This is a genomic window from uncultured Maribacter sp. (genome assembly GCF_947495965.1).
Taxonomy (GTDB): Bacteria; Bacteroidota; Bacteroidia; order Flavobacteriales; family Flavobacteriaceae; genus Maribacter_B.
The window spans coordinates 634,385-692,055 of record NZ_CANMBB010000002.1; the positions used below are offsets into that span (position 1 = coordinate 634,385).

The window sequence follows — 57,671 nt, forward strand, 5'->3', positions numbered from 1 at the left end:
TTTTTCCGATATTTTTTTTAATACTTCTAATTTTGCTTTACATAGAATTTTAACTCTGTCTGGGAAAATCTTTACTATAGTATCTTTAGGCAAGTTAACAACCTTAATAGGAATATTATTAATTATTTTTTCTGAAAAACGAGAAACATCGCCTTTTACAATAATATTCTCTGTACTATAAGTTGTATTTTTTAATACTTTAGGAGTTATTATTTTAGTTCTTTTAGAAAAGTCTTCCCCAATATTGGATAACTCTATTAAAGCTGTTTTTAAATTCCGTAAGGTATCTATTTCATTTTCTGATCCCGTAACTTCAATACTATTAGGTTCTAAAACAATAGCACCATCTAACATACAATTTTTTTGAAGTGTAAGTTTTATATTGGCATTTACTGGAATAGATTTCGTTATTATTTTAACCAACTCAAAATCTATATTCTCCTTATCCAAATCCTTTAAAACCATAGAATTTGGCAAAGCTTTTTCCACTTGTTTTTGTATTTGCTTTACAGATAAACTAAACTTAGAGTTCTTTACTTCTTCTTCCGATAAATCTATAGCTATTTCTTTAGCACTTAACCCAAAACTTAAAAACTGAAAGCCTATAGCCTGCAACTTTACATCTAAATTTTCTTTTGTAACAGACTTTAAAAGATACCCTTCAGGGACATTATAATATTTTAATTTAAACGTTGTGTTACTTGTATAAGATTCTGATAGTTTATTTATAAACCAAGCTAAACTAGAAACTAGTAAAAAAATAGAAAATATTTTTACTTTTCTCTTCTTTAAATGTTTGCCTATTTTTTTTATCAAAGTATACTGTTAGTTTTAAAAAACAAATTTGGAAATATTTCTCTTGGTTTCTTTTTACTAAAGTTAATCCAAAAAGTAGATTTTAAAAAACCGTATCCATAACCTACAAACTGAATAACCACAGCAACCAAAGAGAGCGCTGCAACACTAAAATTCTTATTCTGTACTAAAGAATTAAAAAACAATACTACAAAGTAGATTTTATAAAATGCTAAAGGAATCCAAATACCAAATAACAGTAATAAAATAGAAACTATAAAACCAATACAAAATAGCGTAGGAAACCAATATGTTATTTTTTGTGTTTCTGGATGCCATTTATTTAAAATTGGCCTAACCATCCCAAACTTATTTACTTGTATATAAAATTTATTCCAATCTATTCTTCTTTTATGATACACATATGCTTCTGGTATTAGTTTTGTATCATAACCTTTATTCCAAATACGTATGGTTAAGTCTGGATCCTCTCCTGGGTGAATATTACCGTAACCGCCTACATTCTCAAATGCTTCTTTAGAGATCCCCATATTAAAACTACGAGGCTGAAACTTGTCTACTGCCTTTTTTCCACCTCTTATTCCTCCTGTAGTAAAAAAAGAGGTCATTGCATAATTAATTGCTTTTTGCACTGTAGAGAAAGATTCATGTGCCGCATCTGGACCTCCATAACAGTGTACAAAATTTTCTTGCAAAGATTTTTCTGCTACTTCTAAATATTGAGGCGGAATTATACAATCGGAATCTAGCACTATAAAATAATTTCCTTTTGCTCTTCGCATTCCATAATTTCTAGAATCTCCTGGGCCAGAATTAAATTTCTTATAGTAAGATATATTTAATTTTGATGCAAAACTTTGTACCACATTTTCTGAAGAAACTGTAGAACCGTCCTCTATAAGTACTATCTCAAAAGGTTTTACATACGTTTGCTTAGAAAGACTTTCTAAGAGCTCCAAAACCTCATTAGGCCTATTATAAACAGGAACAATAAAAGAAAAAGACAAATCCATAGAAACCTAATTTGTGAGTAAATTTACGTAAAAAAACAAATTGACTTCCAGGAATAGTATTCCCAAAAGTCAACCTTAAAAATTATTTATATAAAATAACTTTATTCAAACTTATCCATTACTTCTCTACTAACTCCTGTATTAGAAAAACCACCATCATGAAATAAATTCTGCATAGTAACTTTACGGGTAAGATCCGAGAATAATGTTATGGTATAATCTGCACAATCCTGCGCTGTTGCGTTACCTAATGGTGCCATTTGGTCTGCAAAATTAATAAAGCCATTAAACCCTTTAATTCCCTGACCAGCAGTTGTTGCAGTAGGAGATTGTGAAATAGTATTAACTCTTACTTTTTTATCTTTCCCAAAGAAATAACCAAAACTACGTGCTACAGATTCTAAATATGCCTTATTATCTGCCATATCATTATAATCAGGAAAACTTCTTTGCGCTGCCATATACGTTAAGGCAACAATACTTCCCCACTCGCTCATAGCGTCATTCTTATATAATGTTTGCATTACCTTATGAAAAGACAACGCAGATATATCCCAACCTTTAGCAGTAAAGTCATAGTTCTCATCCATATAAGATCTTCCTTTACGAACATTTACAGACATTCCTATAGAATGTAAAACAAAATCTATTTTACCTCCCAAAATCTCCATAGATTTTGTTACAAGGTTTTTTAAATCTTCCTCACTAGTTGCATCTGCAGGTATAATTTCCGAACCTGTTTGCTCTCCAAGTTCTTTTAATTGACCCATACGTAAAGCAATTGGCGCATTGGTCAAAACAAAAGTACCTCCTTCTGCATGTACACTTAATGCTGTTTTCCATGCAATAGAATTTTCATCTAATGCTCCAAAAATAATTCCTCTTTTGCCTTTTAATAAATTATATGCCATTTTCCTGTTCTTAGGTTTTTTATAAAAATCAAAGATATTTAAAATATGTTAAAAAAATAGTAGTTAAGCACCTATAAATATCTATGCTCCACTTAATAATTCCTTTGCATGTGCAATTGCAGAATCCGAATGTTCTTTTCCTCCTAACATTTCTGCTAACTCCACTACTCTTTCTTCTTCAGATAGCACATATAAATTAGTTGTAGTTCCTTGTTTATCTTCTGTTTTACGTACTTTATAATGTTGGTTTCCTTTAGATGCAACTTGCGGTAAATGCGTTATAGAAAAAACTTGCATATCTGCACTCATATTCTTCATAATAACTCCCATTTGTCCAGATATTTCACCTGAAACCCCTGTATCAATTTCATCAAACATTATCGTTGGTAAGTCTTCATATTTAGCTAATATTGCTTTTATTACCAACATAATTCTAGAAAGTTCACCACCTGAAGCTACTTTTTTTAGTTCTCCATAATTACCTCCTTTATTGGCAGAAAACAAAAACACTAAATCATCTTTACCTAATGCTTTATAGGCCTCTGCTTTATTAACTTCTATAGTAAAGGAAGCACTTGGCATTCCTAAAGTACTTAATGAATTTTCTAATTGTTTTTTTAAACTAGGTAATACTTTTTGTCTTCTTTTTCGTAAGCTTATAGCAATGTCTTCTAAAACATTTTTTTGCTTAGAAAGCGCTTCTTCTTTTTCTTTAATTGTAGATTCTATATTCTCTGTAGTAGAAACTTTTTCACTTAAATCTTCCCTTACAGCAACTAATTCTTCTATAGTTAAAACACTATGCTTTTTTTGAAGATCATACAACAACTGAAGTTTTGCGTTAACCTCTTCTAAAACTTTAGGATTTGCTTCGGTATTCTCTATATAATCTTGTAATTCTGTAGCAACATCATCTATCTCTATAAAAACAGATTGTACTCTTTCATTTAAAGAATTGTATTTAGTACTAAAATTAGACAACTTAGTAGTTACTTGTTTTAATTGAGAAAGCGCTCCTATTACCCCTATTTGTTCCTCATTAAGTAATTGATTACCAGCAGCCAACTGCTCCATGATAAGCTCTACATTATTAAGCTGCTCATATTCTTGCTCTAATTCTTCTAAAATTCCTTCTTTTAATGGTGCAGCCTCTAATTCTTTTAATAAAAAGCTATTATAATCCTGCTCTTTAGAAGCGTTATCACGAAATACAATAAGTTCTTCTAATTCTTTAACTAAAGATTGATATAATTTTAGGGCAGCAGCATATTTCTCCAAAATTTTAGAGTTATCTGCTAAAGCATCTATTACTTTTAACTGAAAATTATTATCTCCTAATTGTAGAGTTTGATGTTGGGAATGCACATCGATTAGTTTTTCTCCTAATCTTGATAGTACATCTAGGGTTACCGGTGTATCATTTACAAATGCTCTAGATTTTCCGCTTGGTTGTATTTCTCTACGTATAATTGTGGTACTCTCATAATCTAAATCTTGTTTCGTAAAGAAAGATTTTAAATTATACTTTTCTATATTAAATTCTGCCTCTATAACACATTTAACTGCTTTATCTCTTAAAGAAGATAAATCTGCTCGTTTCCCTAAAACTAAAGACAAGCCTCCAAGAAGTATAGATTTACCAGCTCCTGTTTCTCCCGTAATTACCGTAAATCCTTTGGTAAAGGAAACATTTAACTGATCTATTAGGGCGTAATTTTTTATGGATAAATTTGTAAGCAATGTAGATAATTTTATTGCTACAAATGTAATCTATATTCTATCGTAAAAAAATAGAGTTAATATTTAATATCATTCCAGGTGCTAGAATATAATGGTGCAATCCTATTTAAGGTTTCTTTTAGCTTCACTACATCCACTTTTGGTCCTCCAGAAAAGATATTTTGAATTTCTTCAGACTTTGCATCAAAAAAAGTTTGCATTAAAAAAGCATTAGGCCTTCTTTTTATCATAGTATCAAACAAGTTCATGGTACCCGCAATAATTTGCTTACCTGTACTATTGTTATCCCCAAGAATATCTAATCCCTTTCTATGGTAATTGTACATTGCAACTCTGTACTCTTTATAGGTATTAGAAAGTAAATTATCTACAAGTTCAAAACGACTTCGGTCTGATGATTGGCTCCACCCAGCAGAATTACCTCCTTGTGCTTGCGTAACTATACTTTGCGCTTTTCTAAAAAACTCACTACCGCCTTCTAACGCAAATGTATCTGCATCTAACCCTATCATTATATACACATAATAAGCTACAACACTTACTAAGTTAGATTCATATACGTTTTCATTAAACACCAATGGCTGAAATTCTATGTATTCAAAGTTTAACTGATTGTCTTTATAATTAAAGACAGGAGTTTCATAAGATGTATTAAAAACCGGCCTAGAAGATTGTATTTGTATATTACCCTTAAACCTGTTAGACTCATACTCTGTGATAGTAATAAACAACTGAGAATTAATACGTTCATTCTCCTTATACACCTTATTTGTCCACTTTGTTTTATTTACAAAATCGTTTAAAGAACGTTCTAAAGTTTTAAAAATTTGCTGATTGGTTTGTGAAACCTGATCAGAGTTTACAGTAATTTTACAGTTTAATTCTTGTGCTTTTACAAACAAAGAAAAACCTAAAAAAAATATAGCGATAATTAGATTACGCATCTAGTCTTTGAATTATTTCGTTTAATACATCTAGAGCAACAGCTGCCTTAGTTTTTAATTCAAACGTTTTTATCTGTAAATTGGTATCTATGAAGGTGATTTTATTAGTTGCTTTTCCAAAACCAGCACCACTATCGTTTAAAGAATTAAGAACAATAGCATCTAAATTTTTTCTTTTTAACTTTCCAGTTGCATTTTCTACTTCATTTTCTGTTTCTAAAGCAAAACCAACCAAGAACTGATTTGTTTTTTGCTCTCCTAAAGAGAATAAAATGTCTTTATTTTTAACAAGCTCAATAGAAAACTCCTCTTGTTTCTTTTTTATTTTTTGAGTCGCTTTTATTTTAGGTTTATAATCTGCTACTGCTGCCGCACAAATTGCAATATCTATTTCTTTATAATATTTATGCACTTCGTCATACATTTCATCTGCAGAAACTACTTTTACCAAATGAATAAAATTGTGATCCACAGTGTATTTAGATGGCCCTGAAACTAATATTACTTCTGCTCCTAAATTTGCAGCACTTTTTGCAAGTTCATACCCCATTAAACCAGAGGAATGATTGCCTATAAAACGAACAGGATCTATTGCCTCATACGTTGGCCCAGCAGTAATTAGAAGTTTTTTTCCTCGCAAAGAAAGGTTCTTTACTATTTCATTTTCTACAAACGAAACAATATCTTCTGGCTCTGCCATTCTTCCTTCACCAACTAAACCACTTGCTAATTCACCAGAAGTAGCAGGTATAATTATATTACCGTAAGACTCTAAAGTAGTTAAAGATGCTTTTGTAGAACCATGTTTATACATATCCAAATCCATTGCTGGAGCAATAAAAACAGGGCATTTAGCAGATAAATATACAGCTAGCAATAAATTATCGCAAGTACCATTAGCCATTTTAGACATAGTATTTGCAGTTGCAGGAGCAATAATCATATAATCTGCCCAAAGACCTAATTCCACATGATTATTCCAATCTACTTGGTTTTCCTCTTTAGAAACAAAAGAGGTTACCACAGGATTTTTAGATAACGTGGCTAAGGTAAGTGGAGAAACAAAAGAGCTGGCGCTCTCTGTTAAAACAACTTTAACATAGGCGCCAGCTTTAATAAGTTTACGAACAAGAAATGTAGTCTTATAAGCTGCAATCCCTCCAGTGATTCCTAAAAGGATGTTCTTATTAGCTAACATAAATTATGCGTCTTTCTCTGTATTTCTATAGTATATTTTATCATTTAACCACTCTTCTACTGCTAATGCATGTGGCTTTGGTAGTTTTTCGTAAAATTTAGAAACTTCTATTTGTTCTTTATTTTCAAAAACTTCTTCTAAACTATCGCTATATGTAGCAAACTCTTCTAATTTTTCTAAAAGTTCTTTTTTAATATCAGAGTTTATTTGAATAGCTCTTTTAGATGCTATAGAAATAGCCTCGTAAATATTTTCTGTTTCTTTATCAAACTCATTTTTATTAATGGTTTTTGTAGAAACAGAAGCTTTTGAATTTTTTAAATCGTTCATGTTCATAATACTAGGTATTTATTTTGCTTCCGTAGGAAAACTTTTTAATTCTTTTTCAATTTTTTTAAGAAGGTCATCCGCCTCTTTTCCAAATTTAGTTTCAGGATATTTTTTCTTTAAAACGCTATAAGCATCTCTTGCATTGTTTAAACGGTCCTTTTTTAACACTTCATAACTATTCATTGCCATGTGTGTTGTAGCCTGTAACTTTATATATAAAATATCTTCTTTAAAAATAGATCCAGGATAATCTGAAACAAAATTATCACAAGCTGCTACTGCAGATTTTAAAAGTTCATAATTAAACTCTCCTAACTTATTATACTGCTTTGCTATTTCAAAAGACTTTCTTTCTTTTTTAGTTGTAAGTTCTTTTGCAATTTTATTTGCTTCTTTAAAATACTCAGAATCTGGATAGGTATTAATAAAATTCTGTAATTTCAATAATGCTTTATCCGTATCCGTTTGATCTAAAGAATAATTAGGAGAAAGCATATAATAACTTTTTGCTCCTAAAAATGCTGCTTCTTGTAACTTGTCACTTTTGGGGTAAGATTTAATAAAGCGTTCAAATTGATAGCCTGCCATATTATAATCTTTTCTTTGAAAATAAGTATTTGAAAAGAAAAACATTACCCTTTCTCCTTGCGGCTTACCAATATACTTTGGAGCTATTTGCTCAAATAAACGATTAGAACGTTTAAAATCTTCTTCTTTATAAAACTTTTCAGCCATGTCATACTTAGCCTTCACATCATCATTCTTAAGTACTTTTTGGTACTCACTACATGATTGAAATGCTAATGCAACAATAACAATGGAAAAAAAGCTACTCTTCTTTAAAAACATTCTGCAAAATTAGGAATTATCAATGGATATAAAAAACATTTTTACAACGCTAAAATAAAAGCATTCATGGGATACCACAATGCTTTTATGTTAGTTTTAACTTTCTTGCAAAAATACTTATGCAGTTACCTCAATAAACGGCTTTACAAATGTTTCAATTTTTTGCTTTAATTCTAATGTTGCTTCTACTAAAGGTAAGCGTACATTGGCTTTACACAAGCCTGCCAATTCTAAAATTGTTTTAATCCCAGCGGGATTGCCTTCTTCAAAAATTAATTGCATCCCTTCTTGCATATTGTAATGCAATGCGTAAGCTTCTTCTACTTTCTTCTCTAATCCTAATCGTATCATGGAAGAAAACTCATTAGGTAAGCCTTGCCCTATTACAGAAATTACACCTGAACCGCCAGCCAAAACACTAGGCAATGCCGTAATGTCGTCTCCAGAAATTACATGAAAATCATCTGGGGTATTTTTAATTAATTCCATTACTTGTACTATATCACCACAAGCTTCTTTTACCGCCACAATATTATCAAAATCTTGCGCTAAACGAACTACAGTTTCTGGCAAAACATTACTTCCCGTTCTACCTGGCACATTATATAAGATAACTGGAATTGGAGACGCTAAAGATATAGCCTTAAAGTGTTGATATATTCCTTCTTGTGTAGGCTTATTGTAATAAGGAGAAACAGAAAGAATAGCAACAAAATCTTTTAAGTCTGCGGTAGATAATTCTTCTACTATTAAAGCTGTATTGTTACCTCCTACCCCTAAAACCATTGGCAAACGCCCTGCATTTGCAGTAGTAATTGTATTTATAACTAATTGCTTTTCTGCTTTAGATAGTGTTACAGATTCCCCTGTAGTACCTAGCACCACTAAATAATCTACCCCATTGCTAATATTATACTCTACTATTGTAGTTAGAGCAATAACATCTACATTCCCATCTTCATTAAAAGGAGTTACCAAAGCAACACCTGTACCCAACAATTCTTTCATTATTCTATTTCGTTTAATACTCTTAAATATTTTTTAAGTTCTGTTTTAAAAACTTTAAAATTATTCATTGGAGTATCTAATATTAAATCATTATAAACCTTATCTACCTCAACAAAACCAACATTTACTCTTGCTCTTGTCTTTACTGTCATTAACTCTAATAATAAGTTTTCCTCATTATAATAGTTTACTAACATATCATAGTCCCGACTAAGAAATTCTAAAGCGTAACTATTCTCTATATTTCCATTCCAACCTAAATCTTTTCCAGAGAAAACAGGAATAGAATATGGCGAGTTTTTATCATAAAAACTCTTATATCCTATTATTTTAACAGCATTTGGTCGTAATGAAAATTCTTCTATAAATTCATAAAACAAATTTGAGTTTTCAAACTTATCTAAATCTACAATACAGCCAATAGATGTAATCCCTTTTTTACGCTTAATTTCTGCTTTTGGCTTACTTAATTCTGCCTTTAAAAATTTAGCTCCAGATTTACGTTTTAATTTATCTTTTATTCCGTTAAACATGTATTTTTACATTTATACAAATGTAAAGAATCTTCATTTGTTTAGACAGGTCAAAAATAAAAACAATCATGAATTTAAAAATAACACATTTTGTTATATTTACAACATTTGGTTTTGTAGTAGCTTGCTCTAACCCTCCTAAAAAATTATCAAAAATAGAAGCTAAACAAATTTCCATTTCTAATGATTTAAAAAACAATGATGCTCTAGAATCTTATATTATTCCATATAGACAGCACATTAACCAAATAATGGACAGTACTCTTGCCTATACTCCAAAGAAAATAACTGCAGATGACGGAGAATACAACACTTCTGAAGGAAATTTATTAGCAGACCTTTTGTATACCCAAGCTAATCCCCTATTTAAGTCTATCTCTAAAAAAGAAATAGATTTTGTTCTAATAAATCATGGCGGTATACGCTCTATACTATCTAAAGGAAATGTAACCACAAGAAATGCATATCAAATTATGCCTTTTGAAAATACTATTGTTGTTGCAGAACTTTCTGGTAAATCTATTCAAGAACTAGTACATTTTATAATAAATTCTAACACCGCCCATCCTATCTCTGGTGCACAAATTATACTAAACAAAGACAGTAGTTTAGCTTCTTTTAAAATTCAAAATAAAATTTTTGACCCTAATAAGACGTATTATGTAGCAACACATAATTATTTAGCAAATGGAGGCGACAATATGGTGTTTTTTAAAGATGCTATTACTATTACACCTCTAGATTATAAATTTAGAAATGCTATCATAGATTACTTTAAAAAAGTAGACACTCTTCAGGCTACAGTAGATAATAGATTTTATAAAAAAACATAATTATGAACAGAAGAAAATTTATTACAAATACTAGCGCTTCTTCTGCTTTTATTGGCTTAGGAGGCTTAACATTAGATTCTTGCATTAAGGAAGAGGTTATTAAAATTACTATTTTACACACAAACGATGTACACAGCCACATAGACCCTTTTCCAAAAAGTCATTCAGAGTTTGCTAATCTTGGTGGCTTAGCCAGAAGAGCTACTCTAGTAAATTCTATTAGAAATGAAAATCCAAATACTCTTTTATTTGATGCTGGAGATATTTTTCAAGGCACACCTTATTTTAATTTTTATGGTGGAGAATTAGAGTTTAAACTTATGAGTATGCTTAAGTATGATGCTGCCACGATAGGGAATCATGATTTTGACAATGGAATTAATGGTTTACTTTCTAAATTACCACATGCCAAATTTGATTTAATTACAGCTAACTACGATTTTACAAATACTGTTCTAGATGGTTTTACAAAACCCTATAAAACCTACGTAATAAACAATCTTAAAATTGGCGTTTACGGTCTAGGCATTAAACTAAAAGGCCTTGTATCTAAAAGTTTATATAAAGAAACGGTTTACCATAACCCTTTTGAAATTGCTGCAGATATAGAAACCAAGCTAAAAGAAGAAGAAAAATGTGATTTAATAATTTGTCTTTCTCACTTAGGATACGAGTACACTACAGAACAAAATCCTGACGACCTTACCCTGGCATCAAAAACCAAACATACCGATTTAATTATTGGCGGACACACCCATACTTTTCTTGAAAAACCAACTATAGTTAAAAACGCCGAAAACAGAGAAGTTTTAGTAAACCAAGTTGGTTGTTTTGGTATAAATTTAGGGCGAGTAGATTTTTACTTTAGAGGTACTACAAATACAGAATATAATGGCGTTTCTATAAAGGTTTAAATATGAAATTAGTAAGAACAACATCCAAAAACAAAGATTTTATTGTTTTAGTAAAAGAACTAGACGCTTATTTAGCTATTACAGATGGCGATGAACATGCTTTCTATAATCAATTTAACTCTATACAAAGCTTAAAATATGTTCTAGTTGTTTATGTAAATGATATCCCTGTAGGGTGCGGCGCTATAAAACTATTAAATACCTCTTCTATGGAAATAAAAAGAATGTATGTTTCCCCTAAAACAAGAGGAAAAGGTATAGCTACTAGAATTCTTAAAGAACTAGAGTCTTGGACAAAAGAACTAAATTACACTTCTTGTATTTTAGAAACAGGCATAAGACAAACCGAAGCGGTTGCTTTATATAAAAAATGTAATTACAACATTATTCCTAACTACGGACAGTATATAGGCGTTAAGAACAGTTTGTGTTTTAAAAAAGAAGTCTAGGTTACCTTTTTAACCTACCTGTTGTATTTCCTTCCAAAATTGCTTCCACTTCTTTAACAGTAGCAAAATTTACATCTCCTTCATAAGTATGTTTTAAAGCACAAGCTGCACTACCAAATTCCATAGCTTTATAGTCATCATAATGTTGTAACCCAAAAATTAAACCTGCAGCAAACGCATCACCAGTTCCTATCCTATCTACAACATGGGTAATATCTAAATCTTCCGATTCTCTAAACTCTTTTCCATTCCACATTCTAGCCCTAATTTTATGCCAAGAAGAATTTAGTGAGGTTCTAATTTTATCAAACACTTTCTCTATAGATGGATATTTTTCTATTAACAATTTACTTGCCTCAATAAAATCCTCATTAGAATACCCGTATTCTGTACCAAGAACTTCATTAATTTCATTGACACCTCCTATAAAAATGGTTGAATATTCTAATAATTCTGATAAGGTAGATTTTGCATCTTTACCATATTTCCATAAACCACTTCTATAGGTGGGGTCTGCAGTTACTGTTATACCTTTTTTACGAGCTAAGATTAAACCTTCTTTAAGTGTTTCACAAGCTCCTTCACACAAGGCTGGTGTAATACCTGTCCAGTGAAACCAGGTAGCATCTTTTAATGAGGAGTTCCAATCTACCATAGAAGCTTCAATTTCCGAAAAAGAAGAATGTGACCTATTGTATGAAATAGCACTTGGGCGCATTACCGCTCCCACCTCTAAAAAGTAAACTCCCAAAGGCCTACTTGACCTAACAATAGAAGAGGTATCTACATCAAATTTATTTAAATAAGAAATAGCCGTGTTGCCAATAAAATCATCCGAAATACAACTTATATGTTTTACTCTGCCTCCAAAATTAGCAATAGAAATCCCCACATTTAATTCTGTCCCTCCAAAATAAAATTCTAATCTGTTAGATTGAATAAATTTTCTATTTCCTGGAGGAGACAAACGCATTAAAACTTCTCCAAATGTTACTATTTGACTCATACCAATATGCTTTAATTCGTTACAAAATTAAACTAGAAACAATATTAAAACTACACAGAAAACTACTAATTGTAATACTCTATTGATGCATTAAGACACTTTTTCAATAAATTCATGTTCAGAAATTATAGAAATACCTAGTTTTTCTGCCTTAGCTAATTTACTTGGTCCCATTTTATCTCCAGCAACTAAAAAAGAAGTTTTAGAAGAAATAGAAGAACCTACTTTCCCTCCATTATCTTCTATCATTTTCTTTAAATCGTTTCTACTAACAGTTTCAAAAACTCCAGAAACCACAAAAGTTTGCCCTTTTAGTTTTTCTGTTTGATTTAATAGTTTGTCTGCTGAAATTTCAAACTGCACGCCATATTCTTTTAGCCTATTTACTATTTCTACATTCTTTTCGTTCTTAAAAAACTCTACTACACTCTCGGCTATACGCTGTCCAATTTCATCTACCAAAATTAATTCTTCTACCGTTGCTACCATAAGCGCATCTATATTTTTATAGGCTTTAGCTAACTTTTTTGCTACAGTTTCTCCTACAAAACGAATACCTAAAGCAAACATTACCCTCTCAAAAGGTATTTGTACTGAAGCCGCTACACCTGCAACTAAATTTTCAGCAGACTTTTCTGCCATACGCTCTAGTGGTAATACATCTTCCTTCGTAAGAGTATACAAATCTGCATAATTAGTAATTAACCCCTCTTTAAAAAGAAGCTCTACGGTTTCACCTCCTAGACCTTCAATATCCATTGCCTTTCTAGAAATGTAGTGTTGTATACGACCTGTAATTTGTGGCGGACAACCGTAATAATTTACACAATAATGTTTTGCATCCCCTTCTGTTCTTACCAATTCTTCATGGCATTCTGGACAGTGGGTTATGTATTTTGTTACTGTAGAATCCTCTGGTCTTTTTTCTAAATCTACCTTTATTATTTTAGGAATAATCTCTCCTCCTTTTTCTACAAAAACCGTATCTTTTTCTCTTATATCTAGTTTCTCTATTTGGTCTGCGTTATGCAATGAAGCTCTTTTTACTGTAGTACCTGCTAGTAACACAGGTTCTAAATTTGCCACCGGTGTTATTGCCCCTGTACGCCCAACTTGATAAGTTATTTCATTTAAAACGGTAGAGACTTGTTCTGCTTTAAATTTATAAGCCATTGCCCAACGAGGCGATTTAGAAGTATACCCTAACTCTTCTTGATATCTTAAACTGTTTACTTTAATAACCACACCATCGGTTTCATAAGGAAGTTCATGTCTATGCACATCCCAATACTCTACAAACTCCATAACCTCTGAAGTGGTTTTACAAAGTTTTGCTATTGTTGGCACTTTAAACCCCCAGTCTCTAGCTTTTTCTAACATTTGAAACTGAGAAGTAACTCCTGTATTCTCACCAACAATACCGTACAACAAACAGTCTAGTGGGCGTTTTGCTACTACTGCACTATCTTGTAACTTTAAACTTCCAGAAGCCGTATTTCTAGGATTCATATAAGGTTCTTCTCCTGCAGCTACACGCTCTTCATTCATTTTTTTAAAACCCTCAAAAGGCAAAACAATTTCTCCTCGAATTTCAAATTTTGGAGGGTAATCGCCTTTCAATTGTAATGGAACCGATTTTATGGTTTTTACATTCGTTGTTGCTTCATCTCCTTGAAAACCATCTCCGCGAGTAACCGCTTGTTTTAATTTACCTTCCTCATAAGTTAAACTTATAGAAGCCCCATCATACTTTAACTCACAAGTAAATTGCACTTCTACATCTCCTAAAACACGCTGTATTCTTTTTTCCCAATCTTCTATATCTTCTTTAGAATAGGAATTATCTAGAGAATACATCCGATTTTCATGTACAATGGTTTCAAAATTTTTGGTAACTTCCCCACCTACTCTTAGTGTTGGCGAAGAAGCATCATAAAACTCTGGGTGCTTTTCTTCTAAAACTTGTAATTCTTTAAGTTTAATATCAAAATCGTAATCCGATATAGTAGCATTATCTAACACATAATAGTTATAATTATGCATTCTTAATTCTTTTCGTAAAGCTTCTATTTGTTCTTTTACGCTCATTTACTTTATTCTTTTATCCCTTTTATCATTCGGTCATTACCAAACATATCTTTTCGAAGTTCAATTTCTAAAAAATTATTGTCTTCCAAAAGAACCTTCATTTCTTTTCCTAAGTATTGGTTTATTTCAAAATACAAAAAACCGCCTAACTTTAAATTCTCTTTTGCAAAAACACTTATGGCTTCATAAAACATAAGCGCCTTATTATCTGGAACATATAATGCTAAATCTGGCTCATGGTTCTTTACATTTTCTGCCATCTGTTCCTTTTCTAACTCCCTAACATAAGGTGGGTTAGACACAATTATATCAAAATCTACATTAATAGATTGCAATTGTAATATATCTTCCTCTATAAAGGTAATAGCCACATTATTATCCGCAGCATTCTTTTTAGCAATTTGTAGCGCCCCCTTAGAAACATCTAAAGCATAAACCTCTGCTTCTGGAAAATTTTTAGCTATAGAAATTGCAATACAACCTGCACCTGTACCAATATCTAGAATTTTTAATTTCTGCTCTTTTTTAGATTTTAAATCCTCTAATATCCAATACACCAATTCTTCTGTCTCTGGTCTTGGAATTAAGACATTAGAATCTACTGTAAAATCTAAATTCATAAAATTTGTAGTTCCTAAAATATACTGTATTGGCTCTTGTAATTTAAGCCTGCTTAGTGTATTAAACAAAGGCTGCTCTTCTTCTTTTGTAATGGTTAAATTAGGCTCCGTAGCTAATATAAATCGTGGTAATTGTAAATAAAAATCTATTGCTAAATAAAAAAAGCTTTGAATTTCGGTTATAGGATACACCTCCTTTAACTCTATCTCATAAATATTTTTAATCTCTCTTAATAACATCTACTACAACTCTTTTATCATCCAAACAGGGCAAGAATAATGTCCTGTATCCCCCATTTTGTTTTCCAAATAGGTAAATCCTTTTTTAATATATAATTTTTGAGCCGCTTTCATAAATGGCATCGTTTCTAAATAACATTTCTTAAAACCAAATTCTTTTGCTTTTTCCAAACAGACATCTATCATCTTAGCACCAATACCTTTTCCTCTTGCTTCTTCTAAAAAATACATTTTTTGAAGCTCACACACATTCCCATCATAATTTTCTAATTTGGCAATCCCAGCGCAGCCTAATAAAACTCCATTCTCTTCTACTATAAAATAAATTGCATTAGGCTCTTTATAATTTTCATACATAGAATCTAGAGCCTTATCTTCATAAGCAGAGCCAACTTTAGGAACTCCAAGCTCTATTAACACCTTACGTATTACTTTTGCCACCTCTACATTGTCTTTCTCCTCAATTTCTCTAATACGAATATTATTCACAATTTTAAATTTTTAAGAACCATATACTCTCTATACATTTCTATACTTTATGCATCATTAGAAAAGTATATGTTCTATTTTTGCGAAGTGAAGATACATGAAAAATACATGTTACGTTGTATTCAACTAGGCAAAAATGGCCTAGGAAATACCGCACCCAATCCCATGGTTGGCAGTGTTATTGTCCATAACAACAAAATAATTGGGGAAGGCCACACAAGTCCTTATGGCGGCTCTCATGCAGAGGTAAATGCAATTAACTCGGTTACAGACACCTCCCTACTAAAAGAAGCTACAATTTATGTTACTTTAGAACCTTGCTCCCATTACGGAAAAACACCTCCTTGCGCAGATTTAATCCTACAAAAACAAATTAAAACCGTTGTTGTTGGCACCTTAGATCCTCATGAAAAAGTTGCCGGAAAAGGCATAAAAAAATTAAAAGATGCTGGTTGCACGGTTATTACTTCTGTTTTAGAAGAAGAATGTAAAGAACATCATAAACGTTTTTTAACTTTTCATGTAAAAAAACGTCCTTACATTATTTTAAAATGGGCAGAAACTATTGATGGTTTTATTGCACCCGATAACTCCTTAAGAAAAGAAAATCCAGAACCTTTTTGGATTACCAACCCATATTCTAGACAGCTAGTACATAAATGGCGTTCCGAAGAACAAGCAATTTTAGTAGGAACTAATACCGCTATACAGGACAATCCAAAGTTAGACACTAGGAACTGGAAAGGAAAAAATCCTTTACGTATTGTATTAGACAAGGATTTGAAAATAAATAAAAATTCTTTCTTACTAGACAACTCTATTAAAACAATAATTTTTACAGAAAAAAAAAGTGCAACTATAGAGCCTAACATTAATTACCACAACATTATTTTTGATAAAGATTTAGCAAAACGTATTTGCAATATCCTACACCAATTAAATATAAATAGCATAATAATTGAAGGTGGCTCTAAAACGCTACAAACTTTTATTGATTCCAAACTCTGGGATGAAGCTCGTATTTTTAAAGGAAAAAACAACTTTAGCTCAGGGATTAAAGCCCCTATTTGCAACGGAAGAAAAATACAAACTACCCAAATAGATACCGACCAATTAATTTTACTAAAAAATGATTAAAAATATTATTTTTGATTTTGGTGATATTTTCATCAATCTAGATAAAGAAGCTGTTTTTAAAGAACTCGCCAAATATGGTTTTACCTCTTTAACACCTGAATTAGACTCTTTAGCAAAAGAATACGAACAAGGACTATTATCTTCTAAGGACTTTACAGCAAACTTAATTACCATTTTCCCAGAAGCAAACGAGTCTAAAATAAAAGAAGCATGGAATTCTATTTTATTAGATTTCCCTTTATATAGATTAGATTTTTTAGAGCAACTAGCGCAAGAGAAAAATTATCGTCTTTTCTTACTAAGTAATACCAATGCACTTCACATATCTCATGTTATAAAAACAATGGGAAAAACAAATTACAATAGATTTAAAAACTGTTTCGAGAAATTTTACCTTTCTCATGAAATACAATTACGCAAACCAAATGCAACTATTTACGAGTATGTTTTAGAACAAAACAATCTAAAAGCAGAAGAAACCTTTTTTATTGATGACACTAAAGAAAATACCGATGCCGCAGAAAAGTTAGGGATTAGATGTTGGAATTTACTTGTTGGTTCTGATGACATTATTAATTTAAAAACTAAATTACCTTAATGTTAAATCTATGCCTAAGTATTTTATTCTCTAGTTTAATCTTTGTGATATTTAAACTTTTTAGTATTTACAAAGTCCAAACACTATATGCTATTATAACCAATTATGTTGTTGCCTGCAGTGTTGGCTTTTTTCTATATCAAGAATCCGTTACTATTTCTTCAGTCATAGAAAAACCTTGGTTTATAGGAACTCTTATTCTAGGCATTTTATTTATTGTAGTATTTAATTTAATGGCCGCTACTGCCCAAAAAGTAGGTGTTTCTGTAGCATCTGTAGCTACAAAAATGTCTTTTGTTATACCCGCTATAATTGGCGTAATTATTTATAAAGAACACTTAGGATTTTTTAAAGTTATAGGGATATTTTTAGCAATGGGAGCCGTTTACTTTGCCTCTATAAAGGAGAGCAATACAAAAATTAATTCGTCTGCCTTATTATTACCCACACTTGTTTTTTTTGGTTCTGGCATTATTGACACTACCATTAACTTTTTTCAAAAAGAACATGTTACCCCCTTAGAGTTCCCCCTTTTCTCTGCCATGATTTTTGGCTCTGCTGCTATAATCGGGGCATGTTTTATTTTAGTTCAATCTCCAAAGAAACCACTAAAAATAAATTTTAAAAACATTATTGGAGGTATTGTTTTAGGCATCCCAAATTATTTTTCAGTTTTTTTTCTTTTAAAAGCACTTAACAACCCAGAATATAATAGCGCATCTATATTTACTTTAAACAATGTTGCTGTAGTTATGTTTTCTACACTACTAGGTATTTTACTATTTAAAGAAAAGATTAGTACAAAAAATTGGGGTGGTATTGCTTTAGCTATTATTAGTATACTTTTAGTAGCTTTAGCGTAATGCAAATAAAAAAAGACACCTATAGAACCATTTTAAAACCTTCTAATGAAGTTCTTTCTAAAGAAAAGAAAAGCAAATTTTATGGCTATGTATTCCCTATTCAAAAAGAAGAAGATGTAAAACCAATTATAGAAAAGCTTCGCAAAAAACACCACACTGCTAATCATGTATGTTACGCATGGCAGTTAGGAGTAGAAAAAATAAACTATAGAGCAAATGATGATGGCGAACCTAACAATTCTGCAGGAATGCCAATCTATGGGCAAATAAAATCTTTTGATGTAACAAATGTACTTATAGCTGTTGTTAGAATCTTTGGGGGCACCAAATTGGGTGTTGGTGGTTTAATAAGTGCTTATAGAAACTCTGCAGAATTAGCTTTGAATGAAGCTAAAATTGTAGAGCAAATACTAACAAATACTTTTGAAGTTACTTTTGATTATAAAGAAATGGATAAAGTAATGCGAATAATAAAGCAAAACCAATTACAAATAGAATCTCAAAAAATGGAAATGAACTGTTCCTTACATTTTTCTGTTCGCAAAAAAGATTCCAACAAAATTGAAACTATTTTTAAAGCAAACCACGAAATAAAAATTAAAAAAATAAGCTGCTAATATTTTTTACTCGATAATCGAGATTTAAATGCTCCGACGCTTGCGTCAAAATCAATGCTAATTTTGCTTCTAATGCCTCGTGGACTTCCCCCCAGGTAGTTTACTAAAACCCAATTTTATCAAGAATATATTTTGGACATCGCATTGGCTTCATTTTTTCTTTATCCATAAAAACCAAAACTACATTCGCTTCAGCCAAAATTTCTTTCTTTTCGTTATAAATTTCAAAGTCAAACTCAATTCTAACCGAGGGTTTTCCCTTCAAAATTGTACGTACTGTAATTAAATCATCATACAGAGCAGACTTCTTAAAAAAAGTTTTCAAAGATATTACTGGAAGCATTATTCCATTTTTCTCCATAGCACTGTAAGAAACCCCTTTACTCCTTAACCATTCTACCCTACCCATCTCTAGGTACTGTGCATAATTACCATGATACACAACGCCCATTTGGTCGGTCTCCGCGTACCTAACCCTAAAAGAAATTTCGTTAAAATCCATATTATATCAAGTAAATATTATATATTTAAAAGCTTTGTTTGTATGATTCGCGAACATGAGAAAAAATTATCTAAAATTCAATAAAATTTCATTTTTTTATTAGATAATTTGTTCACATATTTGCTCTACTATAAACAGAATACTATTAACCAACTTTTGCACTAATCCATTTGATTTTTTGCAAAAACCAAAACAAAGAGAACTTTAAGAATGAATGTTACTGCTAATTCCGTTTGGAACAATTGTCTGGCCTTTATCAAAGATAATATCCAACCGCAGGCATTTAAAACTTGGTTTGATCCTATTAAACCAATCAAACTATCCGAAAACGCTTTAAGTGTTCAAGTTCCAAGTAAATTTTTTTACGAGTGGTTAGAAGAACACTATGTTAAACTACTTAAAGTTGCTCTTACAAAAGAGTTAGGAGAGACTGCCAAATTGGTTTACATTATTCGTATGGAAAATACCTACGGTAATAAAGAACCTTTTACGGAGAAAATTCCGAGCTCTAATAGAGGTAATTTAGCATCACAAGAATTAGACGTACCAATTAAATCTAAAAACCCAGAATTAAGAAACCCATTTGTAATTCCTGGTATTAGAAATATAAAAATAGAATCGCAACTAAACCCTAATTATAATTTTGATAATTTTTTAGAAGGAGACTCTAACCGTTTAGCACGTTCTGCTGGTATGGCAGTTGCCAACAAACCCGGAGGAACTTCTTTTAACCCACTTTTAGTATTTGGAGGGGTTGGTTTAGGAAAAACACATTTAGCACATGCTATTGGTGTAGAAATAAAAGACAAATACCCTGAAAGGACTGTTTTATACATTTCCGCAGAAAAATTTACACAACAGTATATTGAATCTGTAAAAAAGAACACTAGAAATGATTTTATTCATTTTTACCAATTAATTGATGTTCTAATTATAGATGACGTACAATTCTTATCTGGTAAATCTGGAACACAAGATGTATTTTTTCATATTTTTAATCACTTACATCAAAACGGAAAACAAGTTATACTAACCTCTGATAAGGCTCCTGTAGATATGCAGGATATTGAACAACGTTTACTTTCTCGGTTTAAGTGGGGATTATCTGCAGAATTACAGAATCCAGATTACGAAACAAGAATTTCTATATTAAAAAATAAACTATATAGAGATGGTGTAGAAATGCCTAATGATATAGTAGAGTATGTTGCAAAACATATAAAATCTAATATTAGAGAATTAGAAGGCGCTATTATATCCCTTATTGCACAATCTTCTTTCAATAAAAAAGAAGTAACTGTACAACTTGCACAACAGGTTGTAGAGAAATTTGTTAAAAATACAAAACGAGAGGTCTCCATAGATTACATTCAAAAAGTTGTATCGGATTATTTTGAAATGGATGTAGCAACACTACAATCCAAAACAAGAAAAAGACATATTGTACAAGCAAGGCAATTAGCTATGTTTTTTGCTAAAAAATTCACTAAAGCCTCTCTTGCAAGTATTGGTTCTCAAATAGGAAAAAGAGACCACGCTACTGTATTACATGCTTGCAAAACAGTAGATAATCTTGCAGAAACAGATAAACAGTTTCGCAAATACATAGACGATTTAACTAAAAAATTATCTTAATAATATTACCATGAAAACCAGAATACTAATGGTTTGCCTAGGAAATATTTGTAGATCACCATTAGCAGAAGGTATTTTAAAAAGCAAAGTAGACCCTAACAAAATATTTGTAGATTCTGCCGGGACTGCTGGCTATCATGTTGGCAATATGCCCGATATTCGCTCTATTGCTGTAGCTCAAAAATACGGTATAGACATACATCAACAAAAAAGTAGAAAGTTCACCTCTAAAGACTTTAATGCTTTTGATATAATATACGCTATGGATAATAGCAACTATTCTAACATTATATCTTTAGCAAAAAACAAAGAAGATATTTCTAAAGTAAAATGTTTACTTTCTGAAATAAATATAGAGACCAAGGAAGTTCCAGACCCATACTATGATGAAGAGGAAGGTTTTGAAATAGTTTTTCAATTAATAGAAAAGGCTTGCGAAGCAATTTCTAAAAAATTATAATCATGGAAAACGAAAAAGGAAAATTATACTTAATACCAACAACTTTAGGAGACAATGAACCTTTAGAAGTTTTACCAATATCTATAAAACAAACCATAGAAAGTATAGATTACTATATTGTTGAAAATGAAAAAACAGCAAGGCGATTTATCAAAAAAATTAGCCCAAGAAAATCCCAACCTAATTTACAATTAAGTCTTTTAAACAAATTTACAGAAGCTCAAGAAATACCAACTTTTCTTGAACCATGTTTAGGTGGTGTTAATGTTGGCATCCTATCTGAAGCCGGTTGCCCAGGAATAGCAGACCCAGGAGCAGATGTTGTAAAAATTGCACATCAAAAAAATATTCAGGTAGTACCTCTTGTTGGACCCTCTTCTATTTTACTTGCTCTAATGGCCAGTGGCTTTAATGGTCAAAATTTTGCTTTTAATGGCTATTTACCCATTGATAATACAGAGAGAAAAAAGACAATAAAAGGTTTAGAAAAAAAATCCAGAGAAGCAAAACAATCTCAAATATTTATAGAAACTCCTTACAGAAATGATAAAATGTTGCAAGAATTAACTAAAACACTTGCAGATGGCACGCATTTATGTATTGCTTGTGATATTACACTACCAACAGAATATATTGCTACAAAAAGAATAGCCGATTGGTCCAGAACTAAAGTAGACCTACACAAAAGACCAGCCATTTTTATTATTCAAGCATAAAAAAAGCCTTGACCATTCTACCTGCCAAGGCTAACCATTTTCATAATAAACTTACTCTTCTATATTTTTGGGTTTCTCTTAGGAGATACATAAGAAATATCATAACCCGAAAACTTTTTTAAATACTTGGAAACAGTAGACCCATAAGCATCTTCAACATTATAGCTCCCATAAGAACGCAAATACTTTTGAACATTACCAGCACCTGCTAAATGAGCAGCAGCTAACATTCCAGATTCTGTCACAACAATACCACCAATTTTTTTACCTACAAAACGCTGAATATCTCTTCTAAGAATCCATTTATTTCTAGATACATTAGTATAAAAAACTCTTTCTTGTAAAACAGGGTCGTTTAAAAAAATTGTTGGATTATAAACCCCCATTAACTCCAAAGTCTCTACACCAAATTGGTATTTACCCAAATACCCTAAAGTATTTGTCACAAAATAATTACCTTGAGATTCTTTAAATGCCAAGGCTTCTTTAAAACCAATATATGAACTTCCTAAAAAAGGAGGCACTATTACTAGGTTTGTAAAGTAAGTTTTGTTTTTGGGAAACAAAACCTTAGTAGGTTCTTTTACTTTTAAAGTTTCTGGAACTGTAACTTCCTGATTTTTAAAACCAAAACTTATAAAAATAAACATCACGATAAGAGGACTACTCACGTATATCCATCTTCTCATATAATTGTTTTCTTAAGACTTACCTCTTCCTAAAAAGTGTGCTTAAATTTCTGAGGGGGCAAAGTTAGAACTAAATTGTTCTCTAATTTTAGAAAGTTATGTTAAAACTATACAATTTCAGTTAACAGGTCAAAAAAACAAGACAATTTACTATCTGTTTATCTTTTTGGAATTTATCCAACGGATGTATTGTTCTTTATTTCGGTTATGTTGCGCAAGTGTTTTTGCAAATTTATGATAACCAAAATTCTCCACGTTTGCTACAAAATATAAATAACTATGTTTTTCAGAATTTAAAACCGCATCTATCGCAGTAATATCTGGCATTGCAATTGGCCCAGGAGGTAAACCGCCATATTTATAGGTATTATAAGGAGAGTCTAACTCTAAATCCTTATACAAAACCCTCTTAATTACCTTATTAAAATCTCCTGTATGTTTTTTTATTGCATAAATTACTGTTGGATCCGCCTGCAATAAAATACCTTTCCTTAACCTATTTAAATAAACTCCTGCAACCCTAGGGCGCTCCTCTACTTTAGCCGTTTCTTTATGAACAACAGACGCTAATGTTACTACCTCTTTATCTGTCAAACCTATAGTTTTTGCTTTCGCTAATCTATCCTCATTCCAAAAACGCTTGTATTCTTTTAACATTCTATTACGAAAACCTTCTGCAGAAATGTTCCAAAAAAATTCATAACTATTAGGAATATACATTGCAAGCTCGGTATTTTTATTAAAACCATTTTCCTTTAAAAAATCTATATCCGTAAAAGCTTTTAATAAACTAATACTGTCTGGTTCTATTTGTACTGCTATTCTACCTGCTAAATTTTCTATAGTTTCTTGGTTATTAAAAGCAACCTTAACAGGGGTATTACCACTTCTAAGAAGACCAATAATTTCATTATTATTCATTCCTTTTTTTAAAACGTATTTCCCCGCTTTAATATTAGAAGTGTATTTTTTACGATCCGCAGCAGATTTGAATGAAGAAAAGTCCTTTACCAAAGGCTCTAAAATCTTTTCTAAATCTCCAACATTAGAATTTGTTGGGATATAAACATATGCTTTATCATTATTAAAATTTGTATTCGGTGTAAAAAACGCTCCATACACCATATAAGCAAACGCTCCGCCAGCTATTAAACCTATAAAAACAATTGCTAATAAAATTTTCTTTATATACATGTATTAATTTTTTGAAATAAAATTTCATTTTTAAAGTTACCTCCAGACAAAATCCAATCTTTTTTTACTCCTATTTCTTTAAAACCTATTTTTTTAAATAAATGTATACTAGCCAAATTATCTTCTAAAACATTAGCATATATTTGATGTAAGCCCAAAGTAGAAAAAGCATAATTACACAAAACATTTACCGCATCAAAACCTACTCCTTTGTTACGTTCCTCTTCATTTAATATTACAATCCCTAATCCCGCGCGTTTATTTTTAGGATCAAAATCAAATAAATCTATTAAACCAATAACAGTGTCATTAGCAGAACAAACACACAACCTAAGCTGCTTTACCTCATAAATATCTTTATATGCATTTTCTAAATACAGTCGTAAAACTTGTTTTGAATATGGAGTAATCGTACCACTTATTTCCCATAAATCTGTATTATTTTCTAAAGTGTACAAAAAATCTAAATCACTCATTTCAAGAGCTCTTAAATAAATATTGCTCCCTTTTAAATGTTGCATACTATCTCTCCTTTAAAAACTTGTTTGGCATCTCCAATTAAAAAAACATCCGAATACAAAGCATCATTTACAGAAAATTTCACCTCTAAATTACCCCCTAAAACATTTATAAAAACATGATTAGATTTTACCATACCTGATTTATGCATGGCTATAGCTGCTGCGGTAACTCCTGTTCCACATGAAAGCGTTTCATCCTCCACTCCTCTTTCATAGGTTCTAACTGCAAACACATTTTCTTTTACAGGTTCTACAAAATTTATATTACTCCCAATCTCTCCATACAGTCCATATCGCAACTTTTTACCTTCTTCTTTTACATGAAAATCAGAAAGATTTGTTACTTGTTGCACATGATGCGGCGAGCCCGTATTTAGAAACATAGCATTAGGCTTTGTTTTAATTTCATCTACATCTAACATTTGTAAACTAACCAAACTACCTTCTATAGTTGCATTATGCAAACCATCCACAGCATTAAATGTAGTTTCCTTATTAAAAACATTTAAAAATTCTGCAAAAGCAACAATACACCTTCCTCCGTTACCACACATGGTGCTTTCATTCCCATCAGAATTATAATAAACCATTTTAAAATCTACAGTAGCATCATTTTCTAATAATATAAGTCCGTCTGCACCAATACCAAATCTTCTATCACACAAAAAAGCAACCAACTTTGTATTGTCTTTAGGAAACTTTAAATCCCTATTATCAATCATTACAAAATCATTTCCCGTACCTTGGTATTTATAAAAAGTAATATCCATTTTATCCATAATTAACACAAAGATATAACATTATTAAGATTTTTTTAGCAGTTAAAAACTCGTTAAAGAAACTAAACAAAGTATAAAATCTATTAATTTTACAGTAGAATAATTTTAGAATTAAATTAAAAAAAAATGAAAAAAATTAGCAGCTTATTGTTAGTAGCAGTTTTTGCTGGTGCTTTTACGCTTGGAGCTTACAAGCTTTTTTTTGAAAACACAAATTACAAAGTAATTACCCAAGAAGGAGAAAACACCACTTTTAAAACAAACTACACCCCAACCTCTCCAAAAGGAGCTGGTATAAATGAATTAGATTTTACAACCGCAGCAGAAACAACTGTTAATGCTGTAGTACACGTAAAAAATGTAACCTTAAGTTCTGGACCAACGAATATTATGGAGTTTTTCTATGGCTCAAAATCTAGCCAAACTCCGCAAGTAGGAACTGGATCAGGAGTTATAATTTCTTCGGATGGATATATTGTTACAAACAACCATGTTATAGACAAAGCAAACAAACTACAAGTTACTTTAAACAATAACAAAACCTATGATGCAGAATTAATTGGAACAGACCCAAATACAGATATAGCTTTACTTAAAATTGATGCTAAAAAACATTTACCATATTTAGCATTTGGAGATTCTGATAATGTAAAAATTGGAGAATGGGTGCTTGCAGTAGGAAATCCTTTTAACCTTACCTCTACTGTAACTGCAGGAATTGTAAGCGCTAAAGCTAGGGCTCTTGGACAAATAGACCAATCTTTTATACAGACTGATGCTGCAGTAAATCCAGGTAACAGCGGCGGAGCATTAGTAAACACTAATGGCGATTTAGTAGGGATAAACACAGCAATAACCTCACAAACAGGCTCTTATGTCGGATATTCTTTTGCTGTTCCAAGCAACATTGCAAAAAAAGTAGTAGAAGATATTATGGAGTACGGTAACGTTCTTAAAGGAATTATTGGTATTACCACTCCGCACATGAATTCTCCCTACGCTATTGAAAATGGAATAAATGAAATTGAAGGAGTATATGTAGATGGAGTTACTTCTGGTTCTGGAGCAGAAGATGCTAAAATACAGTCTGGTGATATTATTAAAAAAATAGATGACATAAAGGTTAAGAAATTTGCAGACCTTACAGGGTATATTTCTGCAAAAAGACCTGGAGATGAAGTTATATTAACCTTAAACAGAGATAACGAAGTCTTAGAAATACCTGTAACATTAAAAGAAAGACAAACCCTTATTGTTCCTGTCATGGGTATTGAAATTAAAAATTTAACGGAAGAGGACATGAAAAATTTTAACACAAAAACTGGTGTTAAAATAATTGGAGTTCCAGAAACCTATAGAGGGTATGGTTTATATGGCAAAATATTACTATCTGTTGACGATGAAAAAATAAACAATATTCAAGAAGCTAAAACACTTTTTGGACGCATCTCCAGATATGGAAAAACCAGTATTACAATGTTAAACAGTAAAGGAGAAAGAGAACGTCTAATTTTCCAGTAAATACACTTTAACAAAAAACAAGAAAGCACCTTTTTTAAAGGTGCTTTTTTTATTTCACTTTTTCTTTACGAAAACGTTTGAAATAAGTACTTTTGCATGCAAATTAACTATTGAAAAAGTCATAATGGCAAAAATTAAATCTTACGAAAAAGAGCTTGCATTCCAAGCCGACAGAAGAAAAGCAACTACAGAGTTTATTAAACTCGCTAGTGACCTTTGGTACGATAAATCTATAGAAACCGTACTTTTTAAAAATCAAATCATAGATAAAAATGTTAGTGATATAATTAACCTTCATGAATATGCCGGAGAATTTGTTCAAAAACCTGTTTCTATTTTTGACTCTGTTGAAATTTTAAGAGCAATAAATGATATTAAACTACCTCCCTCTAAATTAGATATTGGTAAACTAACTTATGAATACCATTCGGATGATAATGACTATAGCAATGTAAAATCATTTGTAATAGACAAATTAAAAAACGCAAACGAAACTGAAAAAATACAACCAAAAGATGTTGTTTTATATGGTTTTGGAAGAATAGGTAGACTTTTAGCCAGAGAACTTATGGCTAAAACTGGTAAAGGAACCCAAATGCGTTTAAGAGCAATTGTAACTCGAGGAGAAATTACAGAAGAAATTCTTGAAAAAAGAGCTAATTTACTTAGGATAGATTCTGTTCATGGCAAATTTAATGGCACTGTAGATATAGATTCTAAAAATAAAGCACTACTAATAAACGGCACAACTGTACATATTATCAGCGCTTCTAAACCAGAGGAAATAGATTACACTAAATACGGCATAAATAATTCCTTAATAATAGACAATACAGGAGCTTTTAGAGATAAAACAGAATTAAGCAGACACTTAAAATCTAAAGGAGCATCCAAAGTATTACTTACTGCGCCTGGAAAAGAGGTTCCTAATATTGTACATGGCGTTAACCATACAGAATATGACCCAGACACAACAAATATATTTTCTGCAGCTTCATGTACCACAAATGCAATAACACCTGTCTTAAAAGTTATAGAAGATTCTCTTGGAATTAGAAAAGGGCATTTAGAAACAATACATGCGTATACAAATGACCAGAATTTAGTAGACAATATGCACAGCAAATACCGTAGAGGAAGAGCTGCTGGTTTAAATATGGTAATTACAGAGACTGGAGCCGGAAAAGCTGTTGCCAAAGCCTTACCAGAACTAGAAGGAAAACTAACCTCTAATGCAATTCGTGTCCCTGTTCCTAATGGCTCTCTTGCCATTTTAAATTTAGAAACCAAAAACAAAACTTCTTTAAGCGCTATAAATACAATATTAAAAAAATACGCCTTAGAAGGTAACTTAGTAGAGCAAATAAAATATTCTCTAAGTAAAGAAATGGTTTCTTCAGACATAATAGGCACTTCTGCCCCATCTATTTACGATAGTAAAGCAACTATAGTAAATAGTTCTGGAAAAAATATTATACTATATATATGGTATGATAATGAATACGGATACTCTCACCAAGTAATACGCTTGGCTAAGTATATATCTAAAGTAAGAAGGTTTACCTATTACTAGCATAAACTAACAAATTCATAGGTTTTATTTTAGTAACATGCTTATTAAAATAAAACCTTTTTTTAATATTTTTTTCTTAATTGATTTTATTGAATTACTTTTACCCCCCTCTAAATCACTATTATTAATATAGAAAGTACTAACAAATGAAAGGTTTAAGAATACTATTTGCAGTAATCGCCTTGTTCGCAATTAACCTACAATACGGACAAGAAGAAAGCAACCAAGAAGAATTGTCATTAGACAAAGGGAATATTAATAGCCAGTTTGAATACATATATAAGAAATCTGGTAATTATAGAGCAGACGGAAAAAAATATGAAGTTGTTAGAGTAATTTCTTTAGACAAGTTAAAACAAAACGTACTTGATTCCTTAAATGTTTATAGCAAAAAAGAAGAAGGCTTAAGAGCAACCATTACAGGACACGAAACAACAATATCTTCCTTAGAAAAAAAATTAAATGAAACTACAAATAATCTTTCTTCTGTTACAGAAGAAAAAGATAGTATGTCTTTTCTAGGCATATTAGTTTCAAAAGGAACCTATAATGCTATTTTATGGACAGTTATAGCATGTCTACTATTGCTTTTATTAGGGTTCATATATAAGTTTAGAAAAAGTAATGTGCTTACACAAGAAGCAAAATTAGCTTTATCTGAAGTAGAAACTGAATATGAAGACCATAGAAGAAGAGCATTAGAAAGAGAACAAAAAATTAGTAGGCAGCTACAAGACGAGATAAATAAATACAAGAAAAACAAATAATTAAAAAGCTCCATTAGGAGCTTTTTTTATTTACAACAAATATAGAGCATAAGAGTTAGCCTTTCTTCTAAACATTAATAATCATATAGTTTTACTACTTTTGACTTTTTATTCTAAAAAGCTATTGTTAGATGCGTATTGATATAATAACGGTACTACCCGAATTACTAAAAAGCCCTTTTGAGGCATCTATCCTAAAAAGAGCTATAGACAAAGGGTTAGTAGAAGTTCATTTTCATAATTTAAGAGATTACACAGACAAAAGTTACAATCAGGTAGACGATTACCAGTTTGGAGGCGGTGCTGGAATGGTATTAATGATTGAGCCAATAGACAAATGCATAAGTAACCTAAAGAATCAAAGAAGCTACGATGAAGTTATTTATATGACTCCTGATGGCGACACTTTAAATCAAAAATTAGCAAACAGACTTTCATTAAAAGGAAATATAATAATATTATGCGGACATTATAAAGGTGTAGACCAACGCGTTAGAGATTTGTTTATAACCAAAGAAATATCTGTTGGTGATTATGTTTTATCTGGTGGAGAGTTAGGAGCTGCAATTTTATGCGATGCAGTTATTAGGTTAATTCCTGGAGTTCTTAGTAACGAAACATCAGCTTTAACAGATACTTTTCAAGACAACCTTTTAGCTCCTCCAATATATACAAGACCTGCAGAATACAAAGGCCATAAAGTACCAGAAATACTTTTATCAGGGAATTTCCCTAAAATTGAAGAATGGAGAGAAAATCAAGCCATTAAAAGAACAGAAGAGTTAAGACCAGATTTATTAGAATAACTCCTATTCTTTTACAAAAAAATAGAATAAAATATTCTTGCCAGTATTAATATTATATGTATTTTTGCAAACTATTAAAATAACCTCTGACGAAAATCGTGAATGTTATTTGTATATTATTTTAAAATAAAATATTAAAATGGAATCATTAATAAAATTTGTAGAAAACGAATTCGTTCCTAAAAAAGATTTCCCTAATTTTTCTTCTGGTGATACAATAACAGTATACTACGAAATAAAAGAAGGTGAAAAAACACGTACACAGTTCTTTAAAGGTGTGGTAATACAAAGAAGAGGAAGTGGTGCAACAGAAACTTTTACTATTAGAAAAATGTCTGGTACTATTGGTGTTGAGCGTATTTTTCCAATAAACTTACCTGCTTTACAAAAAATAGAGCTTAATAAGAGAGGAAAAGTTCGTAGATCTAGAATATTCTACTTTAGAGGTTTAACTGGTAAAAAAGCTAGAATTAAAGAGGTTCGTAAATAATTTACAACCAACTTTATTACATAAAATAAAAAAGCACTGTTCCTAACAGTGCTTTTTTACATTATAAACAATTGTTAATAGCAATGGTTCATAAACTGTTAATTACTAATCCCATAAACGCACTGCTCTTTTATTTAAAATTTCTTATCTTTAATTATAGATTACAGCAATCTATTATAAAGTTTACGTTCTTTATATTGTTATGCACTCTTCTTTAAAATAAAAAATCTATTGCAGTTTCTTTATCCTTTAATTAAGAGAAAGTGAGATTATAACTTATATTTTTTTTTCACGTATACATAAAATGAAAAAAGCCTCATAGCTACTATTCGTTTATATATTGCATAATAAAAAAAATAGTAATTAATGATTTAGATATAAAACACTAAAACTTAATTTCTATAAACGTTGAAATAGTGGTTTAAATGCAATCAATGGTTGCCGTTTTATTAAAAAATAAAACAACAGGTTTACAATCTATTTCTAGAAAGCCATATCCCATACATGTATAGGATATGGCTTTTAATATTCACAAAATTCTTTAAAATCTTAAAGTTTAGCACATATAACGTGCTAACTAAAACCCTTTTATATCGTATCTTTGTTTTGCTTAAATTTAATGAAATACATACATGCCAAAAATTTTTTATACCCAAACAGATGAAGCGCCAGCTTTAGCTACACAATCTTTCTTACCAATAGTAAGTGTTTTTACAAAAACCTCTGGAATTACAATTGAAACTAAGGATATTTCTTTAGCAGGAAGAATAAGAGCCACTTTCCCAGATTTCTTAGAAAAAAACCAACAAATTACTAATGATTTAGTAGAATTGGGCGCTATGGCAAAACAGCCAGAAGCCAATATTATTAAGCTTCCAAATATTAGTGCATCTATACCCCAACTTAAAGAAGCAATAGAAGAATTACAAAGTAAAGGCTACAATGTTCCTAGTTACCCAGATAATGCAACTACAGACGCAGAAAAGGATATAAAATCTAGATATGATAAAATTAAAGGTAGCGCTGTAAACCCTGTTTTAAGAGAAGGAAACTCTGACCGTAGAGCTCCTAAGGCTGTAAAAAATTACGCAAAACAAAATCCTCATTCCATGGGACCTTGGAGCGTTGACTCTAAAACTCATGTAGCTACTATGGGAGAAGGTGATTTTCAGGCAAATGAAAAATCTGTTACTATCCCAAAAGCAACTAATGTTAAAATAGAGCTGACTGCAAATGATGGATCTACAACCATCTTAAAAGATAAAGTAGATTTATTAGACGGTGAAATTATAGACGCTACAGTTATGAATAAAAAAGCACTTGTTTCTTTTCTTAAAGAACAAGTTGCTGATGCCAAAGCAAAAGGCATCCTTTTTTCATTACACATGAAAGCGACTATGATGAAGGTATCGGACCCTATTATATTTGGTCATGCTGTAGAAGCTTATTTTGAAAATGTTTTTTCAAAACACCAAGCTACCTTTAACGAATTAGGCATTAAGGCTAGTGATGGATTAGAAAGTTTATATGCTAAATTAAATAAGCTACCTGCTGATAAAAAAGCAGAAATTGAAAAGGATATTGCCACTACAATTGAAAATGGTCCTGATTTAGCAATGGTTAATTCTGATAAAGGAATTACAAACTTACATGTTCCTAGTGACATAATTATTGATGCCTCTATGCCAGCAATGATTCGTAACTCTGGACAAATGTGGAATGCACAAGGAGTAGCTCAAGATACAAAAGCTGTTATTCCAGATAGTAGTTATGCCGGAATATACACCGCTACTATAGATTTTTGCAAAAAGCATGGTGCTTTTGATCCTACTACAATGGGAACCGTTCCTAATGTTGGACTTATGGCTCAAAAAGCAGAAGAATATGGTTCTCATGACAAAACTTTTAAAATAGATACCGCAGGTGTTGTAAAGGTTATTGATGCTAACGGAAATACACTAATAGAACATGCTGTTGAAGAAGGCGATATATGGAGAATGTGTCAAGTAAAAGATGCCCCTATTCAAGATTGGGTAAAACTTGCGGTTTCTAGAGCACAAGCTACAAAAGTCCCTGCAATTTTCTGGTTAGATGAAAATAGAGCCCATGATGCAGAACTTATAAAAAAAGTAAATACCTATTTAGAAGACCACGATACAAATGGTTTAGACATTCAAATATTATCTCCAATTAAGGCTACCCAATTTACACTGGAGAGAATTATTAAAGGAGAAGATACCATATCTGTTTCTGGAAATGTATTAAGAGATTATTTAACCGATTTATTTCCAATTTTAGAAGTTGGTACAAGTGCAAAAATGCTTTCTATTGTTCCTTTAATGAATGGCGGTGGTTTATTTGAAACAGGCGCAGGAGGTTCTGCCCCTAAACATGTACAACAATTTATAGAAGAAGGACATTTACGTTGGGATTCTTTAGGAGAATTTTTAGCACTAGGAGTCTCTTTAGAGTTTTTTGGTGAAAAAGAAAACAATACAAAAGCAAAAGTACTAGGAGAAACTTTAGATACCGCTACAGAAAAGTTTTTAGTAAATGACAAATCTCCTTCTAGAAAAGTAAATGAGATTGATACTAGAGGAAGTCATTTTTACCTTTCGTTATATTGGGCAGAAGCTTTAGCTAAGCAAGATAAAGATGCTGAACTAAAAAAATTATTTAGTGGTGTTTATAAAGAACTCTCTGAAAATGAAAATACTATTGCTCAAGAATTAATAGATTCTCAAGGAAAAGAAAATAATATTGGCGGCTACTATATGCCAGATGCAGAGCTTGTTGCTAAAGCAATGAGACCTAGTAAAACGCTTAATAGCATATTAGACAAAATTTAAGCTATATTATTACACAAATAAAAACCCTTGTTTTTTACAACAAGGGTTTTTTCATTTATTAAATAATTGTTAAGTGTAAGATTACCTTGTTTTTACTGACTATTTTTATAAAAAAAACTACAATGAAGTTTCTTATAAGAGTTTGCCTCTTCATTTTCTTAAGCTCTTCTTATTTATCCTTTGGACAACAAAAATTTACACTCAGCGGTATTGTATCCCAAAAAAATAGCAATGAAACTCTTATTGGTGTAACTATTGCAATTCCAGAATTACAAACAGGAATTATAACAAATGAATATGGTTTTTATTCTATTACATTACCAGAAGGTAATTACTCATTAATTACAAGTTATTTAGGCTTTCAGGAAATAAAAAAAGACATTACACTTACAGATAATAAAAAAATAAACTTTCAACTTACAGAAGAAGCAGAACAGTTAGAAGAAGTTATTGTCACTGAAGATAAAGAGCGCATAGACATTAGAAAACCACAAATGAGTGTTAACACTCTAAAGGCCGAAACTATTAAAAATATTCCAGTTATATTAGGAGAGGCAGATATTATTAAATCTATTTTACTTTTACCAGGAGTAACAAATGCTGGTGAGGGAGCTTCTGGATTTAATGTTCGTGGCGGATCGGCGGATCAAAATTTAATTTTACTAGATGAGGCTACCATCTTTAACTCTTCGCATTTATTTGGATTCTTTTCCGTTTTTAATCCAGATGCAATTAAAAACATAAAATTATATAAAGGTGGTATCCCAGCAAGATACGGTGGCAGAGTATCCTCTGTACTAGATATTTTCCAAAAAGAAGGAAACAGTAAAGAAATTAAAGTAAACGGAGGATTAGGTTTAGTCGCCAGCAGACTTTTGGTAGAAGGCCCAATAATTAAGGATAAATCTGCATTTTTAATAGGAGGTCGTGGCTCTTATGCGCATCTTTTTTTTCCTTTATTTGATTTAGATAATACGGCATACTTTTTTGACCTTAATGCAAAACTTAATTACAAAATAAACCAAAACAATAATCTATATTTATCTGGTTATTTTGGAAGAGATGTTTTTGGCATTAGTGATAGCTTTGTAAATACCTATGGTAATTCTGTTGGAAATTTTAGATGGAATCATTTATTCTCAGATAAGCTATTTTCAAATTTATCTCTGATATATTCTGATTATTATTATGGTTTAAAATTAGATTTCGTTGGCTTTAATTGGAACTCAGGCATACAAAATTTTAATATTAAATACGATTTAAAACATTACTTAAATAATGATTTACAAGTAAATTATGGCATCAATAATATTTACTACAAATTTAATCCTGGAGAAATAGAACCTAGCAATTCTAACTCAGGAATCATAGAAGAACAATTAACACAAAAATTTGCAAATGAATTTGCTGCGTATATAGATATAGAGCAAAATATAACCAAAAACCTGAGCCTACAATACGGGCTAAGGCTTAGTCATTTTAATAGATTGGGTCAAGATGAAATTAATGTATACGAAAATATTGATCCCGTAATTTTCAATGAAGAATTTCAATTATATTATTCTGCAACCCCAACAGAAATAAGCAACCAAAAAAAAGGAAGCCTAGAGACTTTCACTAATTTAGAACCTCGATTAGGGTTTTCTTATTCTTTTAAAAATAATGCTATAAAAGGTAGTTATACTAGGCTATCACAATACCTTCATCTACTATCTAACACAAACTCCCCTACCCCCTTAGATGTTTGGACTCCAAGTGGTCCATTTATTAAACCACAACTCTTAGACCAGTTTGCACTAGGATATTTTAAAACTATAGATGAAAATAAATACAGTCTAGAAACCGAAGTGTTTTATAAAAAAATTAAAAATAGAATAGATTATATAAATGGAGCTAACTTAATAGCCAATGATGCTATTGAACAAATAATTTTAAACGGAAGAGCTAGAGCTTATGGCATAGAGTTTTTATTTAAGAAGAATGAAGGAAAGTTAAAAGGATGGTTAGCATATACCCTTTCTAAATCTGAACAGCAAACACCAGGAAGAACCCCAATAGAAACTGGTATAAATTTTGGAGAATGGTATAACACTCCCTATGACAAAACACATGATTTTTCTTTATATGCCAGTTATGAATTAAATACAAAGTGGAGCATAAACTCTAACCTTATATTCCAAACTGGACAACCTACCAATTTCCCTGTTGGCCAATTTCAATTTCAAGGGTTAACAGTACCTTACTATGGACTTAGAAATAATGAACGTTTACCAAACTACCATAGAATAGACCTTTCTGCAACTCTAACTCCCAAAAAAAATACTTTCAAAAAAATAAAAAGCGAATGGGTATTTAGCATTTACAATTTATATAATAGAAAAAATGCAGCCTCAATCAATTTTAACAGAAATACAGAAACAGGAAATAATGAAGCAATACGCACCTCCATTTTTGGTATTGTACCTGCAGTAACTTATAATTTTAAATTTTAGAATCATGAAGAACCTTCTACCCTTTTTAATTCTTGGTTTTCTTTTTTTCTCTTGCGAAGATGTTATAGAAGTGGACGCTCCTAGCGAAGCCCCTAAGCTTAATATTGACGCTTTAATTAGGGTTGACACTAGTAAAACAAGAACTACCGTTAAAGTTATAGCAGGACTTACAAGTTCTTTTTTTGATGACTTAAAACCTGCCAAACTAAACCAAATAGTTATTACGAACCTAAGAAGTGAAACCTCTTTGTTTTTACAAGAATCAGAACCTGGAATATATGTTGGTGTACAAAACACAACCTTCTTTACCAATGGCGAACTAGCCTTATATATAGAACACGAGGACCAAACCTATGCAGCAAGAGCTACTTATGTGGAAGCCTCAGAGATAACAAAATTAGAGCAAGGAAACGGCACTTTATTTGAAGGCAATGAAACAGAAATCATTATAGCATTTACAGATATTCCTAATGAGGATAACTTCTATTTATTTGACCTTGACTTTAATGAGTATTTAGTAACCGAAGATGATTTTTACAAAGGAAAATCTTTTGAATTTTCTTATTTTTATAATGATGATATTACTTCCGGAATGGAAATTAATATTAATTTACTGGGCGTAGACGAAGCTTTCTATAATTATATGGATCTAGTAATTATTCAAAGTGGTGGCTCTCAAGGCCCTTTTCAAACCCCTGTAGCTACAGTAAAAGGAAATATTACAAACATTACAGGAACTACAGATACCAACGATATAAAAGTAGACACGGAAAATTTTGCTTTTGGTTATTTTGCTGTTTGCCAATCCTTTTCCAAAACAATAACAATAGAATAAAAATATGAGAACAAATAAAGAGGTAATGATGAAAGGTGTAAAGTATATGGCATACACCATACTTCTTATGTTTACTGCTCCAGTAGCTTTATACCAAGCATTTAAAAATGAAGGTCATCCTTTTTTCTGGCCAGTACTTATAGTTGGTGCAATACTTGCCCTTGGAGCTATTGTTATGGGGTTTTATAGCATAAAAGTAATAATGGATGGTATTTTTAATAAAAAACCAAAACATTAATTATTTTTTTTAGTGGATGTGCCCTTCCATTTATTAATTAATGAACCATACTCATAATCAAGAACAGATTCTTGCCTTTCTAACTTTCCTGCAGCAAACGCTCGTTGCAAAATATCTTCAATAAGATAATCTTCATGTACATTTACAGGGTCATACTCTGCTTTAATTGTAATATTAAAAAAGCCTGCAGTTGTATTATACCAAAAAGCACGCCAACCACTTCTAAGGTCTTTCACCAAGTCAAAACTTGTGTTTCCTGTTTGCCTATGCACTAGTTTTACTAAAATCTGCCCCTCGGTTCTTGTTAGCTTTTTTAGTTTTTCAGAAAATTCATCTTCTATAGATTTTTGAACCTCTTTCGTATATTTTTTTCTCTTTCCTTTTTTCTTGATTTGAAGAAGTGTATCATTTAATTCTACCAAACGCTCTGCAGCTAATTTTGCATAAGGATATACTTTTATAGTCTTACGTCTAAGAATATAATATTTGAGTTTTGCATCGTAATTATCAAATTTTAGCTTCCCAAAAACGTATGCCTCATGTAAAGGAATAGAGCTTTGAAAAATAGAGTCTCCCTCTACTTTTATAAACTTCTCTGGAATAGAATCGTTTTGTTGTTCTTGGGCTTGACCAGAAACAACAATAGCAATATTTACTACAATAAAAAATAAGAATATTTTTTTCATCTTTTTAAATAAAGCAAAAGTCTTGCCAAAATTAACGATAAAAAGCGTGTGTTATTACTTAAAATTAGTGAATATTAGTAAGTTTGTATATAAAATATAAGTTTATGGCTTCAAAGAAAATACTTACTAAGAAATCTATAGATTTCTTTGAAAAATATTTAAATAATGCCGCTCCTACAGGATACGAATGGGAAGGGCAAAAAATATGGATGGACTACTTAAAACCATATGTAGACACATTTATAACAGACACTTACGGTACTGCTGTTGGTGTTATTAACCCAGATGCTAAATATAAAGTAGTTATAGAAGGGCATTCTGATGAAATTTCTTGGTATGTTAATTACGTCACAGATAACGGACTTATTCATGTAATTCGTAATGGCGGTAGTGATCACATGATAGCTCCTTCTAAATGGGTAAATATCCATACCAAAAAAGGAATTGTTAAAGGTATATTTGGATGGCCTGCAATACACACTAGAAAAGGACCTAAAGAAGATACTCCTAAAATCGAAAATATTACGGTTGATGTTGGTGCTACAACAAAAGAAGAAGTAGAGAAGTTAGGCGTTCATGTTGGCTGCGTTATTACATATCCAGATGAGTTTCAAATTTTGAATAAAAACAAATTTGTTTGTAGAGCAATAGATAATAGAGCTGGTGGTTTTATGATTGCAGAGGTTGCTCGTTTATTACATGAGAACAAAGAAAAATTACCTTTTGGATTATACATCACTAATTCTGTACAAGAAGAAATAGGATTACGTGGCGCAGAAATGATTACGCATACAATTAAGCCAGATGTAGCTATAATTACAGATGTATGTCATGATACCACCACTCCTATGATTAACAAAGCTATACAAGGACATACCGAAATTGGCGCCGGACCTGTTATTTCATACGCCCCAGCAGTACAAAATAAATTAAGAGAACGCATTATTGAAACTGCAGAAGAAAAGAAAATTCCTTTTCAAAGAATGGCAGCTTCTAGATCTACAGGAACAGATACAGATGCTTTTGCATATAGTAATGGCGGTGTGGCTTCCGCACTAATTTCTTTACCATTACGTTACATGCACACTACCGTTGAAACAGTACACCAGGATGATGTAGAAAATGTTATTAAACTTATTTACGAAACGTTACTAACTATAAAAGAAGGAGAAACTTTTAGTTATTTTGAGTAAAACTTTAAATCCCTCTTTAACCAGAGGGATTTTTTTATTTTTTTAATATGGATGAGTTAATTGATATTCTAGATGCTAATGCAAATTTAACTGGTGAAACAGTAATGAAGTCAACTGCACATGAAAAAGGACTTTTTCATCAAACTGTACATATTTGGTTTTATACTAAAAAAGGAGAAATTTTATTACAACAACGCGGAAAAAACAAAAATACCTTTCCTCTACTTTGGGATGTTTCTGTTGCAGGCCATATTGGAGCTGGAGAACCCATAGAAATATCTGCTCTTAGAGAAATTGAAGAAGAAATTGGTCTACAAATTTCCCAACCAGAATTGCATAAAATTGGTGTTTTTAAATCCATTCAAAAACACAGTAACACGCTTATAGACTGTGAATTTCATCATACTTTTATAACAGAACTAAAAGTCCCTTTACATCGTTTAAAAAAACAAGAAAGTGAAGTGGAGAACTTAAAACTTATTGCAATTAATCTATTAAAAAGAGAACTAATAGGTAAAGAAAAAAATAGCTATGTGCCGCATAAAGCTACCTATTATGAAGTCATTTTAAAAAAAATACTTGAAAAAATAAATGCGCAACCTAATCCATAAATAAAACACACTAAAAACCGCTTTCTTCTACCATTTTTATCACACCAACAGTCAAAATTAAATTAGCAAAACGGCGCTGCTCTCCTGTTTGTATAATTAGTGTTGTAGTTTCTTTTCTTATCTGATCATAAAAAGCCCATCTCTCCATTTCATCCCAAGTAACATCTCCTAACAATTCTTTATAAGTATCCTGTATTTCTGCATTTGCTTCTGCAGGTTTTTCCATTACAATAGCCCCTTGTATAGGGCATACCTCTAATATGCCCTCTAATACAGTAAGTGCATCTAATAGTCCTGGTCTAAAATTAAGATGTACGGTTGTAGAGTTTGGTCCTGTCATAGCGCCAACAGGTAAATTTCCATCTGCAATAACTACTTGTGCAAAATGACCAGAACGTGCTAGCGCCTCCATAATTGTTGGATGTATTACTGCTGTTGTTAACATATATTTTATTTAAAAATGGATGAAAATAAAACACCAAAAATCTCATGATTTTTAGTGCTCTACATATTATAAACGCCTCCATTAATATCTAATGTAGCCCCTGTTATAAATCCATCGTATTCAGAAGCTAGGTATAAAACAGCTCTAGCCACATCATCAGCATTACCAGCTCTTTGGATTGGTATGCCTGCTGTAGTTTCCGCAGCAGATTCTTTTGTAGTATGTGTATTATGGAATGATGTTCCTAAGATAAGTCCTGGTGCAACCGCATTAACTCTAGTACCTTGTGCACCTAACTCTGTAGAAAGCGCTCTTGTATACGTTAAAATTGCACCTTTACTTGTAGAATACACCAGTGATCCTGGGTGCCCACCTTTACGCCCTGCTAAGGAAGCTAAGTTAACAATACTACTATTGTCATTCTTTGCTAAGTAAGGAGAAGCGGCTCTAGTAACAAACATCATAGACGTTAAATTAATGTCCATAACCTTATGCCAAAAATTTGTTTCCATATCGCTTAACAATCTACGCGCAACAAGAGAACCTGCGTTGTTTATTAAAATATTTAACCCTCCCAAAGCCTCTACAGTTTTTTTAACCATAGCATTAGCATCTTCTTCTTTTGTTAAATCTCCAGATATTGCAATTGCTTTTAACCCCTTATTTGTTGCATATTTTACTAATTCATTTGCGGTATCTGCACTTGAAAAATAATGAATAGCAACATTAGCGCCACTATCTATGAAATGCTTAGTAATTGCTTCTCCAATTCCTTGAGCACCAGCAGTAATGAGTATGTTTTTTCCAGATAATTTGTTACTATTCGTCATATATTTTTTTGATTTAAATTCACAAAATTTATACAATATAAAATTGCATAACCAGATTGGTTAACCAAATATAATCAAAAAATGACGCAATAAAAATTTATCTGATTTTAAAGAAATTAGCTTAAGTAATTAATAAAATCTTCAATCTTATGTAAGCTATATTCTTTTTGTGAGCCTTCTTCCATGTTTTTAACCACAAAAGAATTATTAGCTAATTCAGAATCCCCCAATAAAATTACGAAAGGCACTTTTCTATTATTAGCATATTTAAATTGCTTTTGCATTTTTGCGTTAGACGGATAAATATCTGCCTTAACACCCGATTTCCTGAGTTGTGTAATTAATTTTAGAGCTGCAAAAGCTTCTTTATCTCCAAAATTTAAACAAAGAACATCTAAAGACTGTTTAATTGCCTCTGGAAAAAGATTTAATTCTTCTAACACCAAATAAATACGATCTAAACCAAAAGATATACCAACACCACTAACATCTTTTAAACCAAAAACACCTGTAAGATCATCATAACGACCACCGCCACCAATAGAACCCATTTTAACACCTTCTGGAGCACTTACTTCAAAAATAGCTCCCGTATAGTAGTTAAGTCCACGAGCTAAAGTAACGTCTATAGAAAGTGAAGCAGATTGCAATTCTAAAGCAGTAATAGATTCTACTATAAATGTTAGCTCCTCTACTCCTTTTGTGCCTTCTTCAGAATCTGATAATAACATTTTTAAACTCTGTAGTTGCTCCAAATTAGTTCCAGAAAGCGTAAATAAAGGTGCTGCTTTTTCTATAGAAGTTTCCGATATTCCTTTAGATAACATTTCTTTCTTTACACCCTCTTCTCCTATTTTATCTAGCTTATCTAATGCTACCGTAAAATCTATTAATAAATGTTTAGCTCCTATTACTTCTGCAATACCAGCTAATATTTTTCTATTATTTAGTTTGATATTTACGCCATTTAGACCTAAATCCGTAAAAACAGCATCATACAATTGAATAAATTCTACTTCTTGTAATAGAGAATTTGCTCCTACAACATCTGCATCGCACTGAAAAAATTCTCTAAATCTTCCTTTTTGAGGACGATCTGCCCTCCATACTGGCTGAATTTGATAGCGCTTAAAAGGAAAGTCTATTTCATTTTGATGCATTACCACATAACGGGCAAAAGGCACTGTTAAATCATAACGCAACGCTTTTTCTGATATTTTTGGAGTAAGCGACTTGGAATCTTTGGAACTGTACGTTACATCATCTACCTTACTAATAAAATCTCCAGAATTTAATATCTTAAAAATAAGACGATCCCCCTCATCTCCATACTTACCCATTAAGGTATTAGAATTCTCTAAAGAAGGGGTTTCTATTGGCTGAAAACCAAAAGTTTTAAAATGCTTCTTTACGGTATCAAAAATAAAATTACGTTTTGCTACTTCAGAAGGAGAAAAATCTCTTGTTCCTTTTGGTATGGATGGTTTTTGTGCCATTTTTATTTAAAATATAATAAGGTTTAAATTTTATTTTTGTTGGAGATTTAGGTAGAAATCATAAATATAAAAAATCCTGAGACTTGTACTTCGCTTTGTCTCCAGAATATTTTTACTTCTAAATATTAACTACCAATAACAGTATCAAACCAATTGTACAAATCGCCTTTTGTTATTACAGCTCCTTGTTTTATGATTTCAAACTTATCTAAATTTTTATCTTCTGTATATGCTTTAGAAGCTGTTAAATAGTCTACAAAATCGGATTGCCAATTCTTTTTAAACCAAGAAAATCCTTCCTGGGTTGTTAAATCTATATTAGGGTTTCTAACCTTTACAGATATTAATTTCATTTCTTTCTCTTCTAGAGAAAATAAATGCATTTGATTAGAAGAAACATTTTCTAAGTGGGTAACTTTAGACAAAACACCCTCCCAAATTAAATCACTAAAAACATCTACTTCATCTTCTGCAACCTCTGGTGTATCCTCTTTTATTTTCTTCCACTCTTCCCCTGTTATAGATTGGGTAGCTAAAAAGTTTACAAACTCAGGCTGTAGCTCTTCTAATTGTTCTTTTGTTAATCTTGTATATTTCAAAGTAATTCCTTTTTTGATAGTGCAAAAATAAAAAGACCGTACGATAAGTACGGCCTTTATAGTATAAAATATAATTAAATTATTTGCGCTTAGAAAATGTATCTAACACCAAATTGTCCTTGCCATCTAGATAATAAACTAGCATCGTAACCAAAAGTTTCTGTTAACTCTGGATTAAAAGTATAGGTTGGTACATTTGTGTTAGCATCAACAGATACCGATAAAGGATTTAAGTTATTTGGCTGCTGAATAAGTCCCCAATTTGAATTTAATAAGTTTCCAAAATTCAACACATCAAAACTTAATTGAATGGTGTGTTTTTTACCAGCTACATTAAAATTGTAATCCTGTAAAATTTTAATATCCCACTTACCTCTCCATGGAGCTAAAGCACCGTAACGCTCAGAATACGAACCTCTATTATCATTTAAGTAATTATCTTGCTGAATGTAAGCCTCAAAAGCCTCTGCTTGTCCTGCTCCAGAAAATTGCATTTGTTGCACTTCTGATGCTGTTGGAATATATAATAAATCATTATTCTGAAAAGAACTATCGTTATTTATATTCCCCGCATAGGTATAATTAAATCTTCCTCCTTGCGCATACTCAAAGAAAGTAGAAATGGTAGTTGCCCATTTATCATTAGTACCATATACAAATTGCTTAGAACCTACACCAATAAAACGATGCGTATCTCCGTACTTAGAAAAAGCTAAAACATCTGCATTAGCATCTCCTAAATTGGGGTTAAAATCAAAAGCATCTCCCGTAATTTCAGCTTCTATAGAGTTTATATCTTTAGCATTTAAATAGCTATATGCCAAACTAGCATACAAACCATTATCAAAATTCTTCTGCGCTTTTAAAGATACATTCCAGATTCTACCTTTATCAGAATTTGTAAAAACATACGCACTTGTTGGCCCTCCAAATGCATTAGTAGAAACATCACTTGCTTGGTATATTGGACGATTATCCCCTGGAGCATTTAAAGTTCCTGAAGGATTAGCATAAGCCCAGTTTTGTACATGCGCAGCGTTTAAATCTTTAGTATAAGCTACATCTGCCGTAACTACCAAACCATTTTCAAAAGCTTGATCCATTCCTATGTTAGTTCTCCAAACTTGAGGCCATTTAAAATCTGGATCTACAGCTTGGTAGAAGAAAAAGTCTACTCCTTGAACTTGGTTACCCATCCATACAAAAGGCAATTTCCCTGTAAAAACTCCTGTACCACCACGCAATTGTGTCGTATTATCTCCTTTTACATCCCAATTAAAACCAACTCTTGGTGAAATTAACCAATCATTACTTGGTAATTGCTCAGAGTCTATAGTTGTTGGTTCTCCTGTATTTGGATTAAAATAAACATTATCTGGTTGATAGGTTCCTTTTCTATCTATATTCTCTGTAATCTTATCTTTAGTATCAAAGTATAATGGTTTATCAAAACGTACACCATAAGTTAATTTAAAATCATCTGTAGCACTCCATTCGTCTTGGACATAAAAAGATAATTGACCAACATTAGTTTCTGCTAAAGACCATTTTCCTGGCTCACCATCTTCAAAATTATTATTATCATTAAATGTTGCTTGCGCACCTGCTAATGCACCAGCATAATCATTTGCATTAAAATCTGCAATATCAACACTTCCAAACAAATCAAAACCATAAGCAGTTAAGTTGAAAGAATTGTCAAATTGAAATTTTTCAAAAGCAAAACCTATAGTATAGGTATGATTCCCTTTAAAGATATTCATGTTATTAGTTAACTGAAAAACTTTCTGGTCTAACCTATTATGAATTGAAAAAGGCTCGTGCCCTGCAATAATATAATTAACACCATCTTTTGTAATATTAATTGAAGGAGCTGGAGCAGATAAAGGATTTCTAAAATCATCAAAATGCGTGTATCCAACCTGTAACTTATTGGTTACTTCATCACTCAATGTTGAATTAAGCTCTAATTGTACAGAGTTTAGTTTATTGTTTATTTGATATCCAGTATTCTGAAATTGCAACGTTGTAAAACTAGGCTCTCTTGCTGTTATTGCAGTTGGATGTGCAGGTTGTTCTTTGGAAGCATTTAAAAAATTATAAATAAGAGCCAATCTATTTTTATCGTTAATATTCCAATCTAACTTAAAAATACCTTTTGTGGATTCTGACGCGTATGTAAAACCTTCATAAGCCCCAGTATCATAACCAATTCCTGCTAAACCTGACTGAACCGCTAACAAATCGCTCTCTAAAACTCTAGATTCATTAATAGCTCCTGATCCTGTATTAGGAACCCAACCGTTGGAACCTAAATCATCTCTCTCATCTTTTTCAAAATTTGCAAAGAAAAATAATTTGTCCTTTACTATTGGTCCACCAATACTAACACCATATTGACTTTGGTTAAGGTCTGGCTTAGTAACATCTTCTCCTTTAATTTTCCCACCAGTTAAAGCCTCACTTCGTGTAAAACCATACACAGTACCATGGAATTCGTTTGTACCACTTTTTGTTACTGCATTTACAGTTGCTCCAGTAAATCCAGATTGTGTAACATCATAAGGCGCAGTAGATACTTGAATTTGTTCAATAGCATCTAGAGAGATTGGTTGTGCTCCCGACTGACCTCCAGGCGTTGGTGAATCTAACCCAAATGGGTTATTAAAAATAGCTCCATCTAAAGAAAAATTATTGTATTGATCATTACGCCCCCCAAAAGAGTTTCCACTTGCTGTAGGCTCTAATCTAGTAAAATCTTGCGCAGAACGTGAAATAGTAGGCAAACGTGTTAATTCTCTACGCCCAACACTCGTTTCAGCCCCTGTACGATCACTACCAAAGGTTCCACCACGATCAGATATTACTACAACTTCATCTAAAGATTCTGCTGCATTAGATAATTTAGCATCTACATTAAAAGTTTTCCCTAAACTTAAATAAATATTTTCTTGCTTAAAATCCTGAAAACCAACATATGATATTGTTAAGCTATAAGGCCCTCCCACTCTAAGGTTAAGTAAGTTATAACGACCATCTTCATTACTGATTGAACCATATTTAGTTCCTGTAGGTGTATGAACAGCAACTATATTAGCACCAAATAAAGGTACTCCTTCGTTATCTAATACACTACCTCTAATATTTGAAGTAGTAACTTGCGCAATTACAGAAGTAAATGCAAATACCAGCAATAAAGCTGAAAGCATCAGTTTTTTCATAAAATATATTTTTTGAGTCACGCAAATTTAACCCAAAAAAAAGAGCTATGCACGCATAGCTCTTAAAATTATTAACGTTTTGTTAACTTTATTTATTCTCAGCAACAACTTCAAAAGGAAATTCTACAATTACCTCTCTATGTAATCTAATCTGAGCATTGTATGGTCCAGTTCTTTTTACAGAACCTCCATTAATACTAATGTATTTTTTCTCTATTGATTGACCTTCTTTTTCTAAAGCTGCAGCTAAATCTATAGTAGTAACAGATCCAAATAATTTGTCTCCTGCTCCAGTTTTAGCAGCAATTTTTAATTCTAGTCCTTTAAGAGTTTCTGCAGTTTTATTTGCTGCTTCCACAATTTTCTTTTCTTTATGTGCTCTTTGCTTTAAATTTTCTGCTAAAACTTTTTTAGCTGAAGTTGTAGCTAGAGCAGCTAAACCTTGAGGGATAAGAAAATTTCTTCCATATCCGTTCTTAACGTTAACTACGTCGTCTTTAAAACCTAAGTTTTGTACGTCTTCCTTTAATATTAGTTCCATGGTTCTTTTTCTTTATTATTTTAATAAATCACCAACGTAAGGCATTAATGCTATATGACGTGCTCTTTTAACAGCCTGCGCCACTTTTCTTTGATACTTTAAAGAAGTACCTGTAAGTCTTCTTGGAAGTAATTTACCTTGCTCGTTTACTAATTTCATTAAGAAATCTGCATCTTTATAATCTATATATTTGATACCTGATTTCTTAAAACGACAATACTTTTTACGTGTATTGGTTTCAATATTAAGTGGAGTTAAATATCTAATTTCTCCATCTTTTTTTCCTTTTGCCTGTTGTTCTATAGATGCCATAGTCCTTACGCTTTAGTAGTTTTGTTTCTTGTTCTTCTTTTTTCTGCCCATGCAATTGCATGTTTGTCTAACTTAACCGTTAAGAAACGCATAACACGCTCGTCACGTCTAAATTCTTGCTCGTAAGGAGTTACAATATCTCCTTCTCCTGAAAATTCAAACAAGTGATAAAAACCACTCTTTTTGTGTTGAATAGGGTAAGCTAATTTCTTTAGCCCCCAATTTTCTTTGGCTACCATTTTGGCACCATTCTTAATTAAGAAATCTTCAAATTTCTTAACTGTTTCCTCTATCTGCGTATCAGATAGAACGGGATTCAAAATGAAAACAGTTTCGTAATGATTCATAATACTTTATTTTTTAAGGTCTGCAAAAATAGGAATATTATTTTACATATCACATAAAATAATATTATTTACGTTTTATTACACGAAAACGGAAAATTCATCGTTATAACTAGGAAGCTTTAAAATTTAAATTAACCAAATCTTTAATATATGATCATTGCTAATTACACAATAAACAATGCATTGTTTACATCTTTTGTTGCAATTCATCTTGTTTTTTCTGTTCTTTGTCGATGATTTAACCCCACAAATCAGCCGTTTTATGAAATTAAGAAGTATTATTGTAGACGACTCCTCTATGCAGAGGATGGCAGTTGCCAAATTGGTAAACAACCATCCCAACCTAGCATTAGTAGCCGAATACAGCAACGCAATTGAGGCTAAAAATGGTATTAAGAACAACGAGATAGACTTAATTTTTCTTGATGTTGAGATGCCAATTATTACTGGGTTCGACCTACTCGAGTCCCTAGAAAACAGTCCTCAGGTAATATTAATTACCGGAAAACCAGATTATGCTTTAAAAGCATTTGACTACGATGTAACAGATTATTTACACAAGCCAATTACTATGGCTCGTTTTGATGCTTCTGTTAAAAGAGCCGTAGCAAAGTTTGAACAAGCTAACAAAGTTCATGAAGATGAAGAGCATATTTTTGTTAAAAGTAATCTTAAAAAGAGAAAAGTTATACTTAATGATATTAAGTGGATTGAAGCTCTTGGTGACTACATAAAATTAGTTACAGATGAGGCAAATATCGTAATCTTATCAACAATGAAATCTTTTGAAAAGCAATTGCCGGAAGAAAAATTTCTTAGAATTCACAAATCCTACATTGTGAATTTAGAAAAAGTTGAAAAGTTCAATAGCAAAAATGTTGAAGTTAGCGGTAGATCTATACCATTAAGTAGAAACAAGAAAACAGAACTAGCAGAAGCCCTTAGTAACGTTTAACTTATATGTGATCTACATTGTAGATTACTCTTACACTTCTAAAGTGTGCAATAGCATTAAAAGATTTTTCAATTCTTTTAATGCTATTTTTTGTTTTACCTAAATGCGCCTCTTTATTAATCTTTACCGTTATATGTTTTATATACTGATTACGGATTCTTGCCACAGGCGGATATTCTGGGCCTAACACATTCTCTCCAAATACATTTCTTAACCCTTTACCAAACCATTCTGCAGCTTCATTTAACTTATTATAGTCTTTGTGTTTAAATGTTACTTTTAGAATTCTATTTATAGGAGGGTATTTAAATTGCCTACGCTCATATAATTGTTCTTTATACATTCCTTCATAATCATGCACAGAAACCTGTTTTAGTATTTGATGATATGGATTATACGTCTGTATTAACACCTCTCCTCTTTTTTTTGTTCTCCCCGCCCTACCTGCAACTTGTGTTAATAATTGAAACGTTCTTTCATGTGCTCTATAATCTGGAAAATTTAGTAACGAATCTGCATTCATAATCCCAACTAGGCTTACATTTCTAAAATCTAATCCTTTGGTTAGCATTTGGGTACCTACTAAAATATCTATCTCTTGTTGCTCAAAAGCTGTAATTATTTTTTCATAACCATATTTACCTCTAGTGGTATCTAAATCCATCCTACCAACCTTAGTTTCTGGAAAAAGTTCTCGTAATTCTTTTTCTACTTGCTCTGTTCCAAAACCTTTTGTATCTAACTTAGCACTACCGCAGGCTTGGCAACTCTCTTGCAGCGGAATATAATAACTACAGTAATGACAACGCAATTGTTTTCTATGCTGATGATAGGTTAAACTAACATCGCAATTAGGACACTGCGGACTATGACCACAAGTAGCACATTCCATTATAGGTGCATATCCTCTTCTATTTTGAAAAAGAATAACTTGTTCTCCTAAATCTAATGTCTCTGCGATCTTTTCTAATAAACGTTCCGAAAAATGACCTTTCATTTTTCGTTTTCGGCTTTCCTCTTTTATATCTACCAGTTCAATTTCTGGCATTAATACATTTCCAAAACGCTTATTTATTTCTGCATATCCATATTTACCATTTAAAGCATTAAAATAACTTTCTACACTTGGAGTTGCAGAACCTAGAAGAATATTTGCTTTATGTAATTTCCCTAATACTATTGCAGCATCTCTTGCATGGTATCTTGGTGCTGGGTCAAATTGTTTAAAAGAGCTTTCATGTTCTTCATCTATAACTACTAAACCCAAATTACTAAATGGCAAAAACAAAGAAGACCTTGCCCCTATTACTACTTGTGCTTTAGATTTTTGGGTTAATACATTATTCCAAACCTCTACTCGTTCATGAATACTATATTTAGAATGATAAACAGAAACCTGCCCCCCAAAGTAATTTTGAAGTCTGCCAATTAACTGCGTAGTAAGGGCTATTTCTGGAAGAAGATACAAGGCTTGCTTTCCCTCTTCTATACATTTTTGAATAAGTTTTACATAAACCTCCGTTTTACCAGAAGAAGTAACTCCTTTTAACAAAGCAACTTTCTCTTGAGCAAAAGATGCTGCTATACTTTCTATTGCAGTATTTTGAAATTCATTTAATTCTTTTAAGGTAGATTGCTCCGTATCGGAATTAAAGGAAACTCTATCGGTCTGAATTTTATAATCTTTTAGTATTCCCTTTTTAACTAACGATTTTATTATAGCATTAGAACTTCCGCTACGCTCTACTAAATCAGAAACTTTTATAGGTTTCTTTGTAGATGCTTGTAATTGAAATAAAGATAATACTACCTGGCTTTGTTTTGGCGCCCTTGTTAAGGATTCTAATAATTTTATTAATGCTTCTTCTGTAGTATATGCTTCCCCTAAAGCTACATAAGAAACTAGTTTTGGTTTGTATTGCGCATATATTTCTTCTTTTAAAAGAATAACTTTTTTTGCTAACAATCTATTTAATATTGGAAGTATATTTTTACGTTCCACAATTGCAGCTACCTCATGTACTTTTAATATGGGTTGATGTTCTAAGGCTTCAAACACTAAAAATTCATCATCCTTTAAATCCGAATCCTTAACATCTGTATTTTCATTTTTTAAAATAAGGGTTTCACTTTCTAATAAAAAAGCACTTGGAACAGCACTCCTAAAAACCTCCCCAATGGTACACATGTAATAATCTGCCAACCACTCCCAATGTTTAATCTGAAAAGCATTAACTAAAGGTTCATCTTCTAAAATTTGGTGTATTTCTTTAGCCTCATATACTGTAGGTGCTGTAGTATGTATATTATGTACTAAAGCTGTGTATATTTTAGATTTTCCAAAAGGTACTGCCACACGCATACCCGCTTGTAATATCTGAGCTTCTTCTGCAGAGACACTATAAGTAAATAGCCTTTCTAAAGGTATAGGTAATATTACATCAATAAAATAACTCATTTATTATTCTTCTACACGCACCCAAGTTTGGGTTCTGTATATAAAAGCCAAATAACCTCTTACTTTTAATTCATTTTCATTATCAGGGTTTAACCAAATTTTACAGCGAAAAGTCATTGCTTGCTCTGGGTCAAAAAGTGTTTTCCCTTTCCATTCTCCATCTTCATTTTCTTTGGCAGCATCAATAATAGTCATTCCCAAAACTGGCTTATCTTTTAAATCTCCTTCGCATTTACCACAAAGCATATTTTCCTTTCCTGGCTCTAAGACTTTTATTAAACGACCATACATAAGGCCATCTTTTTTATAAATCTCTATAACTCCTTTTGGTAAGCCAGTTCTATCATCTATTGTTTTCCACTTTCCAAAAATACTCTGAGACTGACCTAAATTAACTACTAATAAAAATAATATAATTACTACCTCTTTACTAAACTTCATCATTTTTATTAGATATTTTTCTCAGGGAATTTAAAGAAGCGTTTAGCTCAAACCCAAGTAGCAATATATTAGAATTTAACCAGATATACACCATTAAAATTAACAATCCCCCTAAGGCGCCATACAACTCATTATATCTTGCAAATTTTTCTACATAAACACCAAATAAATAAGATGTTACCATAAAGAGCAAGGTAGTCATTAAAGCTCCCAAGGAAAAAAATCTTGCTTTCTTACCTTCTGCAGTTCCAAAATAATATAAAATTGCAGTGGTAAAATAAGATAATATAATAAAGAACAATACTTTTCCTATTTGCGCTCCTACTATATCATTATCTGTTACATCATACCCACGTGTCTTTGCCGCCCACTCACTTAAATAATCAATTATATAAAACTCAAAATAAACATATGCAACAGCCCCTATTATAAGTAACAAAGACAAAAGCAACCCCACCAGTAGCGCATATGCATATTGCCTAAAAAAATTACGCGTTAAACTTATATGATATGAATTTTCAAAACCTCCAAAAATAGCATTTACACCATTTGCCATTAAAAATATAGATATTAAAAATGCCGAAGAACGAATACCTCCTTGTTTCTGGTCTTTTATTTGTTGGTAAATGTCTCCAAAATAATCACTCGTAGCAGATGGTAAAAAGGATTCTAAAAACATTAAAAATTGTGCATCAAAATTTTCATTACCTACGCTTGCGTATGGTATGATCCAAGGCACAAGGGTTAATAGGAAAATTAATAATGGAAATAAAGCCATAAATAAGCTAAAAGCAATAGAACTAGCTCTTGTAGACAATGCGCCTTTCCCCACACCTACTACATACATTTCTATTAAATCATAACTAGAAAGTCCTCTAAATCCAGGTAATTTTATTTTTTTTAATAGAGAAACCACTGTATTTACAACAGGTATTTTATGAAGTTTTTCCTCTATTTCTTTTGACATTTACACTGCTTTAAGACTCAAATCCATATTATAAACCGAATGTGTTAATGCACCCGAGGAAATATAATTTACACCACATTCTGCATATTGTCTTATAGTTTCCTCATTTATACCCCCAGAGGATTCTGTTAAACAAGTATCTCCAATTAATTTTACAGCAGTACGTGTATCTTCATAGTTAAAGTTATCTATAAGAATACGATATACTCCTTCTGTTTTTAATATTTCTTTAATCTCATTCAGATCTCTTGCCTCTACAATGATTTTTAAATCTTTATTATTATCCTTTAAATATTGTTTTGTTTTTTTAATAGCTTGCGTAAGACCCCCACAAAAATCTATATGATTATCTTTTAGCATAATCATATCATACAAAGCAAACCTATGGTTTTCTCCTCCTCCTATTTTAACCGCCCATTTTTCTAGTGCTCTTATTCCTGGGGTAGTTTTTCTAGTATCTAAAATCTTAGTACCTGTACCTTCTAATAATTTTACAAAGAAATTTGTTTTAGTTGCAATAGCACTCATACGTTGCATCGCATTTAATACCAATCTTTCTGCCTTTAATATACTTTGCGAGCTACCTTCTACATAAAAAACAATATCTCCGTATTTTACAGTAGCGCCATCTTCAAGAAGCGTTTCTATTTTTAAGCTAGAATCTACATAATTAAAAACTTGCTTTGCAAATGCTACGCCAGCAATTATACCTTCATCTTTTACTAAAAGCTTTGCTTTACCAGTTGCTGTTTCTGGAATACACGCTAGAGAACTATGATCCCCATCTCCTACATCTTCTCTAATAGCATTTTTTATTATTCCGTCTATCTCTATATTAAATTGTACTTCTGAAATCATTAATTTTATATTGCTTTATGCTAAAATACTAAAAACATACTCTATTTAATCCCCGCTTTGTGTTTTATTATTAGATGTTTACTCTGAAATAATTAGAAGGTATTATTTTTTTATAGCAAGTTCCTTAACGCAAAGATATTGCCAAAATAATTTAACTTTGAAGCATGACTATAAAATTAATAGCTATTGGAAAAACGGATAGCAAACAACTACAAGAATTAATAAATATTTACACCAACCGCTTACAACATTACATAAAGTTCTCTTTAGATATTATCCCCGATATAAAAAATGTAAAGAACTTATCCGAAAAGCAGCAAAAAGAAAAAGAAGGGGAACTTATTTTAAAAAAAATAATTCCCACCGATGTTTTAGTATTGCTAGATGAAAATGGAAAGCAATTTTCTTCTGTAGATTTCTCTAATTATCTACAAAAAAAGATGAATGCTGGCAATAAACAATTGGTATTTGTAATTGGAGGTCCTTACGGATTTAGTGAAAATGTTTACCAAAAAGCACAAGGGAAAATTAGTTTATCTAAAATGACATTTTCGCACCAAATGGTACGTTTATTTATAGTGGAACAATTATATAGAGGGTATACTATTTTAAAAAATGAACCCTATCATCACAGATAATTTTTAAGCTTTTTTTAGAGCTTTTACCATAAACTCTGACACTTGTTCTACCCCATCTAATTCTTCCACCACAAATTTTATAATCTCTTTTTGTCTTTCTGGGTTTTTCTCCACTTTAAGTACATATTGATGGTCTTTAATATTTTTTACATGGTTAGAGAATGCATGCGATTGATGCCAAGCAATTTCTTCTAGCTTTTTGTTCTGTTTTACTATTCTATTAATTATAGGATTTACAATAAATATAATTTCTATTAAAACAATTAGTACAGAAAGTATTGCCAAGTACTTTTCTAAAATCATCATATTACTTATATCTTTTTCCGACTCCTTTTGAAATTGCCAAACAATTTTATCCATTAAAATAACAAACTGTTTTTCGTTATATTTTAAATCACTCACAGAAACATCTTCTAAATTTTGTACATTGTCTAAGGCGTTTAAAATCCCATTAAAATAAGGACGCAACATTGCAAAATTCATTCTAATGTCTTCATTTTTTAAAGGAAATATTCCAATTTTTTCATTTCCTTCTTGCAAGTCTCTATCTACCCTTCTCAAAGAAGCAAGTGCAGATTTTAATTCCCCGTACTCGCATTTTTCTCCATACCTGCAATTGTAAAATTCTTTTACCACTTTTTGAGAAAGCATACGCTGCCTACCTGCAATGTTTATCACCACAGCATCGGAACTTTGTTTTGCCAATGAATATTGCACAATAGATTGCGTACCTATAGTAAGTAATATAATAGTAAGTACCAAAAGGTAATATGCATTAAAACCTTTTCTAAAGTTCTTTTTAAAAAAACTTTTTACTATTTCCGGGATTATCTTCATTATAATACATAAGATTTTTCTCACAATTTATAACGATAAAAGACCGCGCGCAATTAAATGTTGTGTAAATAACTTTTTACAGGGTGTAGATGCATTTTAGTGATTAATAAACAAAAAAAATCTAGGCCATTTACATAACCTAGATTTTAAATTTATTTACAAGATTTTATAGCCTACTAATACAGTACTCTAAATTTAATTGTATTATCTACTTCTTTTAAAGCCTTTAAAACCTCTTTATCATACTCCTTATCTAAATCTGAAATTACGTATCCAACTTCATTATCCGTAGAAAGATATTGAGAAGAAATATTCATCTCATACTTAGCTAAAACTTCATTTATTTTTGCCATTATGCCTGGTAAATTTTTATGTATATGCAAAAATCTATGTGCTTTATTTTGTTTTGGAAGTCTTATATTAGGAAAGTTAACTGCGTCTACAGTATTTCCAGAGTTTATGTAATCCATAATTTTATTAGGTACAAAATCCGCAATATCTCTTTGTGCTTCTTCTGTACTACCACCAACGTGTGGTGTTAAAATTACATTTGGAAGTCCTTGCAAACCTGTCATGAAATCCCCATTACTTCTTGGTTCTTCTGGATAAACATCTACTGCTGCCCCTCCTACTTGTCCGCTTTTAAGAGCAGCTACCAATGCTTCTATATCTACTACAAAACCTCTAGAAAGGTTTACTAACATAGCCCCCTTCTTCATCTGGTTTATTTCTCTTTCTCCTATGAAGTTTTTGTTGGCTTTATTATCATCTATATGCAGCGTAACTACATCTGAAACAGAAAGTAAATCTTCTAAAGTATTACATTTTACTGCATTACCTAAAGCCAACTTATCATCTACATCATAATAATACACACGCATACCTATAGCTTCTGCTAAGACAGATAATTGCTTACCTATATTACCATAACCAACAATACCAAGGTTTTTACCTCTAACTTCTCTAGAGTTTGCTGCTGTCTTATTCCATTGTCCTGAGTGTATTTCTGAACTACGTTGAAAAACAGAACGCATAAGCATTATTATTTGCCCTATTGCCAACTCTACCACAGAACGTGTATTACTATAAGGTGCATTAAAAACAACTACTCCTTTACTCTTACACTCTTCTAAATCTATTTGTGTGGTTCCTATACAAAATGCACCAACTACTAATAGTTTATCTGCCGCTGCTAAAACTTTTTTTGTTACCTGTGTTTTAGAACGTATTCCTAAAACATGAACTCCTTTTATTTTTTCTATGAGTTCTTCTTCTGGAAGACTGTGTTTTATTAATTCTACAGAAAACCCCTCATTAGATAGTAGCTCGTAAGCATCTTGATGTATGTTTTCTAATAATACTATTTTAATTCTGTTCTTTGGGTAAGATATATTTCTTGGCAAATCGTTCACAAATAAAAATTCATCTAGGTTTGGTGTAATATAATCAGCTTTGTTTGCTGCTTTTTCTCTATGCACATTTTCTGTATAAGCAAAAAACTTATCTGCTATACCAGCTTCGCGCATTACATAATCACTATAGCCATCTCCAATAACTTGGACCTCTCCTTCCAAGTTCATATTCTTTAGGCATTCTATTTTTCCGTTGTGTTGTGATAATACATTTTGATCATCAAAACCAATTATTTTTCCATCTGTATCAAACTTAAAAGTATTTGCATATACCCTAGAAGCAGGAATATTATATTCTTTTACAATAGGATCTATAAACTCTTTAAATCCACAGGAAATCACATAAATATCATCCGAGAATTTTTCAAAAAACTCTTTATTGGACTCTATGGATTTGGATATTTTTTGCCTTAATTCTGTTACCAAAGGCTCTAAATCATCTTTATGCGCATTTAAAAGTTTAATTCTACGCTCTAAAGACTCGGTGAAAGATATATCACCGTCTATCCCTAAATTAGTTATTTTCTGTATTTCCTCAATAATTTCTTCGCGATTAGAGCGCCCCTCTAATGTCATTTCTGCCAGAACGTCTAATGCTTCTACTCTTGTTAAGGTACTATCAAAATCGAAAACGTATTTCCTTCCCACAGTAATTGATTTTTTTTAAAAAAAATTAAGCTGTAAAAATAAAACTTATTTCTATCTGATAATAGCCGAAAAGGCAAATAAAACAAAATGATTACAATTTGATGTTATTTACACATGAAAACAGACAAATAGTAATAAAATAAAATCTACACAGAAGATTAAAATTCTATTCACAAAATCATTTTACAAACTAATACTAGTATAGGCTATACCTGTTAAAATTGCAAGACCAAAACTAACCAATGTTCCTATTAAAATATACTCTGTTAGTTTTCTATTATTGCTTTCTTTTAAATCATTAAAACGAAAAACAGATTTTGCCGCAATTAACAACCCTATTACTTCCCACCTACCTAAAACTATAAATATTAAAACAAATAAACGCTCTAAAATTCCTATATATTTACCAGCATTTGGAAGTGATTTATGATCTGTTGGTATTTGATTAGACATTGCCTCTAAAAGTTTTCCCATTAGTATTGCTGATGGGAAAGTAACAAAAACTACTGCTGTCACTAAAGCCCAATCTAAATTCTCAAAAACAGCGATGGTATTCTCATATAAATTTCCATAAAATGCACAGCAATACAATACTAAAATATGTAATAACTGGTCTATAAAAAATGGAATGCCTTTATTTTTAAAAAACGGTGTAATATAAAGTTTTACTACATCTATAATATAATGAGAACCCATAATTATTAGGGCTATTTTCCACATAGAAAAATCCCATAAAACTATCATGGTAATCAAAAAATGTAAAAAAACATGCAAGTATAAATATGTAGACCCTGCTTTATTTGCTTCTTTATGTATTACCCATTTAGTAGGTTGTATAATAAAATCTCCAATTAAATGTGCTAAAAACAGTTTTATAAAAAATATCATTCTTTTATTTCTTTACTCAATTCTT

At 31.5% G+C, this 57,671-nt stretch carries 59 protein-coding genes (2 of these 59 running past the window's edge); 23 read left to right on the forward strand and 36 right to left on the reverse strand.

Features of this window, described 5'->3' with window-relative positions:
- The 10 genes from Q0820_RS07150 to Q0820_RS07195 form a co-directional block, all read right to left on the reverse strand.
- Window positions 1–816: the 5' portion of a YbbR-like domain-containing protein gene (locus tag Q0820_RS07150; protein ID WP_298486458.1), read on the reverse strand. It extends 141 nt beyond the left edge of the window; only the first 816 of its 957 coding nucleotides appear in the window; it begins with the start codon at window positions 814–816; its stop codon lies off the left edge, out of view.
- Window positions 813–1,829 carry a glycosyltransferase gene (locus Q0820_RS07155; RefSeq protein ID WP_298486460.1) on the reverse strand — a complete coding sequence of 339 codons (1,017 nt, stop codon included), beginning with the start codon at window positions 1,827–1,829 and terminating at the stop codon, window positions 813–815. Before Q0820_RS07155 ends, Q0820_RS07150 begins: the two co-directional genes overlap by 4 nt.
- 101 nt (window positions 1,830–1,930) lie before the next feature.
- Window positions 1,931–2,740, reverse strand: a complete 810-nt coding sequence (locus tag Q0820_RS07160) for an SDR family oxidoreductase (RefSeq protein WP_121067438.1) — start codon at window positions 2,738–2,740, stop codon at window positions 1,931–1,933.
- An 81-nt stretch (window positions 2,741–2,821) separates the two neighbouring features.
- On the reverse strand, window positions 2,822–4,480 hold the full coding sequence (gene recN, locus Q0820_RS07165; protein WP_298486463.1) for a DNA repair protein RecN: 1,659 nt from the start codon (window positions 4,478–4,480) through the stop codon (window positions 2,822–2,824).
- A gap of 56 nt (window positions 4,481–4,536) precedes the next feature.
- Window positions 4,537–5,424 (reverse strand): DUF4835 family protein, encoded by an 888-nt coding sequence (locus Q0820_RS07170; protein ID WP_298486465.1) that lies wholly within the window; start codon window positions 5,422–5,424, stop codon window positions 4,537–4,539.
- Window positions 5,417–6,622, reverse strand: a complete 1,206-nt coding sequence (gene coaBC / locus Q0820_RS07175) for a bifunctional phosphopantothenoylcysteine decarboxylase/phosphopantothenate--cysteine ligase CoaBC (protein ID WP_298486467.1) — start codon at window positions 6,620–6,622, stop codon at window positions 5,417–5,419. The genes Q0820_RS07170 and coaBC overlap by 8 nt, the downstream gene beginning before the upstream one ends.
- A 3-nt stretch (window positions 6,623–6,625) precedes the next feature.
- Window positions 6,626–6,958 carry a DNA-directed RNA polymerase subunit omega gene (locus tag Q0820_RS07180; protein WP_211333210.1) on the reverse strand — a complete coding sequence of 111 codons (333 nt, stop codon included), beginning with the start codon at window positions 6,956–6,958 and terminating at the stop codon, window positions 6,626–6,628.
- Window positions 6,959–6,970: 12 nt separating this feature from the next.
- Complete coding sequence (gene bamD, locus Q0820_RS07185; RefSeq protein ID WP_298486471.1) at window positions 6,971–7,801, reverse strand: outer membrane protein assembly factor BamD; 831 nt, start codon at window positions 7,799–7,801, stop codon at window positions 6,971–6,973.
- A gap of 117 nt (window positions 7,802–7,918) precedes the next feature.
- Window positions 7,919–8,809: a 4-hydroxy-tetrahydrodipicolinate synthase gene (dapA, locus tag Q0820_RS07190; RefSeq protein ID WP_298486473.1), complete on the reverse strand. Its 891-nt coding sequence runs from the start codon at window positions 8,807–8,809 to the stop codon at window positions 7,919–7,921.
- The gene (locus Q0820_RS07195; protein ID WP_298486475.1) at window positions 8,809–9,342 is read right to left on the reverse strand and encodes a hypothetical protein; all 534 of its coding nucleotides are present in this window, start codon (window positions 9,340–9,342) and stop codon (window positions 8,809–8,811) included. Before Q0820_RS07195 ends, dapA begins: the two co-directional genes overlap by 1 nt.
- A 68-nt stretch (window positions 9,343–9,410) precedes the next feature.
- On the opposite strand from Q0820_RS07195, the gene Q0820_RS07200 reads away from it, so the two are divergent.
- The 3 genes from Q0820_RS07200 to Q0820_RS07210 are packed head-to-tail and all read left to right on the forward strand — an operon-like array spanning window position 9,411 to window position 11,538.
- On the forward strand, window positions 9,411–10,175 hold the full coding sequence (locus Q0820_RS07200) for a 5'-nucleotidase (RefSeq protein ID WP_298486477.1): 765 nt from the start codon (window positions 9,411–9,413) through the stop codon (window positions 10,173–10,175).
- Window positions 10,176–10,177: 2 nt separating this feature from the next.
- A complete protein-coding gene (locus tag Q0820_RS07205) occupies window positions 10,178–11,089 on the forward strand; it encodes a bifunctional UDP-sugar hydrolase/5'-nucleotidase (RefSeq protein WP_298486479.1) in 912 nt (303 codons plus the stop codon).
- 2 nt (window positions 11,090–11,091) lie between these two features.
- Window positions 11,092–11,538, forward strand: coding sequence for a GNAT family N-acetyltransferase (locus Q0820_RS07210; protein WP_298486480.1), 447 nt, complete (start codon window positions 11,092–11,094; stop codon window positions 11,536–11,538).
- A 1-nt stretch (window position 11,539) separates the two neighbouring features.
- Here Q0820_RS07210 and Q0820_RS07215 read toward each other — a convergent pair whose 3' ends face one another.
- The 4 genes from Q0820_RS07215 to Q0820_RS07230 form a co-directional block, all read right to left on the reverse strand.
- Window positions 11,540–12,544, reverse strand: a complete 1,005-nt coding sequence (locus Q0820_RS07215) for a sugar kinase (protein WP_298486482.1) — start codon at window positions 12,542–12,544, stop codon at window positions 11,540–11,542.
- Window positions 12,545–12,634: 90 nt separating this feature from the next.
- Entirely contained in the window at window positions 12,635–14,632 is a 1,998-nt protein-coding gene (ligA, locus tag Q0820_RS07220) for an NAD-dependent DNA ligase LigA (protein WP_298486484.1), read from the reverse strand.
- Window positions 14,633–14,637: 5 nt separating this feature from the next.
- On the reverse strand, window positions 14,638–15,492 hold the full coding sequence (prmC, locus tag Q0820_RS07225) for a peptide chain release factor N(5)-glutamine methyltransferase (protein ID WP_298486485.1): 855 nt from the start codon (window positions 15,490–15,492) through the stop codon (window positions 14,638–14,640).
- Window positions 15,493–15,495: 3 nt separating this feature from the next.
- Complete coding sequence (locus Q0820_RS07230) at window positions 15,496–15,981, reverse strand: GNAT family N-acetyltransferase (RefSeq protein WP_298486487.1); 486 nt, start codon at window positions 15,979–15,981, stop codon at window positions 15,496–15,498.
- 69 nt (window positions 15,982–16,050) lie between these two features.
- Between Q0820_RS07230 and ribD the strand changes: the two genes are divergently transcribed.
- The 4 genes from ribD to Q0820_RS07250 are packed head-to-tail and all read left to right on the forward strand — an operon-like array spanning window position 16,051 to window position 19,196.
- Window positions 16,051–17,118 carry a bifunctional diaminohydroxyphosphoribosylaminopyrimidine deaminase/5-amino-6-(5-phosphoribosylamino)uracil reductase RibD gene (gene ribD, locus Q0820_RS07235; RefSeq protein ID WP_298486489.1) on the forward strand — a complete coding sequence of 356 codons (1,068 nt, stop codon included), beginning with the start codon at window positions 16,051–16,053 and terminating at the stop codon, window positions 17,116–17,118.
- Entirely contained in the window at window positions 17,111–17,716 is a 606-nt protein-coding gene (locus Q0820_RS07240) for an HAD family phosphatase (protein WP_298486491.1), read from the forward strand. Before ribD ends, Q0820_RS07240 begins: the two co-directional genes overlap by 8 nt.
- Before the next feature lie 44 nt (window positions 17,717–17,760).
- Window positions 17,761–18,579 carry a GRP family sugar transporter gene (locus Q0820_RS07245; protein WP_366941647.1) on the forward strand — a complete coding sequence of 273 codons (819 nt, stop codon included), beginning with the start codon at window positions 17,761–17,763 and terminating at the stop codon, window positions 18,577–18,579.
- Window positions 18,579–19,196, forward strand: a complete 618-nt coding sequence (locus Q0820_RS07250) for a YigZ family protein (RefSeq protein WP_298486494.1) — start codon at window positions 18,579–18,581, stop codon at window positions 19,194–19,196. Before Q0820_RS07245 ends, Q0820_RS07250 begins: the two co-directional genes overlap by 1 nt.
- Window positions 19,197–19,299: 103 nt before the next feature.
- On the opposite strand, the gene Q0820_RS07255 is transcribed toward Q0820_RS07250, so the two are convergent.
- Window positions 19,300–19,698 carry a thioesterase family protein gene (locus tag Q0820_RS07255; RefSeq protein WP_298486495.1) on the reverse strand — a complete coding sequence of 133 codons (399 nt, stop codon included), beginning with the start codon at window positions 19,696–19,698 and terminating at the stop codon, window positions 19,300–19,302.
- A 210-nt stretch (window positions 19,699–19,908) separates the two neighbouring features.
- Between Q0820_RS07255 and dnaA the strand changes: the two genes are divergently transcribed.
- Genes dnaA through Q0820_RS07270 form a run of 3 tightly spaced genes read left to right on the forward strand, consistent with a single transcriptional unit; the run spans window position 19,909 to window position 22,509 of the window.
- Window positions 19,909–21,333 (forward strand): chromosomal replication initiator protein DnaA, encoded by a 1,425-nt coding sequence (dnaA, locus tag Q0820_RS07260; RefSeq protein WP_298486497.1) that lies wholly within the window; start codon window positions 19,909–19,911, stop codon window positions 21,331–21,333.
- Between the two features lie 10 nt (window positions 21,334–21,343).
- Complete coding sequence (locus Q0820_RS07265) at window positions 21,344–21,793, forward strand: low molecular weight protein-tyrosine-phosphatase (protein WP_298486498.1); 450 nt, start codon at window positions 21,344–21,346, stop codon at window positions 21,791–21,793.
- A gap of 2 nt (window positions 21,794–21,795) precedes the next feature.
- Window positions 21,796–22,509 carry an SAM-dependent methyltransferase gene (locus Q0820_RS07270; protein ID WP_298486500.1) on the forward strand — a complete coding sequence of 238 codons (714 nt, stop codon included), beginning with the start codon at window positions 21,796–21,798 and terminating at the stop codon, window positions 22,507–22,509.
- A gap of 59 nt (window positions 22,510–22,568) precedes the next feature.
- Here Q0820_RS07270 and Q0820_RS07275 read toward each other — a convergent pair whose 3' ends face one another.
- The 4 genes from Q0820_RS07275 to dapF all read right to left on the reverse strand — a co-directional run bounded on the left by Q0820_RS07275 (window position 22,569) and on the right by dapF (window position 25,683).
- Entirely contained in the window at window positions 22,569–23,198 is a 630-nt protein-coding gene (locus Q0820_RS07275) for a hypothetical protein (protein ID WP_298486502.1), read from the reverse strand.
- 150 nt (window positions 23,199–23,348) lie between these two features.
- Window positions 23,349–24,392, reverse strand: a complete 1,044-nt coding sequence (gene mltG / locus Q0820_RS07280) for an endolytic transglycosylase MltG (protein WP_298486504.1) — start codon at window positions 24,390–24,392, stop codon at window positions 23,349–23,351.
- Window positions 24,383–24,913, reverse strand: coding sequence for a GNAT family protein (locus Q0820_RS07285; RefSeq protein WP_298486506.1), 531 nt, complete (start codon window positions 24,911–24,913; stop codon window positions 24,383–24,385). The genes mltG and Q0820_RS07285 overlap by 10 nt, the downstream gene beginning before the upstream one ends.
- A complete protein-coding gene (dapF, locus tag Q0820_RS07290) occupies window positions 24,901–25,683 on the reverse strand; it encodes a diaminopimelate epimerase (RefSeq protein ID WP_298486717.1) in 783 nt (260 codons plus the stop codon). The genes Q0820_RS07285 and dapF overlap by 13 nt, the downstream gene beginning before the upstream one ends.
- A gap of 135 nt (window positions 25,684–25,818) precedes the next feature.
- Between dapF and Q0820_RS07295 the strand changes: the two genes are divergently transcribed.
- From Q0820_RS07295 to Q0820_RS07335, 9 genes are all read left to right on the forward strand, one after another.
- Window positions 25,819–27,213 carry a trypsin-like peptidase domain-containing protein gene (locus tag Q0820_RS07295; RefSeq protein WP_298486508.1) on the forward strand — a complete coding sequence of 465 codons (1,395 nt, stop codon included), beginning with the start codon at window positions 25,819–25,821 and terminating at the stop codon, window positions 27,211–27,213.
- Between the two features lie 124 nt (window positions 27,214–27,337).
- Entirely contained in the window at window positions 27,338–28,786 is a 1,449-nt protein-coding gene (locus tag Q0820_RS07300) for a glyceraldehyde-3-phosphate dehydrogenase (protein WP_298486510.1), read from the forward strand.
- A 146-nt stretch (window positions 28,787–28,932) separates the two neighbouring features.
- Entirely contained in the window at window positions 28,933–29,553 is a 621-nt protein-coding gene (locus Q0820_RS07305; RefSeq protein ID WP_298486513.1) for a tRNA (guanine-N1)-methyltransferase, read from the forward strand.
- 131 nt (window positions 29,554–29,684) lie between these two features.
- A complete protein-coding gene (gene trmD / locus Q0820_RS07310; RefSeq protein ID WP_298486515.1) occupies window positions 29,685–30,359 on the forward strand; it encodes a tRNA (guanosine(37)-N1)-methyltransferase TrmD in 675 nt (224 codons plus the stop codon).
- 139 nt (window positions 30,360–30,498) lie between these two features.
- On the forward strand, window positions 30,499–30,849 hold the full coding sequence (gene rplS, locus Q0820_RS07315; protein ID WP_298486517.1) for a 50S ribosomal protein L19: 351 nt from the start codon (window positions 30,499–30,501) through the stop codon (window positions 30,847–30,849).
- Window positions 30,850–31,481: 632 nt separating this feature from the next.
- Window positions 31,482–33,698 carry an NADP-dependent isocitrate dehydrogenase gene (locus Q0820_RS07320; RefSeq protein ID WP_298486519.1) on the forward strand — a complete coding sequence of 739 codons (2,217 nt, stop codon included), beginning with the start codon at window positions 31,482–31,484 and terminating at the stop codon, window positions 33,696–33,698.
- A 122-nt stretch (window positions 33,699–33,820) separates the two neighbouring features.
- On the forward strand, window positions 33,821–36,190 hold the full coding sequence (locus Q0820_RS07325; protein ID WP_298486521.1) for a TonB-dependent receptor: 2,370 nt from the start codon (window positions 33,821–33,823) through the stop codon (window positions 36,188–36,190).
- A 4-nt stretch (window positions 36,191–36,194) separates the two neighbouring features.
- A complete protein-coding gene (locus Q0820_RS07330) occupies window positions 36,195–37,025 on the forward strand; it encodes a DUF4249 family protein (protein WP_298486523.1) in 831 nt (276 codons plus the stop codon).
- Between the two features lie 4 nt (window positions 37,026–37,029).
- The gene (locus tag Q0820_RS07335; protein ID WP_298486525.1) at window positions 37,030–37,263 is read left to right on the forward strand and encodes a DUF6095 family protein; all 234 of its coding nucleotides are present in this window, start codon (window positions 37,030–37,032) and stop codon (window positions 37,261–37,263) included.
- On the opposite strand, the gene Q0820_RS07340 is transcribed toward Q0820_RS07335, so the two are convergent.
- On the reverse strand, window positions 37,260–37,949 hold the full coding sequence (locus tag Q0820_RS07340; RefSeq protein ID WP_298486527.1) for a DUF4294 domain-containing protein: 690 nt from the start codon (window positions 37,947–37,949) through the stop codon (window positions 37,260–37,262). The genes Q0820_RS07335 and Q0820_RS07340 overlap by 4 nt on opposite strands.
- 104 nt (window positions 37,950–38,053) lie before the next feature.
- Between Q0820_RS07340 and Q0820_RS07345 the strand changes: the two genes are divergently transcribed.
- Window positions 38,054–39,142: a M42 family metallopeptidase gene (locus tag Q0820_RS07345; RefSeq protein WP_298486529.1), complete on the forward strand. Its 1,089-nt coding sequence runs from the start codon at window positions 38,054–38,056 to the stop codon at window positions 39,140–39,142.
- A gap of 47 nt (window positions 39,143–39,189) precedes the next feature.
- Window positions 39,190–39,753 (forward strand): NUDIX domain-containing protein, encoded by a 564-nt coding sequence (locus tag Q0820_RS07350; RefSeq protein ID WP_298486531.1) that lies wholly within the window; start codon window positions 39,190–39,192, stop codon window positions 39,751–39,753.
- Between the two features lie 10 nt (window positions 39,754–39,763).
- Here Q0820_RS07350 and Q0820_RS07355 read toward each other — a convergent pair whose 3' ends face one another.
- From Q0820_RS07355 to rpsF, 8 genes are all read right to left on the reverse strand, one after another.
- The gene (locus Q0820_RS07355) at window positions 39,764–40,198 is read right to left on the reverse strand and encodes an RbsD/FucU family protein (protein ID WP_298486533.1); all 435 of its coding nucleotides are present in this window, start codon (window positions 40,196–40,198) and stop codon (window positions 39,764–39,766) included.
- 59 nt (window positions 40,199–40,257) lie between these two features.
- The gene (locus Q0820_RS07360; RefSeq protein WP_298486535.1) at window positions 40,258–41,028 is read right to left on the reverse strand and encodes an SDR family oxidoreductase; all 771 of its coding nucleotides are present in this window, start codon (window positions 41,026–41,028) and stop codon (window positions 40,258–40,260) included.
- Window positions 41,029–41,144: 116 nt separating this feature from the next.
- On the reverse strand, window positions 41,145–42,524 hold the full coding sequence (gene hisS, locus Q0820_RS07365; protein WP_298486537.1) for a histidine--tRNA ligase: 1,380 nt from the start codon (window positions 42,522–42,524) through the stop codon (window positions 41,145–41,147).
- Between the two features lie 125 nt (window positions 42,525–42,649).
- Entirely contained in the window at window positions 42,650–43,123 is a 474-nt protein-coding gene (locus Q0820_RS07370) for a DUF6495 family protein (protein ID WP_298486539.1), read from the reverse strand.
- Window positions 43,124–43,212: 89 nt separating this feature from the next.
- Window positions 43,213–46,344: a TonB-dependent receptor gene (locus Q0820_RS07375; RefSeq protein WP_298486541.1), complete on the reverse strand. Its 3,132-nt coding sequence runs from the start codon at window positions 46,342–46,344 to the stop codon at window positions 43,213–43,215.
- A gap of 88 nt (window positions 46,345–46,432) precedes the next feature.
- Window positions 46,433–46,885, reverse strand: coding sequence for a 50S ribosomal protein L9 (gene rplI / locus Q0820_RS07380; RefSeq protein ID WP_298486543.1), 453 nt, complete (start codon window positions 46,883–46,885; stop codon window positions 46,433–46,435).
- Window positions 46,886–46,900: 15 nt separating this feature from the next.
- Window positions 46,901–47,197: a 30S ribosomal protein S18 gene (gene rpsR / locus Q0820_RS07385; RefSeq protein ID WP_121067570.1), complete on the reverse strand. Its 297-nt coding sequence runs from the start codon at window positions 47,195–47,197 to the stop codon at window positions 46,901–46,903.
- Between the two features lie 5 nt (window positions 47,198–47,202).
- Window positions 47,203–47,544 (reverse strand): 30S ribosomal protein S6, encoded by a 342-nt coding sequence (gene rpsF / locus Q0820_RS07390; protein WP_121067573.1) that lies wholly within the window; start codon window positions 47,542–47,544, stop codon window positions 47,203–47,205.
- A gap of 262 nt (window positions 47,545–47,806) precedes the next feature.
- Between rpsF and Q0820_RS07395 the strand changes: the two genes are divergently transcribed.
- On the forward strand, window positions 47,807–48,499 hold the full coding sequence (locus Q0820_RS07395; RefSeq protein ID WP_298486548.1) for a LytTR family DNA-binding domain-containing protein: 693 nt from the start codon (window positions 47,807–47,809) through the stop codon (window positions 48,497–48,499).
- A 1-nt stretch (window position 48,500) separates the two neighbouring features.
- On the opposite strand, the gene priA is transcribed toward Q0820_RS07395, so the two are convergent.
- Genes priA through nadC form a run of 4 tightly spaced genes read right to left on the reverse strand, consistent with a single transcriptional unit; the run spans window position 48,501 to window position 53,223 of the window.
- The gene (gene priA / locus Q0820_RS07400) at window positions 48,501–50,957 is read right to left on the reverse strand and encodes a primosomal protein N' (RefSeq protein WP_298486550.1); all 2,457 of its coding nucleotides are present in this window, start codon (window positions 50,955–50,957) and stop codon (window positions 48,501–48,503) included.
- Between the two features lie 3 nt (window positions 50,958–50,960).
- Window positions 50,961–51,401 (reverse strand): DUF2147 domain-containing protein, encoded by a 441-nt coding sequence (locus tag Q0820_RS07405; protein ID WP_366941648.1) that lies wholly within the window; start codon window positions 51,399–51,401, stop codon window positions 50,961–50,963.
- The gene (locus tag Q0820_RS07410; protein ID WP_298486552.1) at window positions 51,388–52,365 is read right to left on the reverse strand and encodes a YihY/virulence factor BrkB family protein; all 978 of its coding nucleotides are present in this window, start codon (window positions 52,363–52,365) and stop codon (window positions 51,388–51,390) included. The genes Q0820_RS07405 and Q0820_RS07410 overlap by 14 nt, the downstream gene beginning before the upstream one ends.
- On the reverse strand, window positions 52,366–53,223 hold the full coding sequence (nadC, locus tag Q0820_RS07415) for a carboxylating nicotinate-nucleotide diphosphorylase (protein ID WP_298486554.1): 858 nt from the start codon (window positions 53,221–53,223) through the stop codon (window positions 52,366–52,368).
- A 164-nt stretch (window positions 53,224–53,387) separates the two neighbouring features.
- On the opposite strand from nadC, the gene rlmH reads away from it, so the two are divergent.
- On the forward strand, window positions 53,388–53,861 hold the full coding sequence (gene rlmH / locus Q0820_RS07420; protein WP_298486556.1) for a 23S rRNA (pseudouridine(1915)-N(3))-methyltransferase RlmH: 474 nt from the start codon (window positions 53,388–53,390) through the stop codon (window positions 53,859–53,861).
- Between the two features lie 3 nt (window positions 53,862–53,864).
- On the opposite strand, the gene Q0820_RS07425 is transcribed toward rlmH, so the two are convergent.
- From Q0820_RS07425 to Q0820_RS07440, 4 genes are all read right to left on the reverse strand, one after another.
- Window positions 53,865–54,698, reverse strand: a complete 834-nt coding sequence (locus Q0820_RS07425) for a type IV pili methyl-accepting chemotaxis transducer N-terminal domain-containing protein (RefSeq protein WP_298486558.1) — start codon at window positions 54,696–54,698, stop codon at window positions 53,865–53,867.
- 176 nt (window positions 54,699–54,874) lie between these two features.
- A complete protein-coding gene (gene serA, locus Q0820_RS07430) occupies window positions 54,875–56,758 on the reverse strand; it encodes a phosphoglycerate dehydrogenase (RefSeq protein ID WP_298486560.1) in 1,884 nt (627 codons plus the stop codon).
- A gap of 183 nt (window positions 56,759–56,941) precedes the next feature.
- Window positions 56,942–57,646, reverse strand: coding sequence for a DUF3307 domain-containing protein (locus Q0820_RS07435; RefSeq protein ID WP_298486562.1), 705 nt, complete (start codon window positions 57,644–57,646; stop codon window positions 56,942–56,944).
- A protein-coding gene (locus tag Q0820_RS07440) for a SatD family protein (RefSeq protein WP_298486564.1) crosses the window boundary here: on the reverse strand, window positions 57,643–57,671 show its final stretch. It continues 583 nt past the right edge of the window; 29 of the gene's 612 nt are visible here — the last part of the coding sequence; the start codon falls outside the window, past its right edge; it ends in the stop codon at window positions 57,643–57,645. The genes Q0820_RS07435 and Q0820_RS07440 overlap by 4 nt, the downstream gene beginning before the upstream one ends.

Excerpts from the sequence above, each read along its gene's own strand:
- Q0820_RS07345 (WP_298486529.1), top strand. The coding sequence starts at position 38,054 with ATGGCTTCAAAGAAAATACTTACTAAGAAATCTATAGATTTCTTTGAA.
- dapF (WP_298486717.1), bottom strand. The coding sequence starts at position 25,683 with ATGGATATTACTTTTTATAAATACCAAGGTACGGGAAATGATTTTGTA.
- Q0820_RS07255 (WP_298486495.1), bottom strand. The coding sequence starts at position 19,698 with ATGGATTTTAACGAAATTTCTTTTAGGGTTAGGTACGCGGAGACCGAC.
- Q0820_RS07325 (WP_298486521.1), top strand. The coding sequence starts at position 33,821 with ATGAAGTTTCTTATAAGAGTTTGCCTCTTCATTTTCTTAAGCTCTTCT.
- ribD (WP_298486489.1), top strand. The coding sequence starts at position 16,051 with ATGTTCTATTTTTGCGAAGTGAAGATACATGAAAAATACATGTTACGT.
- trmD (WP_298486515.1), top strand. The coding sequence starts at position 29,685 with ATGCGTATTGATATAATAACGGTACTACCCGAATTACTAAAAAGCCCT.
- Q0820_RS07330 (WP_298486523.1), top strand. The coding sequence starts at position 36,195 with ATGAAGAACCTTCTACCCTTTTTAATTCTTGGTTTTCTTTTTTTCTCT.
- Q0820_RS07160 (WP_121067438.1), bottom strand. The coding sequence starts at position 2,740 with ATGGCATATAATTTATTAAAAGGCAAAAGAGGAATTATTTTTGGAGCA.
- ligA (WP_298486484.1), bottom strand. The coding sequence starts at position 14,632 with ATGAGCGTAAAAGAACAAATAGAAGCTTTACGAAAAGAATTAAGAATG.
- Q0820_RS07155 (WP_298486460.1), bottom strand. The coding sequence starts at position 1,829 with ATGGATTTGTCTTTTTCTTTTATTGTTCCTGTTTATAATAGGCCTAAT.
- prmC (WP_298486485.1), bottom strand. The coding sequence starts at position 15,492 with ATGTTATTAAGAGAGATTAAAAATATTTATGAGATAGAGTTAAAGGAG.
- Q0820_RS07180 (WP_211333210.1), bottom strand. The coding sequence starts at position 6,958 with ATGAACATGAACGATTTAAAAAATTCAAAAGCTTCTGTTTCTACAAAA.
- rpsR (WP_121067570.1), bottom strand. The coding sequence starts at position 47,197 with ATGGCATCTATAGAACAACAGGCAAAAGGAAAAAAAGATGGAGAAATT.
- rlmH (WP_298486556.1), top strand. The coding sequence starts at position 53,388 with ATGACTATAAAATTAATAGCTATTGGAAAAACGGATAGCAAACAACTA.
- Q0820_RS07205 (WP_298486479.1), top strand. The coding sequence starts at position 10,178 with ATGAACAGAAGAAAATTTATTACAAATACTAGCGCTTCTTCTGCTTTT.
- rplS (WP_298486517.1), top strand. The coding sequence starts at position 30,499 with ATGGAATCATTAATAAAATTTGTAGAAAACGAATTCGTTCCTAAAAAA.
- coaBC (WP_298486467.1), bottom strand. The coding sequence starts at position 6,622 with ATGTTAGCTAATAAGAACATCCTTTTAGGAATCACTGGAGGGATTGCA.
- Q0820_RS07265 (WP_298486498.1), top strand. The coding sequence starts at position 21,344 with ATGAAAACCAGAATACTAATGGTTTGCCTAGGAAATATTTGTAGATCA.
- Q0820_RS07435 (WP_298486562.1), bottom strand. The coding sequence starts at position 57,646 with ATGATATTTTTTATAAAACTGTTTTTAGCACATTTAATTGGAGATTTT.
- Q0820_RS07355 (WP_298486533.1), bottom strand. The coding sequence starts at position 40,198 with ATGTTAACAACAGCAGTAATACATCCAACAATTATGGAGGCGCTAGCA.
- Q0820_RS07395 (WP_298486548.1), top strand. The coding sequence starts at position 47,807 with ATGAAATTAAGAAGTATTATTGTAGACGACTCCTCTATGCAGAGGATG.
- Q0820_RS07275 (WP_298486502.1), bottom strand. The coding sequence starts at position 23,198 with ATGAGAAGATGGATATACGTGAGTAGTCCTCTTATCGTGATGTTTATT.
- Q0820_RS07410 (WP_298486552.1), bottom strand. The coding sequence starts at position 52,365 with ATGTCAAAAGAAATAGAGGAAAAACTTCATAAAATACCTGTTGTAAAT.
- Q0820_RS07340 (WP_298486527.1), bottom strand. The coding sequence starts at position 37,949 with ATGAAAAAAATATTCTTATTTTTTATTGTAGTAAATATTGCTATTGTT.
- Q0820_RS07360 (WP_298486535.1), bottom strand. The coding sequence starts at position 41,028 with ATGACGAATAGTAACAAATTATCTGGAAAAAACATACTCATTACTGCT.
- Q0820_RS07215 (WP_298486482.1), bottom strand. The coding sequence starts at position 12,544 with ATGAGTCAAATAGTAACATTTGGAGAAGTTTTAATGCGTTTGTCTCCT.
- Q0820_RS07240 (WP_298486491.1), top strand. The coding sequence starts at position 17,111 with ATGATTAAAAATATTATTTTTGATTTTGGTGATATTTTCATCAATCTA.
- Q0820_RS07295 (WP_298486508.1), top strand. The coding sequence starts at position 25,819 with ATGAAAAAAATTAGCAGCTTATTGTTAGTAGCAGTTTTTGCTGGTGCT.
- Q0820_RS07285 (WP_298486506.1), bottom strand. The coding sequence starts at position 24,913 with ATGCAACATTTAAAAGGGAGCAATATTTATTTAAGAGCTCTTGAAATG.
- priA (WP_298486550.1), bottom strand. The coding sequence starts at position 50,957 with ATGAGTTATTTTATTGATGTAATATTACCTATACCTTTAGAAAGGCTA.
- hisS (WP_298486537.1), bottom strand. The coding sequence starts at position 42,524 with ATGGCACAAAAACCATCCATACCAAAAGGAACAAGAGATTTTTCTCCT.
- Q0820_RS07305 (WP_298486513.1), top strand. The coding sequence starts at position 28,933 with ATGAAAGGTTTAAGAATACTATTTGCAGTAATCGCCTTGTTCGCAATT.
- Q0820_RS07405 (WP_366941648.1), bottom strand. The coding sequence starts at position 51,401 with ATGATGAAGTTTAGTAAAGAGGTAGTAATTATATTATTTTTATTAGTA.
- Q0820_RS07425 (WP_298486558.1), bottom strand. The coding sequence starts at position 54,698 with ATGAAGATAATCCCGGAAATAGTAAAAAGTTTTTTTAAAAAGAACTTT.
- Q0820_RS07270 (WP_298486500.1), top strand. The coding sequence starts at position 21,796 with ATGGAAAACGAAAAAGGAAAATTATACTTAATACCAACAACTTTAGGA.
- Q0820_RS07375 (WP_298486541.1), bottom strand. The coding sequence starts at position 46,344 with ATGAAAAAACTGATGCTTTCAGCTTTATTGCTGGTATTTGCATTTACT.
- Q0820_RS07250 (WP_298486494.1), top strand. The coding sequence starts at position 18,579 with ATGCAAATAAAAAAAGACACCTATAGAACCATTTTAAAACCTTCTAAT.
- mltG (WP_298486504.1), bottom strand. The coding sequence starts at position 24,392 with ATGTATATAAAGAAAATTTTATTAGCAATTGTTTTTATAGGTTTAATA.
- dapA (WP_298486473.1), bottom strand. The coding sequence starts at position 8,809 with ATGAAAGAATTGTTGGGTACAGGTGTTGCTTTGGTAACTCCTTTTAAT.
- Q0820_RS07300 (WP_298486510.1), top strand. The coding sequence starts at position 27,338 with ATGGCAAAAATTAAATCTTACGAAAAAGAGCTTGCATTCCAAGCCGAC.
- Q0820_RS07210 (WP_298486480.1), top strand. The coding sequence starts at position 11,092 with ATGAAATTAGTAAGAACAACATCCAAAAACAAAGATTTTATTGTTTTA.
- dnaA (WP_298486497.1), top strand. The coding sequence starts at position 19,909 with ATGAATGTTACTGCTAATTCCGTTTGGAACAATTGTCTGGCCTTTATC.
- Q0820_RS07200 (WP_298486477.1), top strand. The coding sequence starts at position 9,411 with ATGAATTTAAAAATAACACATTTTGTTATATTTACAACATTTGGTTTT.
- Q0820_RS07350 (WP_298486531.1), top strand. The coding sequence starts at position 39,190 with ATGGATGAGTTAATTGATATTCTAGATGCTAATGCAAATTTAACTGGT.
- Q0820_RS07195 (WP_298486475.1), bottom strand. The coding sequence starts at position 9,342 with ATGTTTAACGGAATAAAAGATAAATTAAAACGTAAATCTGGAGCTAAA.
- nadC (WP_298486554.1), bottom strand. The coding sequence starts at position 53,223 with ATGATTTCAGAAGTACAATTTAATATAGAGATAGACGGAATAATAAAA.
- rplI (WP_298486543.1), bottom strand. The coding sequence starts at position 46,885 with ATGGAACTAATATTAAAGGAAGACGTACAAAACTTAGGTTTTAAAGAC.
- rpsF (WP_121067573.1), bottom strand. The coding sequence starts at position 47,544 with ATGAATCATTACGAAACTGTTTTCATTTTGAATCCCGTTCTATCTGAT.
- bamD (WP_298486471.1), bottom strand. The coding sequence starts at position 7,801 with ATGTTTTTAAAGAAGAGTAGCTTTTTTTCCATTGTTATTGTTGCATTA.
- Q0820_RS07320 (WP_298486519.1), top strand. The coding sequence starts at position 31,482 with ATGCCAAAAATTTTTTATACCCAAACAGATGAAGCGCCAGCTTTAGCT.
- Q0820_RS07170 (WP_298486465.1), bottom strand. The coding sequence starts at position 5,424 with ATGCGTAATCTAATTATCGCTATATTTTTTTTAGGTTTTTCTTTGTTT.
- Q0820_RS07335 (WP_298486525.1), top strand. The coding sequence starts at position 37,030 with ATGAGAACAAATAAAGAGGTAATGATGAAAGGTGTAAAGTATATGGCA.